Raw genomic sequence first — 57,671 nt, forward strand, 5'->3', positions numbered from 1 at the left:
ATTCTATTAGAAAATCTGGAAACAGAGCAACTCATGATGGAAATAGTTCTGAAAGGGAAGCTTTATTTGTTCTGAAAAAATGTTATCAGTTAGCCCGATGGTTTTATGAAACTTATGAAAATACTTTTTTAGAAAGAGAAAATTATATCCTTCCTGAAAATGACCATGCGATAACTGTTGAAACATTAAACAACGAATTAAGCAAACTTTCAAAAGAAGTCATAGATTATCAAAACAAAATTGCATCGTTAAATGATTCTCCTGCTGTAATTTCAACCCGAAAAGCAAAATCTAATCAAAATGCGGGCAAGATCAATCTTGACGAAGCAGAAACCAGATTGTTATTAATTGACAAACAGCTTTCAAATGCAGGCTGGGAATGTGATTCTTTTACTATTAATTATAAAAACAATAAAACACTTCCTGAAAAAGGCAAAAATAAAGCGATTGCAGAATGGCCTTGCAATGGCAAATGGGCTGATTATGCACTCTTTGTTGGAACAGAATTGTATGGAATTGTAGAAGCTAAGAAATACGCCACAGATATTTCGACCGATTTACATCAATCTAAAATTTATGCTGAATGCATAGAAATTTCACCAAATTTCAAAACATTAGGACAATGGAATTCTTTTAAAGTTCCATTTTTATTTTCTACAAATGGGCGTACTTATTTGGAGCAGATAAAAACCAGAAGTGGTATTTGGTTTTTGGATGTCCGAAAAGAACGTAACAGAGCGAATGCATTAAAAGGCTGGATTTCTCCCGAAGGAATAGTTGAATTATTCAACAGAGATGTTGATGAAGCAAATGTTAGATTAGAACAAAATGGTTATGATTATTTACAAGATCCTAATGGTTTAGCATTACGTTACTATCAAATTGATGCAATAAAAGCTGTTGAGGACAAAATCATCAATAATCCCGATGAGAAACGTTCTCTTTTGGTTATGGCAACAGGAACTGGAAAAACAAGAACAATTATAGGTTTTGTTTACAGAATGATTAAATCAGATCGTTTTAAACGCATATTGTTTTTAACGGATCGAAGATTATTGGCCAGCCAGGCTTTAGGAAGTTTCAAAGATAATAAGGTAGAAGACATCAATACATTTGCTAACATTTATAAAATGGAAGAAATGAAGAATGTCATTCCGGAATCTGACACGCGGCTTCATTTTGCTACTGTACAAAGTATGGTAAAAAGATTATTCTATTCAGAAAATAATATTTTACCAGTTGATACTTATGACTGTATTATTATTGACGAGGCACACAGAGGTTATAATTTAGATAAAGAAATTAATGAAGAAGATTTAACTTTTAAAGACGAAAATGATTATGTTGGACAATATAAACGAGTTATTGAATATTTCAATGCTTATATTGTTGGATTAACTGCAACTCCTGCTCTTCATACAACTGAAATTTTTGGTAAACCTGTACACAATTATTCGTATCGTGAAGCTGTTATTGACGGGTTTTTAACGGATCATGAACCGCCTTTTATCATAAAAACCAGACTGAGTGAAGAAGGAATATTATGGGAAAAGGGCGAAAAACCTAAAATTTTAAATGCTGAAACCAACGAAATCGAAGAACTGGCAGCATTAGAAGATGAACTGCATATCGAAATTGAACAATTCAATAAACTGGTAATTACAGAATCTTTCAATCGTGCTGTCATTAAAGAACTCGTAAAAAATCTGGATCCGGAGAGTGATGAAAAAACATTGATTTTTGCTGTTCGTGAAAGTCACGCTAATTTGATTGTACAATTATTATTTGAAGAATTCGAAGCAATTGGGGTTGAAGTTCCACAAGATTCTATACAAAAACTTACGGGGAGTGTTTATGATGTAGAAAACTTAACCAAACGTTTTAAAAATGAAAAGTTTCCCAACATCGTAGTAACTGTAGATTTATTGACTACTGGAATAGATGTTCCGCAAATTTGCAATTTAGTATTTATACGAAGAGTGCGTTCCCGTATCCTTTTTGAACAAATGCTCGGAAGAGCCACAAGATTGTGCAAAGAAATTGACAAGCAGTATTTTAAAATTTATGATGCTGTTCGTGTGTATGAAGCTTTAGAAGATTATACTCAGATGAAAACGGTTTCTAATCCTTCTGTTTCTTTTCAACAGCTTATCGAAGAGTTAGAATATATTGACACACCGGAACGTGCCAAAAAGCAACTGGAACAAATCGTTGCCAAATTGCAGCGCAAAAAGAAACAGATAAACGAAGGTCAGATCGAACAATTCATGTATTTGGCTAAAGGTGAAACTCCTGAAGAATTTATTGAAAATCTTTTGCAAATTGAAAATGGAGACATCAAAAAAATATTGGTTAATTATACCAGCCTCTGGGATTTTCTGGACAAAAAAATATACCAGCCAAAGATGCAGCTAGTCTCTGACCATCTGGATGAAGTTATTGGAATAGAACGCGGTTATGGAAAAGCAGAAAAGCCGGAAGATTATATTGACGGATTTAAAAAATTTATCGAAGAAAACCGCAATCAGATAGTAGCTTTAAAAACCATTTGCACAAAGCCGTCAGAATTGGATCGTAAATCACTAAAAGAACTCAAACTACTGTTAGATCAAAAAGGCTATAATGAAATCACACTTTCTACAGCCTGGAAAAATGCCAAAAATCAGGATCTGGCAGCCGATATTATCTCTTTCATCAGAACATTAGCTTTAGATACTGATTTAGTAAGTCACGAGGAACGTATTAGGAATGCCGTTAACAAAATAAAAAAGAGCCGTTCATGGAATACGATTCAGTTGAAATGGCTGGATCGTTTTGAAAATCAATTATTAGTAGAAACAGTACTGACAAAAGCAGATTTAGATTCCAGTCCTTTTAAACAAGAAGGCGGATTTACCAGATTGAATAAAATTTTCGAAAATGACTTAGAAAATATTCTGGCGACACTTAATGAAAATTTATACACAGCTTAATGAGTGATATTATTTTATACAATAACGAAGAAAATCAAGTTCAGTTACAGGTTAAATTTGATAATGAGACTGTTTGGCTAAATCAATATCAGTTAGCTGATTTATTTGCAACAGATAGAACTTCTATTCTAAAACATATTAAAAACATATATACAACCGGAGAACTTGATGAAGATGCAACTTGTGCAAAATTTGCACAAGTTAAAAAAGAAGGAAATAGAGAAGTAAAAAGAGAGGTTCTTCATTACAATCTTGATGCTATAATTTCAGTAGGATATAGGGTTAATTCTATTAGGGGAACTCAATTTCGCAAATGGGCGACCCAACGATTAAAAGACTATTTAGTAAACGGCTATGCGTTAAACGAAACACGATTAAAAGAACTTAACTATAAATATACCGATTTACAAAAAGTCATCAAACTCGCTGCGAACGCCGGCAATATAGAAAACTTAACTTCAACAGAAGCCAAAGGAATTTTGGGCGTAATTGAGCAATATGCTTATGCACTCGAAACCTTAGATAAGTACGATCATCAAAATTTAACCATTGATGAAGGTATATCTGAACAAAAAGAAGTTCAGAAACTCCATTACGATTATGCTATTGAACAAATTAATATCTGGCGTAACTATCAGAATGCCGGGGATTTATTTGGAAACGAGAAAGATCAGTCCTTTAAAAGTTCACTCGAAACTATTTATCAAACTTTTGATAGCGTAGATTTGTACCCGACCATTGAAGAAAAAGCCGCCAATTTGCTTTACTTCATTGTTAAAAATCATTCTTTTTCGGATGGAAATAAAAGAATCGCAGCCGGTCTGTTTGTTTACTTTTTAGATATAAACAATATACTCTTAAACGATTCAGGAAACAAAAGAATTGGTGACAACGCCCTGGTAGCAATTACTATCATGATAGCCGAAAGCAAATCAGAAGAAAAAGATATTATGGTCAAACTGGTAGTCAATCTGATCAACAACAAAAATTAATATTTAGAATTAAACATAAAATGAGCGCACAAGAAATAGCCAATAAACTCTGGAATCTTTGTAATGTATTACGCGATGATGGTGTTACCTATCACGAATACCTGAACGAACTGACCTATATTCTTTTTCTAAAATTAAGTGAAGTAAAAGGTTTTGATGACAAAATTCCGAATGAATACCAATGGCAATATTTTGTAAACGAACATGATCCTTTGGTTAGTTTTAATAAATATCGTGAATTCTTAGCAACTGTAAGTACCAAAACCGAAAGTAACAGTATCAAAGAAATATACAGCAACGCCTCTACCAGTTTACGTAAACCTGTAAACTTTCGTTCCCTTATCACAGCAATCGATAAACTCGACTGGTATGAGGAAGACGATCGTGATGTTATGGGAGACATTTACGAAAGCCTTTTAGAAAAAAATGCCGGCGAAAAGAAAAGCGGCGCTGGTCAATACTTTACTCCTCGGCCATTGATTAATATCATGGTCGATTTGATGGCACCAAAAGTTGGTGAACGCTGGACTGATCCTGCTGCCGGAACTTTTGGATTCATGATTTCTGCCGATCATTATTTAAGAAGCAAAACAGACAGTTATTTTCATTTATCTGAAAAAGACAGGCATTTTCAAACCACTCAGGCTTTTTCCGGTGTAGAATTAGTTCCTGATGCACACAGACTGGCGTTGATGAATGCCCGTTTACACGGAATGGAAAGTACTATTTATCTAAATGATACTTTAACCGAATTTGGCAAAAGCCTGAAAGATTTTGACGGTGTGCTGGCCAATCCTCCGTTTGGTACAAAAATAGGTGGTGATCGACCAACACGTGATGATTTTACATTCCCGACAAGTAATAAACAACTTAACTTTTTACAGCATATCTATCGTAGTTTAAAAAAAGATGGAAAAGCCCGAGCTGCAGTAGTTTTACCTGACAACGTTTTATTTGAAGATGGTGACGGACAAAAAATTCGTCGTGACTTAATGGACAAATGCAACCTGCATACCATTTTAAGATTACCAACCGGCATTTTTTATGCAGCTGGTGTAAAAACTAACGTACTGTTTTTTACCAGAGAAAAAACAGAAACCAACAATACCCAAAACGTTTGGTTTTATGATATGCGCACCAATGCACCAAGCTACGGAAAACGAACTCCTTTTACCGAAAAAGCTTTTGAAGATTTTGTTTTAGCTTACACAGGCGGAATACCATTTGATAAAGTTGAAAAAGACTATGATGGTTTGGTTTCTGATGAAAAAAGAAAAACCATAAAAGACGAAAGATGGCAGAGTATTTCCCGTGCCGAAATTGAGAAAAAGAATTTCAGTTTAGACTTGGGTTTAATTGCTGATAGCTCTTTAACAAACTCAGACGATCTAGGCGAACCTATTGATATTGCTAAAGAAGCTCTTTTGGAATTGCAAAGTATTACCGAGCAATTGAATGCGATGATTAAAGAATTGAAATAATGGATAAGCAAATGCCGAAAAACTGGGTAGAAACTTGTTTGGGTAATTTAGCTCAAGTTCAAAGTGGTGGAACACCTTCACGGAGTAACAAAGATTATTGGAATGGAAATATTCCTTGGGTGAAAATTTCAGATATTAAAGAAATATATGTTGATGAAACTACTGAATTTATTACTGAAGAAGGTTTAAAAAACTCATCTGCAAGGATTTTTCCAAAAGGAACAATATTATTCACAATATTTGCAACTTTAGGAAAAATAGGAATTTTAAACATTGATGCCGCAACTAACCAAGCCATTGCAGGAATAACACCATCAAAATTTATTGATGATAAATATTTAACTTATTCTCTTATTGATTTATCAAATTCAATTTCGGAATACGGAAAAGGTGTTGCACAAAAAAACATCAACCAAGCAATACTAAAAGATACGTTAATCCCTCTCCCACCACTTACAGAACAAAACCGCATCGTAGCCAAGTTAGATACACTTTTTGCTCAACTGGAAACGATAAAAACCAGTATGGAGAAAATTCCTGTTTTGCTTAAAAATTTTAGACAGCAGGTTTTGACGCAGGCGGTTACTGGGAAGTTGACTGAGGAATGGAGGAAAGGGAAAGATTTAGAAAGTGGCGAAGATTTTCTTAAAAGAGTAATTAAATTAAGAAAAGAAAAAACATTTCGAAAATTACCAGGATTAGAATATAAAATGCTTGACCATCCTTATAAAGTGGATGAATCATGGACTTTTGGGCTTTTACAAAATTTTGGTGAACTCACAAGAGGTAAATCAAAACATAGACCAAGAAATGATGAGAAATTATTTGGAGGAGATTTTCCCTTTATTCAAACTGGAGAAATATCAAGATCAAATGGACTAATTACTAACTACAAAAACACATACAGTGAGTTTGGATTAGCTCAAAGCCGATTGTTTCCTAAAGGGACATTATGCATTACAATTGCTGCAAATATTGCAGAGACAGGAATTTTAGATTTTGATGCGTGTTTTCCTGATAGCGTGGTCGGTTATTTGCCTTTTGAAAATTCTTATTCCTCAAAATTCGCAATGTTTTATTTCAATACTATTCAACAAGATTTAGAACATTACGCTCCAGCCACTGCTCAGAAAAATATTAATCTTGGGATTTTGTTTGATGTAGCATTTCCAGTACCACCATTGGAAGAACAACAAGAAATTGTTTCCCGTGTAGAAAGTTTATTTGCAAAAGCCGATGCCATTGAAAAACAATACGAAACCTTAAAACAAAAAATAGATACATTGCCACAAGCTATTTTGCATAAAGCTTTTAAAGGTGAATTGACAGAACAATTGGATAGTGATGGTGATGCGAGGGAGTTGTTGAAGGAAATACAGGAGTTGAAAAATGCAACTAAAGTAACTAAAAATGTAAAACTTGAAAAATTAAAGAGTTTTAAAGAAAAAGTAAAACTATCCTAAAAGGCAAGATATTTTGATTATGTTGGCTCAAGGAACATAAAATATAAAAGATTATGGATTTAAATTGTACCTGTCACTTTTGTGACAATGAAAATGCGTATCATAACGGAGTTTATTACGAATGTCCGGACTGTGATTCCGAATGGGATGAAAATGGGAATCTACTAAACCAATATGACGACGATTATGGGGCAGAAACAAATGAGGAATTCGAAAGCTTATGTAATCTAAAAACACCATTTTTTAAACTAAATCATGGTAAATTGTATCAATGTAAAGTTGATTTTTATAATCAAATTAAAGATGAAATGGAAACGGAATCAATATATATAATTCCATTAGCATTTGAAGAAAACAAAAACAAATTTTGGATTTTACATGACGCAAAAACGTTTGCCGAGAAATATCCAGAAGCCATTACAGATTTTATAGCAATGGATTACTTGACAATTTGGAACGATGGTATCAATTGTTATTTTGAGGATTCAATGATAATGCCACTAACCAGTATATGTACGACCACTGAAAATGACACTTTGATGGATTATATGTCTGAGATGTATGATTTTGAGGAAGTGAATTTATAAAAGAATTAAAAGAAAATAGGTTATAGTGTCTAAACTAGTACTCGGTTGCAACGAGTCCTTCTTAAAAATGAACTATAAATGTAGCGTTTGTAAAGAGGTTTAGTAAAAGTTACCTTCTAAAAGACCGCGAAAAAGCTTTATTTAGTTCAAAAATGTAAGTAGGGACTCGTCGCATAGCAGTACCAGACGATTGTGAGTTGTAATGATTATTTTAGATTGTTTCCTGTTTCAATTCAATATTTTTATACAACTCAATTTTCCTACCCTCAAAATCTTCAATTACAGCCATAAACCCAAACTCTGTTTGTGTAGGAGGGAATGCAAATACGATTTCTAAGGCGGTTAATTTTTGAATTGTGGCCTCGAAATTGTCAATACCGAAGCCTAATCTTAGGTTTTTGTCTGCTTCGGTCTGGCTCTTTGTTAAAGGATAAATTTCTAAAACTGTTTTTCCGATAGCCGCAGCATAATGAAATGGCGAATTTCCGTGTTGGTGGTACTCAAAAGTCAATCCGAACAGGCTGTAAAAATCGGATAGTTTTTTTGTGTCGCCTGTTCTTAAAACCAATAAACGTATTTCCATTTTGTACTTTTTTTGAATTTTGTTTTTTACACCACCGTTCTGCTGCTGTTTGTAGTTTGGGACTAAATTAAGTTCTATTTTTGGATTAGTCTATCATTAAATACAAAACGGGTTTTCGAATAAGTGCTTGTTCTTGTGTGGCGGTGTTGCAAACGCTTTATTTGGTTTAAAAATATAAATAGGTACTCGTCACAGACGAGCACCTAATGGAATGTTTTCAATCTTAAGCAGATCTGTAGTTTATATGGCTGTTTGATATTCAGTTGCTGAATTTAAATCTATTTGTCCCATAATCTTTTAATTTAATACTACTTTAACTTTAAAGAATTAAAAAGTGCTTCTCCGTTTAGCCTATTTACCAGAACATGTACACTTCTGTACATTGCCATAAAAGGAACAAATTTTAAAGGTTATAGGCTGGCTGGGTGTTACAAAAAAGCATCCAAATATTTTCCATGCTCCTGGTGATAAAGTAAAAGGTACATATTCAAAAACCTCTCTTCCCTCATAGAGCCAGCTTTTTGTGACGCATCCCGTAATTACACTGGTCCCGTGCATATTTGTGAGTCTATAATAACTATACCCATGCATTACGCATGAAAACTGATCTACATAATAATTATCTGCTCTTAAATGGTTTACAGATCCATCTGAGGATTGTTCAGTATTTATTTGTACAAGATTTAAGTCGTTAAGTTGCAAAGTGCCTGTTATTCCGCTTTTGCTCATGTGATATGAAACGAATTTCTTTATAGGTGTTCCGTTAATTTCCGTTAATTTATTACTCCATACTAATTGATACAATTTTTTTAAATCTTCAATATCACTGTCTCCTAACTTACTTTCATCACCATAATTCATAATTGAAAAAGAATTATCTCTTCCAAAAAGTTCGCTTTTCAATCCTGTTTCACTAATGTTAGCGAAAAAATGTCTTAATCCAAAAATATGTCCCATTTCATGCTGGATAGTTTCTACTTGTTCTTGATAGGATTGATTGAACATGGTAGGATATAGGTACAATATGTTTTGACCTGCATTCGGAAAGAATGCTGATGCTAATACACAGCCTGACTTATCACAATCTTCCATATGCATGTCTACTTCAAAATCCCAGCCATCTTTAACTTCATGAAATTTTACAGGACATGCATCTTTCCAGCCTTTTATTGCTTGTACAAAAAGTTCTCTTACACCATTTTTTGCGGCTTCTGGATTTTTAAAATAGCTGTCAAAAGATTTACTGAAGCGCCAGTTCAAACTTACGCCGATATCCCAAAGAGGAATAAATCCGCCTGTGCCTACTTTAATTTTAAACGGATCTGTATTTTCAGGCTGAGAATGCCCCTTCGAATCAGTAACACAAATTACTTTATTGTTGTAAATATGTCGATATTCTTCAGCTGGCAAAAATGTTGATGTATTTAAATCAAAAGCTGATTCTGTTATAGTTTTTTTATTTGTTTCCATTTTTATTTTACTTATTAATTTAGTTGTCACATTCCTATAAAAATTACTGAGATAAATCAAAACAAAAATTAATTATCAAATAAGTGCAATTGATAAATATTATTTTTCTATGAATTTTAACTTGTTACTATATTACTGTATGAATTTGCCAAAAGTAAATCCGACATTAACCCCAACAAAATGTTGTTTATCAACTTCTTTCCATGCAACTTCAAAATTGACAGATGGTTTTCCTTCTTTGTCTTTTAAACTAAATGGTATTCCAAGTTTCCAGTTTAAGGTATCGTATTTTCCAAAAGTTTTATCTGCTCCGGAACTCAGACCAAATGTACCATCCAGGACAAAAAAACTAACAAATTCAGCACTTATAGAAGGGGTTATGAATTGTTGAAAATTACCTCCATAAACCGTTTTATTTTCTTCAATAAGAGCACTATTCTCTGAACTATATACAGGAAGAGTGTATTTCGTAAGTGCTTCCGTTTCTATATTATTATTGTTTTTAATGTTCCCAAATCCACTGATGTAACATGACTGTCCACCGCTCCATTTCCAATATTTTGTAGCGCCGGCAGTAATATACCATGGATAAAAATCTTCTTTTTTGCTTTCAGTTGTTGATATATCATTTATTATTTCATACTGACGCGGTGAAACAGGTATATATGATTCAAACGAAAACCAATGATCTGTACTTAGGTTGTACAATCGAAATTTTCGTATATAATCTACTTCTTCCTTGGCTATTTTTTTGTAAAAATCTGTTTCTTTTTCCTTAGCGTTTTTGTCATCCGGAGCATTATCATAAACAGTTTCTTTAATCAGTTTTTCAATAATATTTTCACGGAAAGTACTTATTTTTTTTTCTTGTTCTTCTTCATAGTAAATACTGCCATTGCCTATACAATGAAACTTTATGTTAATTCCTAAATCATTTTGTAATTTTCCGTTTTTATAAATTGATGTAAAATCATCATCAACTTTGCCTTTGATCCCCGTAGTAATTAAAAAACTGACAGCATCTGTTTCTTCTTTGCGGGTATCAAATGTGCCTCCTAAAAACAATGTTTTATCAGAAGTACTTAACACTGCATAAGCTTTTTGAAAAGTAAGATCTTTTGAAGACGTCACATAACTTGATATTTCTGAGGCGAAAAAATGATTTAATGCAGATGGTGTTAATAGTATTTTATTATTTTTATCATCTTGCTGCCTTGTACGGCTAGTTATGAAATTTGATATCCCATCTGCCATGATAATAAATTCGGGGATCATTGTAGTATCTGTAAAAATAGGATTGATACTATTATTCTTTTTTTTTCCGCCAATATCTTCATAATATTCAGCAATTGCTTTTTTCATATATTCGGGCGGATTATTTTGCCCGAATATTACAAGACTAAAAGAAAACATTAAAAAAAATGTAAATAAATTTTTCATAGTTTGTGATTTTAAAAGTTTGTGTTAATATATATATTAGAAAACAAATTATGTGATATTGTCTATTATCCTTTATAGAAAAGTGGTATTAATAAGGTATATAGAATCAATATCACGGAAGTAATTAATTGAAAAGAAAAACCAAGTATCTCTTTTGTATACGGTGAAGCTGTCGCAAAAGCCCAAACTAAAAAACCAATTGTAGAAAAAAGGATCTGTCCTTTTTTCGAAACCCCTGAGACTTTCACTAAATAAACAGGAGTAAAAATCATTAAAACAAGGATAATAATCCATAATAAATTAGACTTGTCCGCATTTGGATCACCCTCTGAAAAACCTATTATTAAACCTGATATGGTGATGTAAGCAGCTATAATTTCTGCGGGAATCAGTTTTATTAACCGGTCTTTAAAATCATTTGGGGCAGCATCCTGCATTTGCAATTGCTGATTTACTGATTTAATTTCTCTGGCCATAATTTTTAATATTTAATTCTGCCTACTCTATAATACCCTTTTTGGCTGCCTGGTAAACATTCTTCTAATATGCATTCCAAAACTACTTCAGCCTGTAATTTCGCTGCTTAGGTAAACACCTAAAATATACATAGTTTTATGCCTAATAATTTGGATTTTAGCCGGATGTGATTTATTTGGAGGAAAATCGCTATTTTAGCCGATATGTTGATTAATAGGGTTAAAATCTAATAAAATAGGGTTTTACCCAAGTAGATGAAATTGGGTAATTGTAAAATTTGAAGTATAAATTATTAACACCTTAAATAACTTAATCATGAAAAAATGTACCCTAATTTTAATGGCTGTTTTAACCATTGCAGCATGTAAAAAAGAAAAAGAAGAAAGCCAAGAGGCAAATAGTAGTGTGGAACAGAAAACAACGCTAAATCCTGAATGTATAACTTTAGCGGATTATTATACCAAAACTACTTTAGATGAGCAAATAGCATGGCTGAAAGAGAAAGGTGACAGTGTCTGTAAAGAAAAACTAGAAGAAGCTGTTTTAGAAATTCATCAAGTAAAAGGTAAAGTTACTAATCAGAAAGGAAATTATTCTATAAGCTGGGTACATCTAAAAGATACCATTAAAGATTACGGATACAATAAGTATCTCAGATTGATTGTTGATACTAAAAAAGAACAAGTCTTGGGACTGAGCATGGTAACAGACTATAGAAAGGGGGCTTATTGTTTTTCTACAGCGTTAATAAGAAGTCTGGCTAAAAACTATGTTAAGGATGATAATAATGTCGAATTTCATTTCAGTTTTGCCATAATTGATAAATCTGAAGACCCTGTTATTGTCATTCAGGTTATTGACCCTAATAATATACAATCGGCCAATGCATCATATTTTGACTATTCAACAGATCCATTAAAAAAGGATCTCATAAATAGTATTAATATACCATTATAAACGACACCCAATTTGAATATATTAGACATTATAAATCCGATAAAAGCATGCGTTTTAATAACGCTGCTTTTTGCTTTATGGAATTTACGAAGGAAAATTAAAATGCACCGCTATCTGCTGTATATTCTTTTTGTCGTTTTTTTTACGGAATTAATAAATTCTATTTTAGTATATAATAACAGACCCATTCGAATACCATTTAATATCAGTATTATTTTTCATGATATTTGTTGGATGCTGGCTTTTAAAGAAACCTTAAACAGAAAAAAAATATCAAATATTATGCTGTCCATTTTTATTCTTTTTTCTGTTATCAATTTTATGGTTATAGAAATAACAGACGAATATAATTATTACACCTTTGTTTTTGGCGCTCTGTTATATGTCTCACTTTTTATTTATGAAAGTTATAAGCAGTTAAAAGAAGAGAATTTAATGTATTTTTTATCTAATAATTATCTGCTTTTGTTTGCACCGGTGTATTTCTTTTTTGGTATGGGATTATTACTGGGATTCAAACCCTTGGGGGTTACAAAAATAATTTTATTTGGTCAGGTTACATTATATGTCTTCATTGTTAATATAGTGTGTATCGCCTATTATACCTTAATTAATATTTACATCTACAGAGAAAAAAATAATTACAAATGAATCAAGTCGTAATAGGAATAATAATAGCCTTTATCTTTATTGGTTTAATACTGTTTTTTTGTGTTATCCTGATTCGTCTTTATTTTAATAAGATAAAAAAATACACAGAACTTCTGCATCAGAAAGACCTCGATTTTCAAAAAGGAATTACTCAAACAGTAATTGAAACACAGGAGCAGGTACTCAATAATATTTCTCAGGATCTTCATGATGATGCCGGACAGCAATTGACCTACATTAATTTTCAGATAGAAAACATTAAACTGGATTCTCCTGAGCTGCAAAAAACATTAGAACCATTGTCACAATCCGTTACTAATCTATCACAATCAATAAGAAGTATCAGTCATGCCTTAAATGGCCAATTGCTATTGCAGCAAGATGTGATAAAAGCTATAGCTGCAGAAATAAAGCGATTGCAAAAAAATACCAAAATTGACATTATATACTCCTTTGAAGAAATCGAGGTTAAGAAATTTGACAATAATGAAAAGATAATCATTTACCGCATTTTTCAGGAATGTATCAATAATGTTTTTAAACATGCCAAAGCTTCTAAAATGAGTATTTTGATAACAACCAGCCCTGATTTTAAAATGATAATTGGAGATAATGGTAAAGGATTTGATTTTGCAGATAAAAAAAGCAAATTGTCTTTAGGACTGCTAAACATGATTAACAGAGCCAGCAGCATAGACTATATTTTAGCTGTAGAAAGCCAAATAGGGTCCGGAACTGAAATTACCCTTTCTGAAAATAAAAAAATCTAAAGTATGGAACAGACTACTATTTGCATAATCGATGATCACTCTATTGTAAGACAAGGTTTAAAAGAATTGCTGTATAAAATGGGGAATTACAAAGTAATACAGGAGTTTGATAATGGTGATGATTTCCTGCAGGCATTACCCCTAAACCAGTCTCCGGACATCTACATTCTGGATTACTCTATGCCGCACATGAACGGCATTGAAGTATTGCAGGCACTTGAAGAAAAGGAGGAAGAGTTTAAAGTATTATTGTTGACACAGCATCTTGACGAGCAAATAATTGATGCTGCTTATCATCATGGTGCCAGAGGTTTTCTACACAAAAATTGTACAGCCCACGATTTGAAATTTGCTATTGATAACATTATTAAAATAGGATATAACAACGTTTCTGAAATTCTTAAACGTGTACGCAATTATGATAGTAATAACGAAAAAAAGGAAGATATTGTTTTAACGCAGCGTGAATTCGATTTTTTGAGATTGGTTTGTGATGAAAGAGAATTGACCTATGAACAGATGGCTGAAATTATGAATCTTTCAATTAAATCCATTGAAGTTTACAGGGCTGCTTTATTTGAAAAATTCAATATCAAATCAAAAGTAGGACTTGTGTTGTTTTCTTTTAAACACAGGCTAACAGAGCCTTTTTTGTAATACAGACAGATTTTTCACGGCAACTCATCTTAAATATTAAGATTTTCTGTGCCAGGGATGTTTTATAATTCATACTATGGCATCTTTATGGACTTAAGAATTAGAAAGTCTATACATCATCTCCCTTCTGAATAATATTCAGTTCCTTATTAAACGAACTTCTGTATTTTTTGATGTACTCAGAAGGCTTCATTCCGAACAATTTTACAAACTGCTGGCGGAAATAGCGCTGGTCTTCTATGCCCACCTGAGGGCCCACCTGAGCGATATTGATGTTTTCGGTAAGCATAATGACGGCAGCCCTCCGGATTCTGATAGACCGGATAAAACCATTTACGGTTTGTCCTGAAATTGCTTTGATCTTTTTGTAAAGACTCGAATGGCTCATGCCCATTGCAGCAGAGAAACTCTTTAGGTTAAATTCGCTGTTCTCGAGATTGGCTTCGACTATTTCGATGCATTTGTCCAGAAATTCTTTGTATTCCAGGGGAACCTTATTTGCATTTTCACGAAGTGTTATGCTGTCCAGGAAATACTTGCGTAATTGTCCTCTGTTTCTAAGAACAGCATCTACACGTGCCAAAAGTATATTATTGTCAAAAGGTTTGGTTACATAATCGTCTGCCCCTTCGGTAATGCTCTGCAGATGTATGTCATTGCTGGTGGTAGCCGTGAGAAGTATCACCGGAATATGGCTTGAATCATCATTTTGTTTGATTTCTTTGCATAAATCCAAACCGTTCATGCCCTCCATAGCAATATCACTCAGTACAATATCAGGCATGTGTTTTTGAACCAGTTTCAGTCCTTCGAGTCCATTGACTGCAGAATACACAATATAGTTTTTGGAGAAAAGCTTTACCAGATAATGATTCATTTCGGGGTTGTCTTCCACAATCAGCAATACTTTTTTTGTACTGATTAATTCCTCCTGTATGCTTTCAGGATTTGATGGCTGATGGTTGCTTTTGGGTGTCTGTTGTTTATCTGCCGGCATTCCTTCTAAAAGTTCCCCTACAATAGGCGACATCTGAGGCTGAGACTCGTTGATGCTCGTTGCTGCAAAATGAGTTTTTCCTTTTGGAAGTACAATTGTGAACGAAGTACCTTTTCCTACTTGACTGGTACATGTTATTTTGCCATGGTGTTTATTGACAAAATATTTGGCAACATACAAGCCTATTCCAAAACCATTGCTGTTTTTAGACTGAATTTGTTTGAATTTTTTAAAAATAGTATCAATATCATTCTCGTGAATTCCGCTGCCGGTATCTGATATAATAATAGAAACATCATCAGTTTTCTCGATGATCTGAATGCTTATAGTGCCTTTATTGGGTGTGAATTTGAAAGCATTTGAAATTAAATTAAACAGTGTAATCTCTATTTTTTGGTAATCGCCATATATTACAGCGGGTGTGTTTTCCTGAATAAACTGATAATCTAAATTTTTAACCGCTGCCATCTGTGTAAAGCTGTCATAGATTTCACGGCACAGGCTGTTTAAGTTAATCTTAGAAATTTTGAGTTCATCAAGATCGGTTTCTGCTTTTCTGAACAACAATAACTGATCGGTGAGACTCAGTAACCTTTTGGCATTTTTGTAGGCGAGGTTCAGATCGAGGTCATCTTCAGGGGCATTTTTTCTGTCAATGGCACTTTTTAGCGGATTGATAATCAAAGACAGGGGAGTGCGCAATTCGTGTGCCATGTATGTAAACATAGAAAACTGTTTTTCGGCATGTTCCTTATCCTTTTTATGCTTCATACGGGTAAGTTTTATTTCGTATCGAAGTCTTTCCTTGTATTTATGATATCCTACATAGGCATAAATTGCACCGGCAGCAGCAATAAGATAAAACATATAAGCCCACCATGATCTGTACCAGGGCGGAAGGATTTTTACCGTTGCGAGCGTAACCTCGTTGGTCCAGTTTCCAAAAACGTCGGTGGTTTTTACTTTAAAAGTATAAGTTCCTTCGGTCAGCCTGGAATAATTTGCCCTGTTGTTTTTTGAGGTATAGTTCCAGTCTTTGTCCCATCCTTCGAGGAAATAAGCGGTATTGATTTTTTCGGAATTGACATAATCCAGATACACAAAATCAAAACTCACAGACGATTTATCATAAGGAAGTTCGGCTTCGCTGATCATTTCGAGTTTTTTTTCTGTGATGTAAGGGCTATCCGGTTTTAAAGACTGATTGTTTACCAATAGCTCATTTAATAAAAATTTGCCTGTATTTTTTTTGTCTTTTATATTGTCAGGATCAAACACATTGAATCCGTTTATACCTCCAAAAACAAATTCTCCGGTGGAAAGTCTGGTGCCTGAATTCCAGCTAAACTGATTGCCCTGAAGTCCGTCTGAGACGCCAAAATTCCTGAAAGTGTGGTTTTTAGGATTGAGTCTTGATATGCCGTGATAGGTGCTCATCCATAAATTTCCCTTCCTGTCTTCTAAAAGGCGAAGTATGGTATTGCTCGAAAGGCCATTTTGCGTGGTGTATTTTTTGAAACTGCCTGTTTTTCGGTTGTATAAAAGCAATCCGCCTTCTACAGTACCAATCCATAGATTTTTATTTTGATCTTCTGTGATGCATCTAATTGTATAATCGGAATGATAGGTTTTTACTTTTTTTGTTTTGGGTTCTATTTCAAAAAAAGAATTGAAGGTTCCGCCCCAGATTTTTCCGTCTGTAGTTTCGTAGAGAGAGGTTACATCACGTAGCGTGTTACTGTAGCAGATAAATTTATTTTGCTTTCTGTCAAATTGATACAGTGCTCCGTTATTGGTAACAGCCAGCCACAATGTTTTTTTGGAGTCTAAAAACAGCAGCCATGATTCCTGTTCTGCTTTTTTAGTAAACTGATTGTAAATGGAGAAATTCTGAATTGCTTTTGATTTGGGATCCATACGACAAACTCCGCCTTTCCACATGGCGACCCAAATGGCATTGTCAGAATCCCTGACGATGCTGGTCACAAAATCGCTCTGTATTTTTCTGCCGGCAGGAGAGGCCGTCGAGTAAACCTGGTAGGTATTTTGTTTTCTGTTCCAATAGCGCATTCCGGCTCCATCTGTACCAATCCAGATGTTTTTATTTTCATCTTCACAGAAAGACTGTATGAAGTTTGCGGCAGGATCTTCGTCTTTTTTATTCGTCAGAGGGTCCTTGCTTTTAAAATGATTAAAATCTAGCGGTTTTTCTCCCATCATGCTTACGCCTCCGCGCAGGGTTCCGAACCACATTTCGCCGTTTTTACTTTGAAATATATCATACAGCGATTTACTGTTTAGTAATGAAACAGGACCGGTGGCACGATATAAAACAGGAGCAGACTGATTTTTTGAAAGGGTGTAAAGACCCGCTCCGTCAGTGGCAATCCAGAGCCGGTTTTCCTGCTGGAAAAAATCGCGTACAACTGTTTTTTTCTCAAAGTAATTTTTGGAATAGGTATTCAGCCTGTCATTATACAGGTAAGCGCCTTCGTCTGATCCGATCCAGAGTCCTGAAGGGGTTAGTTTTATAGAATTTGCGCCTGTAATGGTATTGTTGAGAAGTGTTATTTTTTTTGATTTAATATCGTACTGGCAAAGTCCCTTTCCGGTTATAAAAACATAAAAAATTTGTTTTTTGGCGTTATAAGATATGGATCTTGCGATATAATTTAATTTTCCGTTAAAAGGTATTGCTGTTCCGATTTTCTCACCTTCCTTAAAAAGTACGATTGCCCCTTTTGTAGCTATCAGAATAATATGCAGAGGATGTACAGCAATTATTTCGTAGGCGGTAACGCTTAATGGTCTGACTTTTTTGTTGGTATCATAATATTGCAACGGAGTAAAAGAAGATCGCTCTGCATCGAAAATCACGGGGCCGGCAGTTGTTCCTATCCACAAATTATTTTGATAATCACCTTCGATACAGCTAATGGCATTTCCCTGAATAGAAAAGGGATCCGTGTGAATATGGCGGTAAATCTTAAAATCATTTCCGTCATACCGATTAAGTCCGTCAAACGTTCCAAACCACATATAGCCGTTCTGATCCTGATATATAGTAGCAACAGAGTTGTTGGAAAGTCCCGATGTAATATCAAGATGTCTTATCGGGTAGTTCTGTCCGGATGTATGTAGAGAAAGAAGAATAATAAGAAGAAGAAAAGACTTAAGCTTATTCATAGATTTTTTTAAAAGCTGTTCTTTCATAAACGAAAAATAGAAGAAATGAGGTTTAAAGTGCTGATCATTTTTTTTAAATGATTATGGCGAAATCTGCCTACTGTGCGAAAATAGGGATTTATTACACAATGATAAAAATACGTTATGCATTTTAGATTCTTTACAGCTTGTATTTTATATGTTTTTTTCTTGTAAAAGATTAAAATTTGAGGCTCTTTTAAGTAAATGTTTAAGAATTATCGATTAAAAATAAGAACCATCCTGATTATTAATATATTGTTAAAATGATGGATTGTTTGTTTTGTCAATTTTTTAGGACGAAAAACCAAAGAGTGTTTTTTATATGAAGTGTTGTATTGATGCTTTTACGAAATTGCCCCCCTTTATAAACGAATTTTTCCCTGTCTTAAGAGGGTTTAGTATCCTTAATTTTGCAGCGTGAATTAACAAGCTGTAAATGGCTGCATAATTATATTTTGTTTTTCGTTTAAAGCACACTAATTCACAAAACCCAAATCAAATAACAAATTTTAAAAAAGTATGAAGAAAATTTACAACAAATTTTTACTTTTATTGTTACTGCTTCCTTTTTGTGTTCTCGCACAGATTACGGTAAAAGGGGTTGTTCTGGACAAAAGCACCGGACAGCCTATACCAGGAGTAAATATAAAAGTATCACAAGGTAATTTAAGTATGACTACGGATTTTGATGGTAAATTCGTGTTTAACGGCCTGAAAGAACAAACTCAAATTACTTTTTCATTTACAGGTTTCACAACTCAGGTAATTACTGTTGGAACCCAAAGAAACATGACTGTAACTCTGGAGGAAGATCCTAATTTACTTCAGGAGGTTGTGGTACAGGTTGGATACGGTTCTGTAAAAAAGAAAGACGCAACAGGTTCTGTAGTGGCACTTACAACAAAAGACTTTAATAAAGGGAACAACATTACGCCTGAAAGCCTTCTGAATGGTAGGGTAGCGGGTTTAACAATTAATTCTTCCGGAGCTCCAGGTTCTTTATCCGAAATAAGAATTCGTGGAGGAAGTTCACTTTTTGCCAGTAATGACCCTCTGATAGTTATAGACGGATTACCAGTAGAAAACACAACCAATGTAGGTTCTGCATCCTTTTTAGGATCTTTAAATCCGGCTACTATTGAGTCGATGACTATTTTAAAAGATGCATCTGCTACCGCAATTTACGGTTCACGAGCTTCAAATGGTGTAATTATCATTACAACAAAAAAAGGAAGCAATACATTATCTGTTGATTATAATGCACAATATTCAGCGGGAAAACTTACTAATACTGTAGATGTTTTTAGTGCTGATGAATTCAGAAAACTTATTGCAGACAGAAGACCTCAGGATGTTGGGAAATTAGGTACCGCAAATACAGACTGGCAAAAAGCCATTTACAGAAATACAAACTCTTTTGATCAGAGTTTAGCAGTTAGAGGTAGTTTATTTAATATTATCCCTACCAGCCTTACTTTAGGAAATACTAACCAGGAAGGTTTACGTATAACCAATGAGTTTAAAAGAAACACTGTTGGATTGGTAATGAATCCTTCGTTTCTTGAAAACACTTTAAAAGTAAAATTGTCTGCAAATTATGCTTACGAAAAAAACAGGTTTACTGATGCTGTAGAAGGAACTGCTATTGGGTTTGACCCCACTCAGCCTATAAGAGTGGAAGGCGCACCATACGATGGCTTTTTTGAATATCTTAGTGCAGCTGATTCTAACGGAAACTACCCTTTAAATCCAAATGCAGCCAGAAACCCGGTTTCGCAATTGCTTAATACAAGAGACATTGCAACCAGCAACCGATTTTTTGGAAACTTTGAAGTAGATTATAAACTGTACTTTTTCCCGGATGTAAGAGCAGTGGTAAATGTAGGTTTTGATGAATCGAATGGAGAAAGAACCAGATTAGTTAACCCAAATGCAGGTTCGGGTCCAACACTTGAGAACTTCCCTTATGGTACTAATGAATATACTGATGCAAAAAGACAAAATAAACTATTAGATGCCTATTTAGTTTATAATAAAACTTTTGATTCATTAATTTTTGAATTAACAGGAGGTTATTCTTATCAAAGATTTGAAAGTTCAAGATTCGAGACAGGTAATATTTTAAACCCAAATCTGGCGTCAACATTTCCTGAGACTACTATAGATACTGAAACCGTATTAATTGGTTTTTTTGCCCGAACAAACTTAAACTTCAGAGATAAATATTTATTGACTTTATCCTACAGAAGAGACGGTTCATCCAGATTTGATGAAGAAAATCGTTGGGGTAATTTCCCTTCAGTTGCTTTTGGATGGAAGCTTAAAGAAGATTTCTTTAAAGACAGCAAAACACTATCTGATTTAAAATTAAGACTGAGTTATGGTATTACAGGTCAGCAGGATATTCCTGAAGCTAATGGTTACCTTCAAAAATACGAATCGGGTACAGGAAACTCTCAATATTATATTGGAAATGATCCGGTAACAATCGCACTTCCATATAAACGAACAAGTGGTTTGAAATGGGAAGAAACAACTACTTACAATGCCGGTATAGATTTCGGATTCTTAGAAAACCGTATCTCAGCCAGTTTAGATATGTACTATAAAGATTCTAAAGATTTATTAGCAAATGTTGCGATACCTGACGGAAGTAATTTTTCTAACAGGGTATATCAGAACATAGGTAGATTTAGTACCAAAGGGGTTGAGCTTACAGTGAATGCAAATGCCATTAAAACTGAAAACTACTCCTGGAATGTTAATTTTAACGCCTCTAAATTTGAAAGAAGAATCGATGAATTAGCAAATAATGCAGATATCTTTTTAGGAGACAATATTACCGGAAACGGAAGTACTTCTCAAATTTTCAGAGAAGGGTATAGTCCATATTCTTTCTATGTATACAAACAATTGTATGATACTGCAGGAAAACCAATTGATGGTGCTTTTGCTGATTTGAACGGTGATAATATCAAGAATGATGCTGACAAATACATCTATAATAATCCCGATCCTGATTTTACTTTAGGATTTGCATCGAATATGAATTACAAGAAATTTGATTTTTATTTCAATTTAAGAGCAAGTATTGGTAATAATATATTTAATGGAATGGATGCTTCAAGAGCACAGTACAACTCTTTGTTTAGTGGGGGAGTTTTAAGTAACATTCCTACTCAGGTAAAAGAAACGAACTTTCAAACTACTGAGAATGTTGTGATGTCAGACATTTATGTAGAAAATGCATCTTTCTTAAAAATGGATAATATTTCATTAGGATATACTTTTGATAATGTCATCAATGAAAAAGTGTCTTTAAGACTATCAACCGGAATTCAGAACGTTTTTGTAATTACCAAATACAGTGGTTTAGATCCTGAAATTACAAACAACGGTGTTGATAAAACGATTTATCCAAGACAACGTACCTTCTTGTTTGGTGCCAACCTTAAATTTTAATAAAAATGAAAAAGTATATAATAACTATTATAGCACTAGCTACCGTTTTTTATTCTTGTACGGATGATATGAATGTAGTTTCTGAAGATGATGACGTACTTTCTGCAGATGCTTTATTTTCTACTCCGCAAGGGTATCAAAAAGCATTGGCCGGGGTATACGGGAATCTTTCTCTTACAGGTACTCAAGGACCAATTTATTCTTCACTAGAAGGTTTAGCAGCCGGAACAAGCCAGTATGTAAGATGTTTACTGAACCTACAGGAACTGACAACAGACGAAATGATTTGGAGTTATGAAAATGACGAAGGAACTGCAGAATTACAACGAAATATATGGACAGCTGCAAACCCTGTTATTTTAGGGATGTACAGCCGTACCATGGCTTCTGTTGCCTATGCCAATGATTTTTTGCGTGAAAGTACACCAGAAAAATTAAGAAGAAGAAATATTACTGACGCTGCGACTGTAGCCGAAATTGAACTGTACCGAAAAGAAGTTCGTGTTTTAAGAGCGTATGCTTATTATAACATGATGGACCTATTTGGTAAAGCAGCTATGTATACGGAAAACGATCCGTTAAATTTTGCAGGACCAGAATATAACAGAAAGCAATTATTTGATTTTATCGAATCAGAATTAAAAGCTGTTTTGCCAGACTTAAAACCGGCAAGAACAAATGTATACGGTAGAGTAGATCAGTCTATGGCACGCATGATTCTGGCTAAAATTTATTTGAATGCTCAGGTATATACACAAACTGACCGATATAGTGATTGTATTACCATGTGTAACGAAATCATTGCAGGAGGATATACACTTAAACCAAAATATCTGGAAAACTTTATGGCGGATAACCATACCTCTGAAGAAATGATTTTTACAATTCAGTCGGATGGAGTTCTTACTCAAAACTGGGGAGGTACAACCTTTTTAATTAATGGACAAATTGGTGAGTGGGAAAATAATGCGGCCGATTTTGGTATTACCGGATGGACAGGCGCACTGCGTATCAGAAAACAATTTGTACAAAAATTTGATGGTACAAAATTCAGTCAGGATGACAGAAATACTATTGGAACAGGTGTTGAGGGTAACTCATCAAAACAAAGAACAATAGATATTGCCGATATTAGTGTAAAAACACAAGGGTATATTATATCTAAATTCTCTAATAAAACTTCTGCAGGAGTAAACGGAAAAAACAGAGATTTTGCAGATACTGATTTTCCTTTGTTCAGGCTGGCAGACGTTTACCTAATGTATGCAGAAGCAACCTTAAGAGGAGGAAATGGTACCATTGCCCAATCACTTGTTTATGTAAATAGCCTAAGAGAAAGAGCTAATAATAATGCTACAACAGCAAACATTACAGCAAGCGAATTAAACCTGCAATTTATAATTGATGAAAGAGCACGTGAGTTGCACTGGGAAGGTCACAGAAGACAGGATTTAATACGTTTTGGATTATATACAGGAGGAACTTATAACTGGTCATGGAAAGGAAACGCTGCCAGAGGAATTTCAATTCCTACTTTCAGAAGACTTTTTCCAATTCCACAGGGATCATTGGGAGCTAATAAAAACTTAACTCAAAATACTGGTTACTAAAAACCCTTTTTTAACAATATAAAAGATAAGAAAATGAAAAATATTTATAAAATTTTTATTGCTGTAGCGATACTTGCAGGATTATGGTCTTGTGAAAACGAAGAAAATTTAATGATTTTAGAACCTCAGGAAGCCGCTTTCTCAATTATCACACCAGAAAGTGGTTCTTCAACTATCCTGAATGAGGCTACACCAGCTAATACTGCCCTTACTGTAACCTGGGAAAAAGTAACTTACGGGACACCAACGGTTGTTACCTATACCGTTCAATTTGCAGCAAATGACACTGAATTTGCAGCACCTATTGATGTTACCTCTTCCACTTCAACTAACTCAGTTATTGACGTTGCTGAACTTAATGCAAGAGCATTGGAACTTGGATTAACACCAAATGTTGAAGGTAGTATTGATGTTAGAATTAAAGCGACTGTAGGTGTTGCGAATGCTGAGCCAAAATTCTCAGATGTAATTACCATTTTGGTAACGCCATACGGAAGTACAGAAGTACCATTGGTTACTTTGTATTTAGTAGGTCCTGGTACTTCTGCAGGTTGGGATGTTAACAATAACAACATGCCGATTTTTGCAGATCCTAATGACAATACAAAACATTATTATACAGGTTATTTTAATAAAGGTGAATTTAAACTAATTGAAAAAATTGGTCAGTGGGAACCTATTTATTATCCTACTGCTGAACCTAACAAGGTGTTTTACAAAACTTCTCAAGCACAACCTGACGGTAATTTCTGGAATGACAATGCAGGTTACTATACTTTCGAGATCAACATTAAGGACTTAACATATACTCTTGCTGCGTACACAGGATCAACCGCAACTACCTATAGCGAAATATTTTACTCAGGCAGCACTATTAGCGGAGATGACAATGATTGGAGCCAACACATTGCTTTGACAAAATCAACATTTGATCCTCACATCTGGAAAGCTTCAAGTCAAACCTTAAAAGCAGGAAATATGAAATTTCACGTTAGTGATTGGAGTAAAGAATGGGGGAACAATGGAGGAAATATCTATGTTGAAGCAGGAACATACGATATTTGGCTGAATGACTTAGATGGTCGTTATACTTTTATTAAAGTACAGTAATAAATAAAAGAAGTAAGCCTCAAATCCTAATTATTTTGAGGCTTCTTATTCCTCTTTTTTAAAATTATATTTAAAAAAACAAAAAAACTATAGGTACTGTTGTGATAGTTTAAAAGGTTTAATTTTTAATCACTACTTTACATATAGACCGATAAAAAACTTATATATGAAAAAACATATAAAATTTCTTGGATTGCTTGTCATAGCAGCAGTTCAGTTTGCTTGTTCAGGCGACGATGACAAAGGTACAAATGTTCCTCAACCACCTGCAGATGATACTTTTATCAGAGGTTCTGATATCTCATATCTTCCTGAAATGGAAGCTGTTCAGACTAAGTTCTACAACAATGGCAAGGAAGAAAACATGCTTACCACACTTAAAAATGCAGGTTGTAATACAGTCCGAATCCGTTTATGGAAAGATCCTGTAAATGGTCGTTCTGGTATGGCAGAAGTAAAAGAGCTTGCAGAAAAGTCAAGAAGAGCAGGTCTTAGAGTCTGGTTAACCGTTCATTATTCTGATCACTGGGCAGATCCGGGTACTCAGACCACTCCAAAAGCGTGGGAAAAATTATCTTTTGACGAATTGAAAAAGGTAGTAACTACTTATACTGAAGAAATTATCAAAGAAATCAATCCTGATATTATACAGATTGGAAACGAGATCAACAGCGGATTACTTTGGCCACAAGGAAACTTAATGAGCAATGAGCAACAATGTATTGCTTTATTGACAGCTGCAAGTAAAGCTGTTCGTGCAAAAGCACCAAATGCAAAAATCATGATTCATTATGCAGGTATAAAAGGTGGTGATACTGATTGGTTTTTTGGTAAAATGAGTAGCATTGATTATGATTATATCGGATTATCATACTATCCAATGCATCACGGAAAAGATGTGTCTGAAGTAACGTCTACAATTAATGCCCTTGGAGAAAAATACGGTAAAAAGGTCGTGATTGCAGAAACATCTTATCCTTTTACATTCTTGTATAATGATTTTACGAACAATATTATAGGTAATAATTCACAAATAATACCTGAATTTCCTGCAACTCCGGCAGGGCAAAAGGCTTTTGTTCTTGCTGTCAGAGCTTCGGTTGAAGCATCAACACACGGACAGGGATTTGCTTACTGGGGTGGCGAATGGGTTGCTTTTAGAGGAAAACAATCTGCATACGGTTCTACTTATGAGAATCAGGCTTTATATAGTTTTGACAATAATGCTTTATCGGTAATGCAGGCTTTTGCCAGATAATAAAGCATGAAAAAGCATTTTAAAATAGTACCTTTTTTGCTTGTCATGGCACTTGTATTTACTTCTTGTAAAACAAAAATGGCAAGTAAAGAAGGTTCTTTTTCTAAAGGAGCAGATGTAGGCTGGCTGCCACAAATGGAAGCCACAGGATATAAATTTTATGATGCAGACGGCTCTGAAAAAGACTGCCTGCAATTATTAAAAGACAGAGGAATCAATTCCATTCGTTTGCGCGTTTGGGTAAACCCCAACAATGATAAAGCCAGCGGACACTGTAGCCCCCAAGAAACAGTTGTCATGGCGGTTCGCGCGCAAAAGATTGGAATGCGTATCATGATTGATTTTCATTACAGTGATTCGTGGGCAGATCCAGGTAAACAAAATAAACCGGCAGCCTGGGCAAAACACCCTTTTCCTGAATTACTGAACGATGTTTACAATCATACCTACGATGTGCTGAAATTGCTGAAAAAAGCAGGAGTTACACCCGAATGGGTTCAGGTTGGAAATGAAATTCCAAGTGGTATGCTTTGGCCGGAAGGGCATACAGATAATTTTCCTCAGCTGGCTCAATTACTAAATAAAGGCTATGAGGCTACAAAAGCTATAGATCCAAAAATTAAAGTTATTGTACATCTGGACGAAGGAAATAAAAACGAAAAATTCAGATGGTTTTTTGACAAAGCTACAGAACTGAATGTAAAATACGATGTAATTGGTCTTTCGTACTATCCTTTTTGGTTAAAAACCGATTATAAAGAAAATATTGCTGATTTAGAAAACAATCTAAAAGACATGGCTTCCCGTTACAAAAAAGAAGTAATGGTGGTCGAAGTTGGTGGTGATTATACATTGGTACAAAATACCAAAGAAATGCTTGAAGCCACTATAAAAGCCGTAAAAGCCGTACCTGACAATAAAGGGTTAGGCGTTATTTACTGGGAACCTCAGGGAGCCAAAAGCTGGAGTCAATATCAGCTAAATGCCTGGCTCGATAACGGAAAACCTTCACCTGCACTGGATGCTTTCAAATACTAAATATTTTTTAAATTCAATTTACTATTAAGATATTAAGCTTAGCTTTATTCTCCTTACAAAACTTGACTAAATTTCTTAATATCTTAATGGTAAAAAATTAAACAGAAAATGAAATTAATTTTTAGATCAATATTATTCTTACTTCTGCTGGTTTTTTCGTCCGGAAAAATGAGGTCACAGTCTACTACTGTTGTTTTAAAAGACAACTGGAGTTTTTCTGCAGCAGTAAAAGGAGATGCCTTTGCTGTAGATTTTGATGCTTCAAAATGGGAAAAAGTTACTGTCCCGCACGATTGGGCTATTTATGGACCTTTTGATAAAAAATGGGACATCCAGACTGGTATCATCGTGCAAAACGGCGAAAAAGAAGCGACAGAAAAAACCGGTCGTACAGGGGCGCTTCCACACATTGGAACAGGCTGGTACCGCAATACATTCTCTATTCCCGGGTTTAAAAAAGGAAATAAAGCAATTCTTGTGTTTGAAGGTGCTATGAGTGAACCTCAGGTGTATTTAAACGGAAAAAAGATAGGTAACTGGGGTTATGGCTACAGTTATTTTTATATTGATATAACCAATGATTTGATTGCCGGATCAGAAAATGTACTGGCTGTAAAATTGACCAATGAGCCATTTTCTTCAAGATGGTATCCTGGTGCTGGTCTTTACAGAAAGGTTAGTGTGGTGGTTAATGAGGAGGAACGTTTTGCACAATGGGGTACTTTTATCACTACTCCCGAAATGAAAGACAATAATGCAGTTGTGGATATCAAAGCGGAATTTCATGGCAGTAATGTGTCTATGGTAACCCAAATAAAAGATGCCGCTAATAGAGTCATTGCAACACAAAAAAGTACAGAAACAAAGGATGGGAAATTTCATCAGACAATTTTAGTTGCCAAACCTCATTTGTGGAGTCCTGAAACACCTTATTTATACACTGCAGTAACCAAATTATATGCAGCCGACGGAACTTTAAAAGACGAACAAAACACTAAGTTTGGTATCCGATTTATTAAATACGAACCCAAAACAGGATTTAGTCTTAATGGTAAAGTGACTAAATTTAAAGGAGTTTGTCTTCATCATGATTTAGGACCGCTTGGTGCAGCTGTAAACAAAGCAGCGCTTCGCAGACAGCTTACGATTCTAAAAGACATGGGATGTAACGCTATCCGAAGTTCACACAATATGCCTTCTTTTGAACAGCTTGAACTGGCTGACGAAATGGGATTCATGTTCCTTGCCGAAAGCTTTGACGAATGGGCAAAGCCAAAAGTAGAAAACGGTTACAATCGTTTTTTTAAAGAATATGCAGAAAAAGACATTGTGAATCTGGTGAGAGCCACACGAAATCATCCTAGTATCGTAATGTGGAGTTCAGGAAACGAAGTTCCGGATCAATGGGGAGCTGAAGGAGTAAAACGCGCCCAATGGCTGCAGGATATTTTTCATCGTGAAGATCCTACAAGACCTGTGACTGTGGGTATGGATCAGGTAAAAGCAACTATGGAATCTGGTTTTGGAGCTTTGCTGGATATTCCTGGGTTAAATTACAGAGTGCATCTTTATGAAGAAGCTTATAAAACATTTCCGCAAGGATTTATATTAGGTTCAGAAACCGCTTCAACAGTGAGTTCAAGAGGAATTTATAAATTTCCTGTGGTTCAGGAAAAGAATAAACAATACCCTGATTTTCAAAGTTCTTCTTATGACCTCGAAGCTTGCAGCTGGTCAAATGTTCCTGACGAAGATTTTGTATTGCAGGATGACAAACCGTGGGTTATTGGCGAATTTGTCTGGACCGGTTTTGATTATTTAGGAGAACCTACGCCTTATGATGAAAAATGGCCGTCCAGAAGTTCCTATTTTGGAATCTCTGATTTAGCAGGACTTCCTAAAGACCGTTTTTATTTGTACAGAAGCAGATGGAATAAGGAAGGCAAAACGCTTCACATATTACCGCACTGGAACTGGAAGGGAAGAGAAGGAGAGATCACGCCAGTTTTTGTTTATACAAACTACGACAGTGCAGAGCTTTTTGTAAACGGAAAGAGTATGGGAATCCAAAAGAAAAATAATTCCACTCCGCAAAATCGTTATCGTTTAATGTGGAATGATGTGAAATATGAGCCGGGAACTGTAAAAGTTGTTGCTTTTGATTCGAATGGAAAAATAGCGGCCAAAAGCGAAGTTAAAACAGCCGGAGATCCTTATAAAATTGTGCTCAATGCAGATCGCAAAACAATCAAAGCAGATGGTGAGGATATCTCATTTGTAACGGTTTCGGTTGTAGATAAAAACGGAATTCCATGTCCTCTAGCGGATAACGAACTGCAGTTTAAAGTAACCGGTGCTGCAACTTACAGAGCAGCATGTAATGGTGATGCCACATCCTTAGAAATATTTCATGAGGATCATATGAAGCTTTTCAGTGGTAAACTGGTGGTTTTGGTAAAAGCAATTGAAAGCCCGGGAGCAATCCAATTGGAAGTAACAGGGAAAGGACTTGAGACTGGTAAAATTAATTTGAAATCAAAACGTTAATAGTTAGGATATTGTGATTTTGAAAAAATGATTTGTTTTTCGAAATTATTAGTAAAGTAACCAATTTATACTTTAGAATAGTAAAAGAGATGACTTACTGTCGTCTCTTTTTTTGTTTGGTTAATGGCTGAAAACGATTTATAAATTGTATAAGTTCTGTCATTATTGAAATACTTGTGACTAAAGTCTGATTACTACACCCGTTGGGACTAAATTAAGCTTATTATCCGGATTTTCCATCCTCATTAAGCTCAGCCAAAATTTCTTTAATCCAACCAAAGCACTTCCCATAATGCCCATTACAAACTTCTAAACCCTCTAATAGTTTTTTACTATATTTGGCATAGATATTGGTTGATTTATTGGTTTTACTATCTTGAAATTTTGTGTATGAAACTCTGTTAATCTTTTTTTTGCTTTTAATAGTCTGGTTTCTCATTTCAAATAATTGTGCCCCAAATCGAATTCTCAAATCAAAATTTTAAAAATGAAACAAAAGTTAATCACTCTTTTATTCGTCTTCACGGTTGTCAACGTGTTTGGACAGGTGCCGACTACATCCAGCCCCGCTGAAGTTAATGATCCTGCTAAGGCTGCAGCTGTTAATGATGTGTTCTCTACTAAATTTGTAAGTGCGGTTAAAAAGGTTCCGTTGGATACTGCTTCAATCCTGATTTATGATTATGACGGTTCTTTTTTCTCTTATGACCTGGAATCAGAAACTATCGGCTGGACAGTAAAAGCGGCAGATTCCTTTACTCCAATGTGTGCCAATGGCGTGACACTGCATGACGGGGTTGTATACGTTCCGTTTATTAACGGTGAAATTTTTGCTGTCGATAATCAGGACGGAACTGTTTTCTGGAAATCAAGGATAGGTGCTATTACCGATCAGGTTGTGCTTAAAGACCAGATGCCGACTATAAGTAACGGAAAACTGTACATTACTACTCAAAATGAAAACAGCAGTCTCTACGCCATTAATATCAAAGATGGCAGTTTGGCATGGAGCTACAGACTAGATCCGTTAAACAATCATACTCCGGTACTTTCTTTTGATAATAAGGTTTTTGTTCAAAGCGGATCTAATTTATATTGTTTTGAAGCCAATACCGGAAAAGTTGTTTATCAAAAAACATTTGAGAACCCTGTGACCGGAAAACCTGTAACAGATGGTGAAAATGTATTTATAACAAATGAAAAAAATGTACTTTTTGCATTAAGTCCTTCTAAACCGGATGTTATATGGGAATTCAAATTTGATGAAACCCAAAATAACAGTAAGGAGCGTATCTTTTGCAAAGACAAAAAAATATATTTTGCAGCTCAGGGACCGGAAGTTTCTTCGGTATACGCTGTTGATTCAAAAACGGGAACCCAGCTATGGAAAAGGGATTTTGCAGGTGATAATATTGAATACATTATTGAGGATAATGATAATATATGGGGATATACGCGCAAAGCAAAACTTTTTGAGCTGGACATCAATAATGGTGAAATAGCATTTGAAACCAAATTAACGACACAGCCTATTTCCAATATTGAATTTCCGGAGGGGGATTCCATATTTTATTATTGTGATGCCGGTTTGATTCAATATGAACTGGAAGGAAAGGACGAAAACGTAATGTATATGCGAACTTCTATTCTGGATAATATTTATAGTGCTTATCTCAAAATAATTAAATAAAAAATGAGCTTTCTCAATGGGGAAAGCTTTTTTTATAAAAAAATATCAAAAGTGTGATCAGGCTTTGGTGTAATTTAAGGTCCTCTATTATGTATTTAAATAGTAAGTTCCATAAGTTCGGTCTGATACAATACTGTTAATTCATTTTTGATAAAAACACAATTTTTTTTATAATCTATACAAGAGTACAATATTTTTGCAACACATAATTTAAACTGATTTAAATGAGAAACAACAAACTCTTTACAGCATTCTTTGCAATGTTATTTTTATGTTTTACCGCCAATGCACAATATACTGCTATTCCTGATGCTAATTTTGAACAAGCCCTGATTAATTTAGGCTACGACTCTGGCAACAAAGACGGGAGAGTACTTACTTCTAAAATTGCCAATGTAACCAGTTTGAATGTTTCAGGCAAAAACATTTCAAACTTAACGGGGATTCAGGATTTCGTGGCTTTAAAAACTTTGAGATGCACAGCAAATGCATTGACAGCTTTGAACGTATCCCAAAATACCGCTTTGACAACTCTATATTGTGATAGTAATCAGCTGACTACTTTGGATATAGCCCAAAATACATTATTAGGTGAATTGATTTGCTCTTATAATCAATTAACTACTTTAAGTGTAGTCAATAATACAGTTTTGACTTATTTAGATTGTGGTTCAAATAAATTAACTACTTTGAATGTAGCTAATAATACAATTCTGGGTTATATACAAGTTAGTTCAAATAAGCTGACCACTTTGGATACAACCAAAAATAATGCCTTGACGACACTATATTGCTACTCTAATCAACTGACTTCTTTAAATTTAACCAAGAGTACAACTTTTGTTGATTTGAATTGCAATAATAATAAATTGACAACCTTAGATGTAACCCCTTATGCAGGTTTGACTTCTTTAAATTGCTCCTACAATCTATTGACTGTTCTGGATGTAACTAAAAATACCACTCTAAATGCGCTGTTTTGTGGAAATAACAAGTTTACAACTTTAGATGTAACCCAAAATGCCGGTTTAGAATATTTTAATTGTGGACAAAATCAGCTGACTACACTAGATGTAACTAAAAATCCAGTTTTAGGTAGTTTTAATTGCGGCAGTAATCAATTAATTACTTTGGACATAAGCAAAAATACAGATTTGACCCAGTTCTATTGCTTTTCTAATAAATTACTGTATTTGAATGTTAAAAATGGAAATAACAGCAAGTTAACCACTTTTAATGCCACATCAAATCCCAGTCTGACTTGTATTGAGGCTGATAACCTGATTGCTCCAAATATGGGCTGGCAAAAAGATGATACGGCAAATTATAGTATTATAGCTTGTCCTTCCATTCCGTATACCGCTATTCCGGACGCCAATTTTGAACAGGCTTTGATTGATCAGGGAATAGATTCTGGCAGCATCGATGGAAAAGTGCTTACTGCTAATGTTGTCAATATAACTGGCTTGAAACTTGATAACCGAAAGATTTCAAATTTGACAGGAATACAGGATTTTGTCGCCCTTGAAGCATTATATTGTGGGTCAAATTTATTGACTGATTTGGATGTAAGTAAAAACATTGCTTTGAAATATTTTGATTGTCATTCCAATCAGTTAACCAATTTAGATGTATCAAAGAATACAGCTTTGTCTGCTTTGTGGTGTGCATCAAATGAATTGTCTGCTTTGGATTTGACTAAAAACACCTCCTTAAGCGATCTTGATTGCAGATTTAATAAATTGAAAGCTTTAGATTTGAGTAAAAATACGTCTTTGGAAGGGAAGCTATATTGTAATGACAATGAGTTGGTTGAGTTGAATATTAAAAATGGAAATAATAATAAAATACTTTATTTTGACGTAAGCAATAATCCTGATCTGACCTGTATTCAGGCAGACAGTGTCAACGAACCTGAGGGCTGGATCAAAGACGATACAGCAAGTTATAGTACTGCCGCCTGTCCGGCAGTAACGTATACTGAAATTCCGGATGTTAATTTTGAGCAGGCCCTGATTGATTTAGGGCTCGATTCCGGAAGCATAAACGGCAAAATAGTAACTGCGAAAATTGCGAATGTAACAAGTTTGAATATTTCATCTAAAAATATTTCAAGCTTAAAGGGAATACAGCATTTTGTGGCATTAAAAACCTTAGATTGTTCCGATAATGAATTGACTGATCTCGATCTAACACAAAATATTGTTTTGGATACTTTGTATACTCATAAAAATCGTCTGATCGCTTTAAATTTGACAAAAAATACATCGTTAGCTAAATTGCATATCTACGAAAATCAATTGACTTCTTTGGATGTAACCAAAAATATCTTTTTGACGGAGTTGAATTGCAGTTCAAATCAATTAACCTCCTTAGATTTGACCAATAACATAGATTTGGTCTATTTGGATTGTTCCTATAATCAGCTAACCGTTTTGGATTTGACCAAAAATACAGCTTTGACTTATTTGGATTGCTCCCATAACAAATTAGGAGGAACAGGAAGCAGCAATAAAAAGAATGTTTCAACCACTAATTTCATTTTTGATATTACCAAAAATGTTGATTTAACTTATTTAGATTGCTCGTATAATCAGTTAACTTCTTTAAATGCAGCTAAGAATGGTGTTTTGAGTTATTTGGATTGCTCTAATAATCAATTGATGACTCTGAGCATTGATAATAAAAACAACAGCAGTATAGGGACTTTTAATGCTACAATAAACCCTAACCTTAAAGCTATTCAGGCTGATAAAAATACTGCTCCAAGCGGCAATAACTGGATGATAGACAGCACCGCCTATTATGTTGGTACTTTATCTAATCCAGATTTTGAAGAGAACAAAAGTTTGGTGCTGACTTATCCAAATCCGACTTACGGAATTCTAAATATTGAGATGAATCAGCAAATTACGGAGGTAATTGTAATGAATCTTGTGGGGCAGGAGTTAATCAGACAGTCTGTTTATGCTTTACAAACCAGTCTTAATCTTTCGTCTCTGGCAGAAGGAGCTTACATTATAAAAATTGTTTCTGCCAATCAATCATCAGTCGTGAAAGTGATTAAAAAATAATTTTCCAAGTTATAACAAATAAAAATGGACAGTCATTTTTGTAGACTATCCTCAAAAGTTGAGACAAATTTATCATTAAGTTTGAAAATAATGAGCCCGATGTTGTATTGGGCCCATTATTTTTGATTAAGTTTTATTCTGTCATTATTATACTAATTATATTCAATAATCTCTTTTTTATTTCTTCTCTGTTTTTGGCAATTCTCTCCATGAATAACTTTTATGCACTATTTTCCATGTACCTTCATATCTAAGCAGTAAAAAATAGTCTGTAAAAGTCCGCCACTCCGGTACTACAATTTCTGCTTTTGCTATTGCCGCATCTTTTTCGATATCAATAAAAATAACCCTTCCTATCCGGTTATACTTTTCGCCGGTTTTTATGTTCGAAATGTATTCTTCGCCAGAGCGTGTCCATAAAGTGTCATTTGCCACGGTGTACAGATTAAAGTTGGGGTGAAAAGCCTTCCGGAGTCTTTCGGGCTGACCGATTGCAGTACCTTCAATGTAATGCATCAAAGTTTCTTCAATCTGTTCTTTGTCTGATTTAGTATTGTTTTTTTGAGAAAATCCCTCAAAAGTATACGTAATAACAATTAAAAGGCTTAAAATTAATGCTTTCATAATTTTAAAGGGTTTGGGTTTTAGCAGCTTTTTTTTCAAAAAGTAAATTCCTGATTCTGTCAGAATTGATATAAAATCCTGTGATTTTTTGCTGCTTGTCCCGAATAAACCGAATACTGCCAAAACTTCTGGAACTGCTTAGAAACAAATCTGCCAGAATGGGTGTGAAATTGATTTCAGGCTGGTTTTTATTGCTCGTGAATAAGCCTTTTTCATCCTGTGTAAAAGTGTAGCTTACATTTAAAGCTTCGCAATAGTAGGAGCCTGAAAAATCATCTAAATCTGCTTTTGAATATGTTTTTGGAGTATAATGTTTATATACATATTCATCACTTTCGCCAGAAGTGTAAATCATTTTGAATACCTTTCCCTCTCTGAGAAATTTGAATTTAATCACATCATCGCTATCAATTACCATCTGAAAAATATTTTCGGCGATTGGAACCAATGAATTTTCGTTCGCATTGCCCACCTGATAACGCAGGGTGTCATTTTTTACATAAACCCTTAAGGAAGATATTTTTTCAGAATCCCAATAGTATCCGGAGTAGGCTTCTAATTGCTGAGTTGTCAGTTTTATGGTTTTTAACTTACTGAAATCAATAGCCGGTGGTTCCGGAAATACATCACCCAGTACTTCAACAGCCATATTCATGGCCAGACTGCCATTATAACGATTGTTGTTTCCGAGAACAAAAGAGGTAACTTTTTGTTTGGGGAATATAAAAATGTTGCTTGCATAGCCGCCTTCTAAACCGTACATCCATATTTTAGGAACGCCTCGTTCTGCATGGAGGTATTGTTGTCCATATAAAAATTTTCCTGCGGTTGGATTAAATGTCTTTTTTTCATCATTCAGGGTAACAGGAGAATTGAGTTTCTGAATCAGTTTTTTACTGCCAGTTTTAGGATTTTCGAAATTGAGATACCAACGGCTCAAATCTGCTGCCGAAGTGTAAAGATTGGTAGTACCGGCAATAGAATGGTTAATAAAATGATGTTTTAAACCGTTTTTACCAGGTTGGAAGGAAGCAGCCATATTAGGGATAATCATTTCATTATCATCAGAAAACAAAGTATTCGTCATTCCCAAAGGCTGAAAAATATGTTCCTTCGAAAATTCAGCAAGCGTTTGACCTGAGGTCTGTTTGATTACTTCTGCCAATAAAATAAGCCCTGATGAGGTAAACGAAAATTTTGTTCCGGGCAGATAATCCAATTCTTTTTGGCGGAAAATTAAATCTAAGGCATCTTTATGTGTAAAAACGTCTTTATCACGCCAGCCCGAAATTTCTTTTAAAGCCATAAAGTCTTTCAAACCGCTGGATTGACTTAATAAATGTTTGATAGTAATTGTATGCCCATAATCAGGAAGCTGCGGAATGTATTTGCGTACATCATCAGACAATAACAATTTTCCTTTTTCTTCTAATAATAGTATGGCAAAGGCTGTAAACTGTTTTGACATGGCACCAATTTGAAATTTGGTATCTGTAGTAATTGGAGTCTCGTGACTTATGTTGGCAGTTCCAAAACCTTTCAGATAAATAATTTCCGAACCTTTTAAAAGTCCTGCTGCAACTCCAGGTTTAGCTGTGACATTATCCCATTCAGCGAATACTTTATCCAATTTCTTAAAGCTTTCTTGTTTTATATCAGGGTTGCTTTTTTCGATAAGTGAGATAATTTCTGCAGTCATTTTTGATGCTGCGCTAGGATCTTGTCCTGTTACAAACCGCCCATCGACAACATAAAAGCCGTCACCCAGTTTATCTGAATGTACAAAGCTGCCTTCATTGTTTTTGATAGCCTGTTCAATAACCAAAGGAAATGTTTTATAATATTCCTCTTCTTTATCTTCAAATTTACTCGCAAATCCTGTTATTCTTTTTCCACTATAAAGTGATTTTCCATTTTTATCTTTCAAATACGCTAAACCTGCCGTACCATGGCAAATGGCCGAAACAACTCCGTTTTTATTATAAATCTGTTTTGCAAGGTTCTGAATAGCTGTGTTTTCGGCGACTCCAAACATAGCAGCACCGCCGCCACCGTAAAAAATTACGCCATAATTTTCAGCAACAACTTCGCCGGGCTGCATTGTGTTTTTGAGTTTTGTCATGAAAAAACTGTTGTAGAGGTATTTTTTATGAATGCTATCCGAAGCATTAATATAACCAATTGGCACAGCCCCGCCTTTTGGACTTACAAAATCTACTGTATAGCCCGCTTTTGTGAAAACATCATAAGGTACTACAATCTCGCCAAAATGATTGGCTGCCTTAATTGTTGAGGTTCCGTAGTAATCCTGATTAGAAACCACAAAGAGGATTTTGTTTTGAGAAAAAACTAAGGTAGAAGACAAGCAAAAAAAAGTGCTTATCAAAAGCATTGATCCAAACTTTGAAATTGATTTGTACATATTTGCGTTTTTTAATTTTTAAACTGTTAGCAAATATGTGTCGGAAAAATGGGGGAGCGGTATTATTTTATGATGTAAGAGTTCGGTTTTATAAAATTGAACTTATTTTGAGAGTGTTTTTAGGGTTTCAGGACCAATTCACAAAGATTGTATGTATGATTTATATAGAATATGATTTTTGATATTCTGCCGGAGTCAGACCTGTTATTTTTTTAAAGGCTGTAAAAAAGGTAGATTTTGAGCTAAAGCCACTATCATAACCTAAACTTTCTATTGTAAAGTTTTTTTCGGTTTCTAATAATCTTTTTGCTTTTTCAATTCGGTACTCCTTAATGAGATTTGAAAATGATTTGCCTAAAATTTCATTTACATACTGAGATAATATATGCTTCGTTACTTTTAGTTCTTTTGCAGCTTCTTCAAGGCTGAAATCCGGATTGAGATATAGTTCTTTTTCTATTATTATGGATAGTTTTTGACCAATTAGATCTAGCATTTCTGCGTCTATTTCCTTGTTTTTGTATTTTTCTTTTTCCTCAAAAAAGGTGCTTTCATTTCTGCTTCTAAAAATTAAAAGCAGGACAATTAAATACAAAATAAATGTAAAGGATAATGCACCAACTATGTAAGAAGTGTAACGAGCGCTGGTATAAGCCAGCCATATAAATGCAACCCCAAGATAGATGCTCAAAAACCAAATATCTATTTTTTTTAAGCTTTCTTTCTCTTTGATTTTTTGAACAATTGGTCTGATGTATTTTAAAGACAAAATAATATAAATGAACCATTGCAGATAGATAGCGTTTACAATCCAACAGCTCCAGAAAGCCTGATGTTCAACATAAGGATAAAAAACGCCTAAAACCGTTATTGCTATCAGATAAGGAATGACATGTTTTGCCCAATTTTGTTTTTCTCCTGTGGATGATTTTAGATATAAAAAAAGAAACGGACCAATGAGAACACAGGCAGAAAGCCCAATTTGGATAAAAACATTGGACAAGCCTGGATTAAAATAGAAAAAAACGGACTTAATAATCCGGATGCTTAAAACCAGCAGGAGCAGGGATAAAAAATAATCTGCAAAAATTTTCTTTTTAGCATTTACAGCAAAATATAAGGAAAGGATGAAACCATTAAAAGCTCCTAGGGCACTAAGGAAGAAAAGCAATTGGTTTGAGTCTGTCATTAGTTAGATTAATAATTTCTTACCTAATAAATTTTGCAGGGTTATAAAAGATTGGTTTGTAAAATTATAGGCTTTTTAGGCGAATATAAGAAAATTTTTTACTGCATTTATTGTCTTTTTTTATAATTCCAAGCATTATTTTAAATGCCGTAAGTGTATGCTTTTGTCAAGTTTATCGTATGTTAAGATATGTTATTGTTTTTGAACTTTTAAATCTATGACTGCAAAATCTGTCTATTTTTTAAAAGGAGTCAAAAAATAAAATTATTAATCTAAGAGAGCAAAATAAGGCTAAAAATAAAAATACTTTTTCCTACTTTAGCTCTACTAAATTTTAAAGATAATCCCTGATAAAATGCCCTTTAGCGAGGTTTTTTTATCAGGTAAAGGCGAAATTTTAGCAACGTGTTGATTATTAGTGTATAAATTAAATATGATGTTAAGTCGGAAAACCGAAACAGCGACTTTAAAAGAACTGAAAGTAGGGCAATTATACAATTTTAATTCATGAAGAAAATTACTTTTTTATTATTAACAAACCTTTTTATTTACAGTTATTCTTACTCTCAGGCAACCTTAGAGCATACGTATAGTTCCGGAATACAAAAATCAGATATGTCGGGTGTTCTGGGATTTAATACAGCTGGCGGGTTAAAGTTTTATACTTTTAACAGAACGACAAACCTTGTCGAGATTTACAACCAGTCTCATGTACTTGAAACTTCATTTACAATCCCTTTGGATGCAGGACATTTTCTTTCCGAATTTATTTTTGTAACCGATAAACTTTTCAATAGTGATAACCAGATTGAGTTTTTGTACAAATCATATAAAATTGGTGATAGCAGTAATAGAAAAATATATTTATCTAATGATGCCGGAGTGCTTCTTCAAAGTTTTACTGGCAAGTATTACGCAGGAGTAGTTAAGGATAATTCAAACAATTATAAATTGATCATTGCAGCTTCTGAACAAAACCCAGCAACAAATGCTTATGATTATGATGTGTACGGACTGACAGGAACATTATCGACGGAGCAACAGGATATTTTGACGAAAAAAGCTGTTGTATTCCCGAACCCAAGCAACAATGTAATCAATATTTCGAACACAAGTAATACAGGCAGGGCTTCGACATTGCAAATATTTTCTACAGATGGTAAAAAAGTATTAGAAGAAAAACATGCTGAAGAAGAAATTAAAATAGATGTTAGTACATTACAAAATGGAGTTTACATTTACAAACTAGGTGATAAGTCCGGAAAGTTTATAAAAAACTAAATCTTCATCAATTAGCATTTTTACAGCAGAGCTTTAAGTTAAAAACTTAAAGCTTTTTTTTTGCTTTGAGAATAATTTATTCTGATCCACTCAGGTTAAAAACAGCCTGTTATTAGTTCATAAAATTATCTATCAAAAATGCAAAACCGGGACAAGTTTTATAAAAATAAAACCATAGGAAAATTAGGTTTAAATTGCTGATAGTTAGCGATTTGTTTTTTAGGTTTGTGTATTTTGTCGATGAAATAGTATACTTGAAGGAGAAAGTTTTCGGAATTAAAAACACTTCTATAATTTTACCTGTTATAATAAACATCCGATTTCATTACCTACTTCAAAACGATCGGATTTCTCCCTGATTTACATAAAATATTATACTTCTAATTTCTTGTAAACTAATATCTTATGTATCATGAAAAAATTTACTTTGTCAGTTTGTTGTAACTGTATTGGTACTAACAATCCCTTTTTCAGAGAAGTAGCAGTAAGCAGTTTAAAACAGGATTTTTCGGAAGATGTAAATGAACAAGAGTGTTCAAATCTGTCGAGCGATGGTATAAGTATAGTCAGTTTGATTTTACTGATTACACTTTTTTTGTTTTCTAATTTTTCAACCGCCCAGGTAATTACTATTGATGGGCTAACGGGTGACTGGTCAGGCAATCCCAGTGTCAAGCATGTGCAGGATGCTTTTGGCAATGGTGTGGTTGATAATCAGTTTACCGAAGGATCAAAAGATTTTTTACCAGCTTCAGATTTGGCCTGGGTAATAGGACAAACCAAAGCGAAGAATGATATTGCCAATGGAGGCTTTGGATTGACCAATCAGGTAAAATATGTTGATGCTAATAATGTCACACAAACCCTTAACGGAAGTTTCCTTGTTTTTGCAGGAGACAGGACATCAAACAATGGAGACGCCCAGATTGGATTCTGGTTTTACCTAAATGCCACAGCTCCCGTAGAAGTGAATGGCAGCAGGTATTTTGCTCCGCCGCATGTTCGGGGAGATCTGCTGGTTTTGGCCGATTTTACTGGCGGTGGACGTCTAGGAACTGTAAAGGTTTACCGTTGGATAGGTGGTGGAGCCGTTACTCCCGGTTCATCAGTTGTTCCTAATACGGATGGCAATCTGGAAACTACCAATATAGCCAGTGTGGTTGCAGAAAATAATGTGGGAAATTCTACCGTTCCAGCCGGATGGAATTTTACCTCAGGACAATATCAGGTAAATGAATTTTATGAAGGATTCGTAGATTTGGGAGCGATTGGAGGTAATACCAATTTTACCTGTTCTGCAACCGTTTTACTCGAAACAAGATCCTCTCAGTCTGTTACCGCTTCTCTGGATGATTTTATTGGCAGTACATTAGGAAACGTTCCTACCGTAACCGTAAACTCCCCAACAGTTTGTGACGGACAAAGTGTTACCATTACAGCAACTCCGGGCAGTCCGGGAAACTATACATATTCATGGACTGTGCCTCAGGGTGCAGCTAATCCGGGTAGTGTAGCCAGTTTTAGTGCATCAGTAGGAGGGACTTATTCGGTTATTATAACGACTCAGGCCGGTTGTCCTTCTTCACCTGGTAGCGGAACATTGACGGTAAAACCAGTACCGACAGTTAGTGTCAACAGTCCTTCTGTTTGTAATGGCACATCGGCTACTTTGACCGCGACCCCTTCACTTGCGGGCGGAACCTATTTATGGAATACAGGAGCTACTACGGCTTCGATAACCGTAACTCCATCAGAAACCACCATCTATTCTGTGGTTTATACTTTAGATGGTTGTCCAAGTCCATCAGCCTCAGGAACCGTTACCGTAAAACCAGTACCGACAGTTAGTGTCAATAGTCCTTCTGTTTGTAATGGTACATCGGCTACTTTGACGGCGACTCCTTCACTTCCGGGCGGAACCTATTTATGGAATACAGGAGCTACTACGGCTTCGATAACCGTAACTCCATCAGAAACAACAACCTATTCTGTGGTTTATACTCTGGATGGCTGTCCAAGTCCGTCGGCCTCAGGAACGGTTACCGTAAAACCGGTACCGACAGTTAGTGTCAACAGTCCTTCAGTTTGTAACGGCACATCGGCTACTTTGACTGCAACCCCTTCACTTGTGGGCGGAACCTATTTATGGAATACAGGAGCTACTACGGCTTCGATAACTGTAACTCCATCAGAAACCACAATCTATTCTGTGGTTTATACTTTGAATGGCTGCCCAAGTCCATCAGCCTCAGGAACGGTTACCGTAAAACCGGTACCGACAGTTAGTGTCAACAGTCCTTCAGTTTGTAACGGAACATCGGCTACTTTGACCGCGACCCCTTCACTTGCGGGCGGAACTTATCTATGGAATACTGGTGCTACTACCGCTTCGATAACTGTAAGTCCATCAGAAACCACCACCTATTCTGTGGTTTATACTTTAGATGGCTGTCCAAGTCCATCAGCCTCAGGAACGGTTACCGTAAAACCGGTACCGACAGTTAGTGTCAATAGTCCTTCTGTTTGTAATGGTACATCGGCTACTTTGACTGCGACCCCTTCACTTGCGGGCGGAACCTATTTATGGAACACAGGAGCGACTACGGCTTCGATAACTGTAAGTCCATCGGAAACAACAACCTATTCTGTGGTTTATACTCTGGATGGCTGTCCAAGTCCGTCGGCCTCAGGAACGGTTACCGTAAAACCGGTACCGACAGTTAGTGTCAACAGTCCTTCAGTTTGCAACGGAACATCTGCTACTTTGACTGCGACCCCTTCACTTGCGGGAGGAACATATTTATGGAACACAGGAGCTACTACCGCTTCGATAACTGTAACTCCATCAGAAACCACCACCTATTCTGTGGTTTACACTTTAGATGGCTGCCCAAGTCCATCAGCCTCAGGAACCGTTACCGTAAAACCGGTACCGACAGTTAGTGTCAATAGTCCTTCTGTTTGTAATGGTACATCGGCTACTTTGACTGCGACCCCTTCACATGCGGGCGGAACCTATTTATGGAACACAGGAGCCACTACCGCTTCGATAACTGTGAGTCCTACGTCAACGACCACTTATTCTGTGGTTTATACTCTCGACGGCTGTCCAAGTCCGTCGGCCTCAGGAACTGTTACCGTAAAACCGGTACCGACAGTTAGTGTCAATAGTCCTTCTGTTTGTAACGGCACATCGGCTACTTTGACTGCGACTCCTTCACTTGCGGGAGGAACATATTTATGGAACACAGGAGCTACTACAGCCTCGATAACTGTAACTCCATCATCGACAACAACCTATTCTGTGGTTTATACTTTGGATGGCTGTCAAAGTCCATCGGCCTCAGGAACTGTTACTGTTATTACAATTCCAACGGTAACTGCCGATCCGAAAAGTGTTTGTATAGATGGTTCGGTAAATCTTACAGGACTTCCTTTAGGAGGAACCTGGAGCGGAGATCATGTAACAGGAAATACTTTTAGTGCTAATGGTCTCAGTGCAGGATCTTATGTGGTTACTTATACCATTTTGGGCGCTAATAACTGTTCCAGAAGTGTCAATACCACAATCACTGTAAACGCATTGCCAACAGTTACGGCAGATGCTAAAAATGTTTGTTCAGGCAGTACTGTAGGTCTTACGGGTTCTCCTTCTGGCGGAACCTGGAGTGGGGAAAATGTTACAGGTAATACTTTTAACGCAGCCAGTCTTAGCGCTGGTTCTTACAACGTCACTTATACTTATGTTAATTCCGTAACAGGTTGTCAGAAATCGGCTAATGCGACAATAGTAGTTAGTAATTGCAGTACTGCTTTATGTACCTATACTCAGGGATATTATGGAAATCCGGGAGGTAAATCCTGTGCAGGAGGGGTTACGTATTCAACAAAAGAACTAATTGCGAAAGCCTTGTCTTCTTATCCAGATCATAAAATGGTTATCGGAAAAGCAGGAAATTCATTTTGGATGACAGACAGCGCTGCTGATATTGATAGAATTATAGAGATTTTACCAGGCGGAGGAAACAGTTATGCGTTGACTTTGGGCGGTGACAAGGAAATAACTACAATATCCGGCAGTTATCTGAAAAAAGGAACTATAAATAACACTTTGCTGGCACAGACTATTACTCTTGGACTTAATCTGGGAATTGACAGTCAGTTAGGTAATTTTGAACTGCACTCCGGAAAACTGGCCGTTGCAGAACCTCAGGGAGGCTGTGGATCGAACATTCCGAAGCCAAGAAGCTGTTCTTATGGTGAATATACTCCAACGATTAACGAGTACAAATATTACGATATACCAGCAATTGTAAATCTTTTGCCCAACAAAACCGTTCAGGGATTGTTTGAGATGGCAAATAAAGCTTTGGGAGGAGATCCTTTGCCAGCGGGTATAACTTTGTCAGGACTGGCGAATGCTGTTGATATAATTAACAATGCATTTGATGGCTGTAAAATTTCAATGGGTTACGATCAGACGCCTTTAACTTGTATTGAAGACAGAGCTTCGTTTGTTGTTTACCCGGTTCCGATAGTTGATTATCCTACCATCCATTATAATTTTAACTATCCTACCAATGTGACAATACAGGTGAGAAGTTTTAATACAAATGGAACAGTAGTGTACAGTCAATCTGATGTTTTTGACGGAAGCGACACAGACAGAGATGTTATTGTTAACTATAATTTTAATACAGGAGTGCCACAAATTTATTTCATACGGATAATTACAAATATCGGCTCTAGCTCGAAACAAGTAATATCTCATTGATTGTTTTTTAACATATTGACAAAATCCCGATTGCATAACGTAATCGGGATTTTATTTTAAGGGTAAATGAGGTTTTAGATTAAGGTTTGTCTTTTTTCTTAAGACATCTTCCTCTGGGTTCATCACCTTCACGAAGTACAATTTCAGAATGAAGAAATTCCGCTGCTTCAGCCGAATCTTTTACTTTTACAGCACTACGTTTTAGCATTTCTGATTCAAATTCATTTAATACGCTTTCCCTGATACCTGCTTTTCTCCAGTTGGATAAAGGCCTGCATGCTTTTGTAATTGTGCGTGCAAGCGTGAGTGCATCCAACAGCGCCTGATTTGCGCCTTGTCCTTTGAAGGGACTCATTGGGTGTGCTGCATCTCCAATAAGGGTGATCTGACCCAGTTTTTGGAGCAATTCAGATTGAAGTAATTCCCGGTCATAAACAGGATAACCAGAAATAAGGTCTTCCTGAGTAGCTTCTAAAATCTGTGGAACAGGGGAGTGCCATTGGGTTCTTCGACATGCTTCGTCCTTTAATGCCTTAGTTCCCTCAGTACTTAATATTTTAGCATCTTCTTCCGACATCTGAAAGCTAAGCTGCCACATAACCGAGTCAGAGGTATAAGGCATCACGTAAATTCGTTCATTGCCATTGGCAGTTTGAAAAACGGTGGCAGAATCTAATAAAGTACTGTCAATTCCTTCAAGAGCTTTTAAAGGACAAATACCTAATATCACAATACAGCCCAGATAGCGTAGAGGAGTAATGTCGTCGCCAATTAGCAGTTTGCGTACCGAACTACGGATACCATCTGCTCCAACTACAAGGTCTGCTTTGATATTTTTTGTTTCTCCATTCACAAGAAAGTTTAATTCAACGCCATCATTTTTGGATAGTTTTAAATCTGTTAACTGATGTCCCCACTGAACAACATTATTTCCGCCAAGTTCTTCAAGCAGGGCTAAGCGCAAAGCCTGTCGGGCGATATGTACATTGGTGCGTTTCGGAGAAGTTTTCGTGTCAGACGGAATCCATTTTCTGACTCCCCATTCTCCAATTACTTTTCCTTCTGTTGTATGCACCAAATGCCGTGTTGAAACCACTCCTTCATTTAACGAAAAAATACCGAATCCCTCAATTGCTTTACTGGCTTGCTGCAAAGTGAGTCCATAGCCCTGTGAGCGGGCATCAAAGTGACTGTCGCGTTCGTAAAGTGTAAAAGGAATTCCGCGGTGCAGACAGGCAACGGCCAGAGCAGTACCGCCTATACCGCCGCCAATAATAGCAACGTGGGGGTAATTATCTTTATCGGGAACAGGATAACTGTCAGCAGAAATTAGTCCGGATCCGTTACAATTTAAACACTGATACAGATGAGGTTTAGGACGAACGGGAGCTGTTCCTTCGCTATTTGTTTTTTCAAAATGTTCTAATGCTCTTTGGTATTGAAGTTTTACCTTCTTGCTGATCCTTTGCTTTTTTTTGCCTTGTCCCTGACATTCCGGACAAATAGTCCAGCTGGTTTTTTCACTTTTCACTTCCTCTAAAATTTAACGTGAAAAAATATATTTTTTCCGTGTTTTTGCTGTTTGCGACAGTTCTGCAAATTTAAGACAAATGATTAAGAATTGTTTGGGATTTTTGTGAAGCAGCTAACTATGTTATCTGAGATTGTATTTAGTCTTTGAGTTTTATTTTAGTGAAAAAAAGATTGCTATTAATTTTTTTTAAACAGTAATAATATAAGATTCTACATCTTCTTTCCATCAACGTATTGTTCTATTTTGTCCAGACTTCCATTTTCTAAAAAATATTTCCAGTAGCCTTCTTTTTTCAGTTTTTTAATGTAAAAACCTTCTCGTTCTAAGTTGCCGTTTTCGTAGAATTTTTGAAAATGACCCGTTATGAAACCATTTTCATAAGTAGCAATCAGTTCAATTTTTCCATTAGGATAAAACTGTGTAAGGGTTTTGAAAGTCAGATTGTCCAATGGAAATTTGCTTTCGGAAACTTTGTTTTGATGTTCGTCAAATTCAATTAAAATAAAATATTGGAAATCGCGGTATTTAATTGATTTTATAAATCCGGTATCGTTGTACAGTTCTGTTTTTACCTCGCCAACGCCAGGGATTTTTTCGTTTTCAGCACCAAATGTTACCGTAACATCTTTCATTCGTTCGATACGGATGAAATTGAGCGAATACACTTTCTCATAATTCCCTGCGGCTAAAAAAGTGACCTGAAAAAAATCTTTTCCATCACCTTTGCTTCCCAACGGAAAACGGAATCGATAAAACTCTTTAGTATTATCCTGATCCGATTTGATTAAATCGGTTTTATAGTTTTTAAAATCAATCGGTTCGTTGTTGATTGTTTTCAAAGACTGATCAATGAATTTATTCATTTCTTCTTCATTTAAAACAGGCAGCACTTCTGTTTCAAATAATTGGATTAAATCATTGGCTTTTTTTGACTTTACGAGTTCCAGCGCTTTTTGTGAAACTTTGATTGCTTTGTTGCTGTTTTGACCATTTACAGTTATGGCTAAACAAATAAAACAGAGAGAAAGAATATTTTTGATCATAATAATAGTATCCGATTTTATCTACATCAGCCAAAGATGGCTCTCTTTCATCCAATTTGAACCGGCTTTGTTTCAGGAAATTGAATTTAATATCAGCGAATATAGAAAAAAACTTTTATTATGAGGAATGCAAATTTAGGATGCTAAAGTTATTTAGACGGAAATTATTTTATTAAATTATTTTGATATTGGTGAAAGTTGAATCAATTTGTAAAATACAGAAAGGTTGTAATATTCATAACCAATAATGTTTTTTCTATTTTTTCGAATTTACAACAGCAAGATTATTTATGATTTTCCATTCATTGTCAGTGTCCAAGACCAAAGAATTATAGGATACAAAATAATTTTCGGAACTCTCTAAGCGAAGTTTAACCATTGCAATTGTTGCATCATAGACAACATCCTCAATTATCATTTTTCTTGGAAGTCCGCCAAAAACACCGTCTCTGACATTTGATAAATATTTTTGTTTGTCAATGATAGTCACTCCCGGAGTTCCCATAAAGCCATTATTGGTTACCCTAAAGTCTTTGTGCAGAACTTTATCTAGTAAATCGGTGTCACTATTGTCTCCTCCTTTTACAAAATTGGTGATGGCTTGGGTTATTTTTTCGGTTGTTGTCATGGCTTGTTTTTGGGTTACAGTTTTTTAGGCTAAAAAATGCGATTTATTTCTATTAAACACTAATTTTGAAAATACAAAACCGACTTTTCAGGTCACAAACCCACTTACGCTTACTAGTTGTTATGGTCAGTATTTCTTATAGGGTTTGATTTAAATCTCTTAACATTTGTATAGGTGTAATATAACTTACTCCAAAATGCATACAAGGCTCAGGTATTTTAATTCTGTTTTTTCTTTGAGGCTGACTGATTTCGTGTGTCACAATAATACAATCATTTTTGATGGCATAAGCTATTAACCAAGGGTCGGCTAAATCTGTTGAAAGAAATTCATCTTTTGCGTTTTGTTGAAAATGAGTTTGATTTGATGTCCAAACGGCAATTTCAGCATATTTATCAATACAGGAAGATGAATCTTGAAAAAAATTGTCGCTTATTGTTTGACTACACCAAATAGATAAATCATCCTGAGTAGAGTTATCGCAAAGTTCTTTTTTGACCTTGTCTATACTGATAATTAGATCTTTGTCAGACAGTTCAATGAGTTTATTCCAAAAGCTAGGGAATACATCGAAGGGATAATGCATTCGATGAGCTTGGATAAATATATTACTATCTAATAAATATTTTTTCACTAATAAAGGTATTCAGTTATAAACTTGTTGTATGTTTCTCCTTTTAAATTGGTTAACTTATATGCATCACGATAAAGTAATCTATTTTCCTTGACTGCATTATTTACAAAAGACGCAAATCTTAAACTAACTCTTTTTCTTGCAGTAGCATAAAAATTACCACCAGAACCTTGATTGTCTTTTTTGAATTTAAAATCCTCCATATACTGGTTATAAAATTCAAGAAATCTACTTTTTGTAATTAAATTTAAATCAAGTGCTCTTCTAGCAATTACAATTTGACTAACTTTAAAAATCCTACTCAAATATTTAAAATCTTTAGTTACCTCCCATTTTTTCATAAAAATGATTTCAGGTACTAAAAACTCAGCCGCTACTTTGTCACAAAGAATTTCAATAGGATCATTTGCTGGGATTAAATTTTGATTATCAAATCCTGCACTTTCTCCTAACCAAACATGTGCTAATTCATGAATTAGAGTAAACATTTGAGCAGCTTTAGCGTCTGCAGAATTAATAAACAAAAAAGGAGCCTTATTGTTAACTAAAACAAAACCTCTACATTCATTAACATCAATTATTCTTCGAGTGTTTGTTCCAACTATTCCGTTGAACGTAACTATAATTCCAGCTTCTTCAATTTGATTTGTTAAAAAGTCAAGAGCTTGTTCCCAAGTATTATGTTTACTTGCCCAATCTAATTCTAACTTGAGTGTATTTCTTATATCGTTTACTATGACTTTGTAGTCATTATTAAGATTGTATTTACCAACAAAATTAAGATTTGGAAAATCTAATTCATCCAAATATTCAGTAAGCCAATTTTGTCTGTCTTGAATAATGTGAATTGTATGAAAAACATTTAGACTTACCTTATTAGAAGTATTAATATTTGCAGTTCTAAAAAATGGCAAAGGAATATTTTCAATAGGAGGATTCTCTAAAAACATGTAGCCAAATGGAACATGAACTTTATGAGTGAAATCCTCAAGTTGTTTTAAGGTAGGATTTTTTTCTCCCTTTACCCAACTTTCAACATTAGGGTTTTGTGCATAGAATTCGCTTAAACTATTACCGTTTCTGACAATAGCCCACTCGATGATATTCTTATTAATGTTTTCAACCCTAGTACTCATGGTACAAATTTAATTGTTTTTTTTAATTAGCGTTAAAATAATATTGCCCATAATAAGGTCTGATAAAATAAATTTACAGCTTAGCGAAGATAAGAAAAATCCCTACCGTAAATAATTTAATTATCTACTTAAAACTTTCCTCCATAGCCGTTTTTATCATGGCTTCGTATTCTTTTATTTCTGCGGCATCAGGCGGTAATCCTAATAACATATGAATTTGTCCGGCAAAACATTTTTCCCAGACTTTAACACCGTTTTTTCTTAGTTTGTTGGCATATAAAACGCCATCATCTCTTAAAGGATCAAATTCTGCATTAATGATTACGGCCGGTGGTAAGTTTTTAAAATCTTTTGAAAGTATGGGTGAAACTTCCGGATTTGTGTATTGTCTGGGAGCATATAATTCTATCGCAAAAGCGCAGGCATCTTTGGTCTGCCAATATCCGGTTGCATTTTCTTTGTAGGAAACCGAGTTCTCCATATTTTTCGGACTGCAATCTGCAGGAAGGCCGTTTAATATTTGAAGTTTTATTCGGTTTGCAATTCCGTCTTTCTTTGCTTTTTGGGTTACGACAGCGGCTAAATTTGCTCCGGCACTAATTCCTAACAAAGCGATTCGGCTGGTATCGCCACCAAACTCTGCTCCATGTTCAGAAATCCATTTAAAGGCATTATAACTGTCATTTACAGCTGCAGGAAATTTATTTTCAGGTGCAACCCGATAATCAATGGCAAAAACTACAGCTCCGTACGTTTTGGCGTCCTGCCAAAGCGAATGTTCTAATCCGGGTACCAAAGGCGAAATAAATCCGCCTCCATGATAATTGATCAGTATAGGAAGGTTCTTGGAATGCGAAGGATTGAAAACCAATACCGGAATACTGTCTGCCGTTATTTTTATACGTTTTACATCTTCTTTAGGATATGGTATCTGTGGCAGCATCGGAAATTTAAGCTGTTCAATCGGTATTTTACGAAGCTGCTCAATACTTAAATCCTGATAGCCAATCATTTTTAAAAAAGAAGAAATTCTGGGATCTAACTGGCGCGTTCCACAGGATTGTGCCAAAAGACTGTTAGATCCAAAAGCAAAGATTAGGAAAATGATGGTAATGGATTTTTTCATGATGATGTAAATTAGGCTTTTAACTTACTATACAAGTCATAAAATAGCCCTCAGTGTTACAATAATTGATAAAAAAAATCTTTTTTTGAAACGTTAATAAATAACTGTAGTTTCGTTTAAGATTTGAAAATTATTTCAAAATGAAATGGATTACCAGAGAAAGACCAAAAATAGACAGAATTGCATGTCCATGGTTGATTAAAAAATTTGTAGATGCCGAGGCTGAATTTATTTATGTTCCCTTTGATGCCGTTTTAGACAAAGCGAAGGAACTTAACGCAATTCCGTTTGATGTTCCCAATGTCGAGTATACACATTATAATGAGCAATGTACCTTTGATTTCATCATAAAAAAACATCAAATTCAGGATCCTGCTATTTCTATTATAGCCGGAATCGTTCGTGGGGCAGATACAGACCGACATGATATCGCAAAAGAATCGGCGGGACTTTGGGCAATTTCAGCGGGACTTTCCTATAATATTACCGACGATCATACATTGCTGGACACCGGAATGGTTATGTATGATGCTCTGTACAGCTGGGCTTCTCATTTATACCAACAGAATCATTTGCAAAACAGTCCGTTCGAAAAATTACTGCATGAGGTGTATAACAAATTGCTGAAAGACAACAAGGTTTCGGGAAAAACGCCTTCGTGGGTAAAGGACTTAAAAGACATCATTCAGGATCAGATTGATACGCAGTTTGCTTTTGATTTAAAGAAAATCTCAAACGAACTCGATCTGAATCCGTCTTATCTTTCGAGGGAATTTTCCAAATATTTTGAAGATTTGAATTTTGGGGAATACGTTCGAAAACTTCGTATCGAGAAAGCCATCAGCCTTATTTCGAATTCTTCACATACCTTAACCGAAATTGCCTACATGACAGGATTCTCAGATCAAAGTCATTTCACGAGGATTTTCAAACTTCATACCGGAAAAAATCCTTCGGCTTATCGAAAAAAAAATCAAAAAAGTAATTCAGATACAAAAGGTAAATAAGATTCTATTTTAAGTAATCACAGGCTTTTAGTTTTGTTTTTGTAATTAAAAATAAAACGATGTCTTTAAAATTTACTTTTCTGTTTGTGTTTGTGTTCTCAGGTCTAACTTCTTTTTCACAAACCACTTACCCAAAAATAACTGGCTACTTCGGAATCATGCATCCGATAGTGACGGTTAGCAAGGACGAAACCAATGTCAACTTCAGGGATTATTATGCAGTAGGTTTTCCAACAGGAATTAATATCTGGAAAAGCGAAAAAATAGGGTTTTCTTTTGAAATTGTTCCGAATATAAAAGACGACGGGGGAACAGACAAAGTAAACAGTTTATTGTTTCATCCCGGAGTTTTAGTGGCTTTAGGAAAAGGATATACTTTTGCCGGAAGAGCCGCTTTTGAATCAAACGGGAGGTACGGTTTTACCCCTGTATTGAATAAAACAGTAATTAAAAATAAGACTTGCAGTTATTATGTAGCGGTACCATTGCCGGTACGTTTTGGAAACGATCATCCAGCCACTTTCACTGCAGGTTTTCAATTTGGAATAGCTTTTTAAACCATGACTACCGATTTAAAATACAGCTTAAAAGAACTGACCCTGTATTTTTTAAAACTGGGAACTATTGGCTTTGGCGGACCTGTTGCCCTCGTCGGCTACATGCACAGGGATCTGGTCGAAGAACGAAAATGGATTTCTGAAGAAGAATACAAACAAGGTTTAGCTCTGGCGCAATTGGCTCCCGGGCCTTTGGCAGCCCAATTAGGAATTTATTTAGGCTTTGTTCATTACCGTTTTCTGGGCGCGACTTTGGCCGGATTTGCTTTTATACTGCCTTCTTTTATTATGGTTGTATTATTGGCGATTGTGTATACATTGTATGGAAGTTTACCCTGGATTCAGGCGGTTTTTTATGGAGTAGGAGCAGCCGTGGTGGGAATCATAGCATTGAGTTCTTATAAACTTACGTTAAAATCTGTTGGTCAGTTTAATTGGACTTCTTTTAAATCAAAATGGCTATTGTGGCTCTTTTTTATTTTCGCTGCCGTTATAACTTATCTTACAGAAGAAGAACAGGTTTTGTTGTTTATAGCTGCCGGAATAGTGTATATGATTATAAAATCGCCTCCGAAATGGTGGAATTCGAGAGTAGTTAATCCTGTAGTGCTTTTTCCAATTACTTTTTGGAGTTATGAAAGTACAACACTTTTAAAAATAGCGGTTTTCTTTGCCAAAGCAGGTGCTTTTGTTTTCGGAAGCGGATTAGCAATTGTTCCGTTTCTGCATTCAGGAGTAGTGGTTGAAAACCAGTGGTTAACAGAACAGCAATTTCTGGATTCGGTTGCTGTAGCTATGATTACGCCCGGTCCGGTTGTCATAACAGTTGGATTTATAGGCTATCTGGTTAATGGTTTTTTAGGGGCTTTAGTGGCGGCTCTGGCAACATTTTTACCTTGTTATTTATTTACGATTGTATTGGCACCTTATTTCAGTAAGATTGCCAAAAACAACTCGGTCAATGCCTTTGTTGAAGGGATTACAGCAGCTGTAGTAGGTGCATTGGTAGGTTCTGTAATTGTTATTGCGACGCGAAATATTATTGACATTCCGACCTTGTTTATAGCGGCTGCGACAATTTTAGTTCTGCTTTATTATAAAAAAGTGCAGGAACCTTATTTGATTGTTATCTCGGCAATTTTAGGAATGTTTATAAAGATGATTTAAAAAAAGATAACCAATTCTATTTTATCTATTAAAAACAAATAAATCAAAGCGAGTGTCAGGCTGAGCGGAGTCGAAATCCTTATTACTTTTTGCTTTTACACTTCACAGCATTAAAAGAATAAGAAACCATTAAGTAGCTCCAAAAGGCGGTTTTGTTTTCGTCTTGTATTTTTGGCAGATATTTCATGGAATCTGTTGATTGATAAAAAGAAAAAGCACAATTGATTTCCAATGGTTTGACTGGGATATATTTTAATGAAATGTCGTTCTCGAATCCAAGGAACTTTTTCACGTCCTTATTCAGCTCATTTTTTAGATGATATTGCGTATAAAAAAGATGAAAATCTGAACGAATAGATAGTTTTGAATTCAAAGGAATAGTGGTAAACAGATAAGGATTTATTAACCCTTTGCCGCCAACATCTGCCGGAAAGCGAGTAAAAACATTCATGTTTCCGTTGAATTTCCAGGTCACTCCGTATAGCACATCAAAATCGCCGGAACTGTCAGCTGCTAAATGTGGACTGCTTCCGCTATTGATTTCAGTACCCAGACGCCAATTTGATTTTTGCAGGGATAATTTAATTTCCGGCTGAAAATAATATGCAAATAGTTGTTGTCCTTTTTGATTACGTCCGAATTGCAGATAACTGTTTAAGGTGTAATTCCATTGTTTGGTTTTAAAATCAATTCTTCCGCCTGTCGTGGCACGGGTGTACAGGTGTTCTGAATTTGTACTTTCTAAAAAATCTACAGCACTTACGGAATTAAAAGAAAATGCTTTTTTCGAATTATAACTGAAATTATTTACCAGCATGTATTTGTAACGGTTTGCCGCTACCGGTGAATACGCCGGTTCAAATTCAGTATTGTAATTTCGGGTAAACAAAAAGAAAAAATCATTAGAGAAACGTTCGGAATATTTCATTATCCGAATACCTTCATGCGCTCTTCCTTGCTGGGCCCATGGAGCATCAGAAAACAACCTTCCATTATCCAATAAAATGCTTTGTCTGCCTAAACGAATATTTACAGATTTAAATTTTGTTTCTAAAAATAACTGGTAAAAATTGACACTTCCCACTTTGGATGCCGAATTCTCATTATCCCAAAGATGAATTTCCTGTACATCAGATCTGATAAACCATTTTTTTCTTTCATACTGCATCGAAATTCGGTTTCGCTGTGTGATATAAAAATAAGGATCAATATCGGTGTTAGGAGAAAGGATATAGTTAGACGTATATTCAGCTCTTGGTCTTATTTCGATATTCATTAAAAATTGATTCGTCAAACTGTCCTTCTGCTGTGCCTGATTTGTAAATACGCTGAAAACAAACAATACGAAGAATATTTTGTCTGCTCTTTTTAAAATCATTTTTTAATCTATAGGATTTGTAGAATTTGTGCAATGATAATAAATTATTTTAGAAGTCGCTAATTCATTTTTTAAAGAAAGTTCAAAAAAGGGGAGGATACCTATTAACAAACCTCCAAAATCAATGACTCTGGAAGTTTTTATGCTCTAAACAGATTTGATAAATGTATTTCACTTCAAAAGCTCATTAAATAATAGATGTCAGGCTGAGTCCATTCGACTTCGCTCAGGATAAACTTTAGTCGAAGCCCTCTCATTGTTAAAAGCCTTCGACTCCGCTCAGGATGACATCATTCCTTAAATTATAAACGATTTTTTAATCCAATTTACATTTGAAAGATTATTTCATCAAATCAAATTTAATCAATTTCGCCTATCGTACTGGTATTCACTGCTGCATCGGGAACGCTTTCAGTGGTATCATTAAGCCAGGCAATAAAAAGTTTGTAGCCGATAGAAAATATAATTGGCCCGACGAATAAGCCCACAAAGCCCGACATCATAAATCCACCGATTACACCAAGGAAAATAACCAGCATCGGTACAAGCGCTCCTTTTCCTAAAAGTAATGGTTTAAGCACGTTGTCGGATAATCCGCTGAAGATAAAAAATATAGTCCAGCCTATAGCAGCCGTGGTATTGTCTAATGAGAACAGATAAGCAATTACACCAAGATTAATAATGATAGGTCCTACCTGAATGATCGAAAGCATTAAACATAAAAGTGTAAGCACACCTGCAAAAGGAACTCCACAGCCAAATAGTCCCACTGCCTGAATCAGGGTCTGAATAATGGCAACGCCCAAAATTCCTTTGAATACCTGAAATATAGTTGAAACAGAGATGTTTAAAACCTCTTCTCCTGATTTCCCTGCAATTCTTTTGATGAAATTGACAGCCAGATTTTGAGCACTGGTAGAAACCATTAATACTCCGGCAATAATTATTGAAAGGATTACTTGCAACAAAGCAACTGTTGAACTCAGAACACCACCAAGTAATTTTTTGGATAGTTCTACAATTTGTTCTTTGTATTGCATGACTCCGGCTTCTAAATCGGTTGACAAGGCATACAGAAAATCGTAAGCTTTATCCCCAATCAAAGGCCATTCTTTAATGTTCTGGCCAGGTGTTGCTACTTTCAAAGTGCCATTTTCAACCCCGGCTTTCAGTTCAGTAATAGTTTCTGTAACTGAATTTACGAATATAACCGTTGGTGTAATTATGATAATCAATATAACCACAATGATGAGGAATGACGCAAGACTTTTGCGTCCCCCAAGCTTCTTCTGCAGGAAATTAAACCCCGGATATAGTATAATGGCCAGTATAATTGCCCAAACGATAGGCATCATAAAAGGCAATAAAAGTTTGATGCAAAATCCTAAAATAAGGAATACTATTCCTAACTGTAAAATTACTTCAAAAAGCTGTCTGCTTTTGTATGGGTTTGAATTTTCCATAAGAATTGGTTTAAAGATTAGTTAAAATATCATTGTTTCTTTTTCATTTTGTTTTCATTGGCATCTGATACCAAACGACCAATAAGGATTACAGGATATAAAACCCCGATTATAGCTTCTGTCTGAACCATTGACCTTGCAAACGGATGCAGTGGCACAATTTCTCCAAAACCTGTTGTAGTGATTGTTATATAGCTGAAATACAAAAAGTTTGCCTGTAGTGTATTGCTCTCAAAAGCAGGTAATGTAATCTGGAAAGCGCCCGGAATATGTTCGTATATAAACAAATAGATAGCAGACCATAAATGAGCAAAAATCATATAGACGACAATCGAACCAATAACTCTATACTCTGTGACCGGTCCCGGTTCAAAAACCTTTTTCAAAACCAACACAATCAGCAATGCAAAAGTGGCAATCGTAAATACTATTTCGGCTAATGAAACAAAAGCAGCAGAACTGAAAACAGAAATCCATTCAAAAAGGACAAACAGAAATGGAATAACAGAAAACCAAAATGCCTGTTTTCGGGATTTGGATAAGGAAATAATGCCTGCAATCAGAAACAGCATCCAAAACACATTCAAAATAACCATAAAAGAAGCATAACTCCCAAATATCGGAATCAGGAAGAATTGCATAATAAATAATAAGACCAGCATTCCGCTTAGTCCGCTTTCTTTGCTCCACAAATGATTCAGGAAACGGTATTTTTTATGTGCTGTCATTTTTTTAAAGTTGCTAAGGTTCTAAGCTGCTGAGTTACTAAGTTTTCTTTTTTAATTATGTTGCTTCAATTTTAAGTTACTCAGAATCTTAGAGTCTTAGTAACTTAGAAACTTCTTAAAATGGTATCGGTTCTACTTCCACACTTCCTATTGGTCTTCGTCCTAATTTGAACAGAAGGAGAATCAAAATCGGGAAAAAACACAAGGCCGACATTACCAGATAAATATCTTTGTAAGCCAGCATCAGTGCCGATTGAAAGGTCTCATTTAAAAGGAGTTTTTCAGCTTTTTTCTGAGCTTCCCACGCCGATAATCCTTTAAGCATGAATACTTTTTTATTTTGTTCGAGCTGTTGCCTGGCTTCGGTATTTAATTCCGACAATTGCTGGCTCAGACCTGTTTTGTGCTGAACATTCATATTCGAAATAAAAGTTCCCAATATTGCCCCGCCTAGTAAAGAAGCAAAAACGGCCCTGGAAATCACTCC

Annotated in this window: 40 protein-coding genes (2 of these 40 only partly in view); 21 read left to right on the plus strand and 19 right to left on the minus strand. The window is 35.3% G+C overall.

Features of this window, described 5'->3' with window-relative positions; translation table 11 throughout:
* The 5 genes in view from hsdR to AAEO57_RS13295 are tightly spaced (at most 53 nt apart) and all read left to right on the plus strand, a layout consistent with a single transcriptional unit that may run on beyond the window.
* On the plus strand, positions 1-2,972 hold the 3' portion of the coding sequence (gene hsdR / locus AAEO57_RS13275; protein WP_341693384.1) for a type I restriction-modification system endonuclease. Its footprint begins 247 nt before the window's first position; the window shows 2,972 of its 3,219 coding nt (coding positions 248-3,219); the start codon falls outside the window, past its left edge; it ends in the stop codon at positions 2,970-2,972.
* Positions 2,972-3,964 (plus strand): virulence RhuM family protein/type II toxin-antitoxin system death-on-curing family toxin, encoded by a 993-nt coding sequence (locus tag AAEO57_RS13280; RefSeq protein WP_341693386.1) that lies wholly within the window; start codon positions 2,972-2,974, stop codon positions 3,962-3,964. The genes hsdR and AAEO57_RS13280 overlap by 1 nt, the downstream gene beginning before the upstream one ends.
* 20 nt (positions 3,965-3,984) lie before the next feature.
* Positions 3,985-5,445: a class I SAM-dependent DNA methyltransferase gene (locus AAEO57_RS13285; RefSeq protein ID WP_341693388.1), complete on the plus strand. Its 1,461-nt coding sequence runs from the start codon at positions 3,985-3,987 to the stop codon at positions 5,443-5,445.
* The gene (locus AAEO57_RS13290; protein WP_341693390.1) at positions 5,445-6,908 is read left to right on the plus strand and encodes a restriction endonuclease subunit S; all 1,464 of its coding nucleotides are present in this window, start codon (positions 5,445-5,447) and stop codon (positions 6,906-6,908) included. Before AAEO57_RS13285 ends, AAEO57_RS13290 begins: the two co-directional genes overlap by 1 nt.
* Positions 6,909-6,961: 53 nt before the next feature.
* Positions 6,962-7,495, plus strand: a complete 534-nt coding sequence (locus tag AAEO57_RS13295; protein ID WP_341693393.1) for a hypothetical protein — start codon at positions 6,962-6,964, stop codon at positions 7,493-7,495.
* A 211-nt stretch (positions 7,496-7,706) separates the two neighbouring features.
* On the opposite strand, the gene AAEO57_RS13300 is transcribed toward AAEO57_RS13295, so the two are convergent.
* From AAEO57_RS13300 to AAEO57_RS13315, 4 genes are all read right to left on the minus strand, one after another.
* Positions 7,707-8,078 carry a VOC family protein gene (locus tag AAEO57_RS13300; RefSeq protein ID WP_341693395.1) on the minus strand — a complete coding sequence of 124 codons (372 nt, stop codon included), beginning with the start codon at positions 8,076-8,078 and terminating at the stop codon, positions 7,707-7,709.
* A 351-nt stretch (positions 8,079-8,429) separates the two neighbouring features.
* Complete coding sequence (locus AAEO57_RS13305) at positions 8,430-9,548, minus strand: matrixin family metalloprotease (RefSeq protein ID WP_341693397.1); 1,119 nt, start codon at positions 9,546-9,548, stop codon at positions 8,430-8,432.
* 132 nt (positions 9,549-9,680) lie between these two features.
* A complete protein-coding gene (locus AAEO57_RS13310) occupies positions 9,681-10,988 on the minus strand; it encodes a hypothetical protein (protein ID WP_341693400.1) in 1,308 nt (435 codons plus the stop codon).
* A gap of 65 nt (positions 10,989-11,053) precedes the next feature.
* The gene (locus tag AAEO57_RS13315) at positions 11,054-11,464 is read right to left on the minus strand and encodes a hypothetical protein (RefSeq protein ID WP_341693402.1); all 411 of its coding nucleotides are present in this window, start codon (positions 11,462-11,464) and stop codon (positions 11,054-11,056) included.
* A 316-nt stretch (positions 11,465-11,780) separates the two neighbouring features.
* On the opposite strand from AAEO57_RS13315, the gene AAEO57_RS13320 reads away from it, so the two are divergent.
* The 3 genes from AAEO57_RS13320 to AAEO57_RS13330 all read left to right on the plus strand — a co-directional run bounded on the left by AAEO57_RS13320 (position 11,781) and on the right by AAEO57_RS13330 (position 14,500).
* Positions 11,781-12,422 (plus strand): hypothetical protein, encoded by a 642-nt coding sequence (locus AAEO57_RS13320; protein ID WP_341693403.1) that lies wholly within the window; start codon positions 11,781-11,783, stop codon positions 12,420-12,422.
* A 647-nt stretch (positions 12,423-13,069) separates the two neighbouring features.
* On the plus strand, positions 13,070-13,843 hold the full coding sequence (locus AAEO57_RS13325; protein ID WP_341693405.1) for a sensor histidine kinase: 774 nt from the start codon (positions 13,070-13,072) through the stop codon (positions 13,841-13,843).
* Positions 13,844-13,846: 3 nt separating this feature from the next.
* The gene (locus AAEO57_RS13330) at positions 13,847-14,500 is read left to right on the plus strand and encodes a response regulator transcription factor (RefSeq protein ID WP_341693407.1); all 654 of its coding nucleotides are present in this window, start codon (positions 13,847-13,849) and stop codon (positions 14,498-14,500) included.
* 109 nt (positions 14,501-14,609) lie between these two features.
* Here the strand turns inward: AAEO57_RS13330 and AAEO57_RS13335 are convergent, their stop codons facing one another.
* On the minus strand, positions 14,610-18,683 hold the full coding sequence (locus AAEO57_RS13335) for a hybrid sensor histidine kinase/response regulator transcription factor (RefSeq protein WP_341693409.1): 4,074 nt from the start codon (positions 18,681-18,683) through the stop codon (positions 14,610-14,612).
* Positions 18,684-19,223: 540 nt separating this feature from the next.
* Between AAEO57_RS13335 and AAEO57_RS13340 the strand changes: the two genes are divergently transcribed.
* From AAEO57_RS13340 to AAEO57_RS13365, 6 genes are all read left to right on the plus strand, one after another.
* Complete coding sequence (locus AAEO57_RS13340; protein WP_341693411.1) at positions 19,224-22,166, plus strand: SusC/RagA family TonB-linked outer membrane protein; 2,943 nt, start codon at positions 19,224-19,226, stop codon at positions 22,164-22,166.
* Between the two features lie 5 nt (positions 22,167-22,171).
* Positions 22,172-23,776, plus strand: coding sequence for a RagB/SusD family nutrient uptake outer membrane protein (locus AAEO57_RS13345; RefSeq protein ID WP_341693413.1), 1,605 nt, complete (start codon positions 22,172-22,174; stop codon positions 23,774-23,776).
* 33 nt (positions 23,777-23,809) lie between these two features.
* A complete protein-coding gene (locus AAEO57_RS13350) occupies positions 23,810-24,886 on the plus strand; it encodes a SusE domain-containing protein (protein ID WP_341693415.1) in 1,077 nt (358 codons plus the stop codon).
* A gap of 166 nt (positions 24,887-25,052) precedes the next feature.
* Positions 25,053-26,144 (plus strand): glycoside hydrolase family 53 protein, encoded by a 1,092-nt coding sequence (locus tag AAEO57_RS13355; RefSeq protein WP_341693417.1) that lies wholly within the window; start codon positions 25,053-25,055, stop codon positions 26,142-26,144.
* A 78-nt stretch (positions 26,145-26,222) separates the two neighbouring features.
* Complete coding sequence (locus tag AAEO57_RS13360) at positions 26,223-27,182, plus strand: glycoside hydrolase family 53 protein (RefSeq protein WP_341693418.1); 960 nt, start codon at positions 26,223-26,225, stop codon at positions 27,180-27,182.
* A gap of 108 nt (positions 27,183-27,290) precedes the next feature.
* Positions 27,291-29,729 (plus strand): DUF4982 domain-containing protein, encoded by a 2,439-nt coding sequence (locus tag AAEO57_RS13365; RefSeq protein WP_341693420.1) that lies wholly within the window; start codon positions 27,291-27,293, stop codon positions 29,727-29,729.
* A gap of 223 nt (positions 29,730-29,952) precedes the next feature.
* On the opposite strand, the gene AAEO57_RS13370 is transcribed toward AAEO57_RS13365, so the two are convergent.
* Positions 29,953-30,168, minus strand: a complete 216-nt coding sequence (locus AAEO57_RS13370) for a hypothetical protein (protein ID WP_341693422.1) — start codon at positions 30,166-30,168, stop codon at positions 29,953-29,955.
* 48 nt (positions 30,169-30,216) lie between these two features.
* Between AAEO57_RS13370 and AAEO57_RS13375 the strand changes: the two genes are divergently transcribed.
* Complete coding sequence (locus AAEO57_RS13375; RefSeq protein ID WP_341693424.1) at positions 30,217-31,419, plus strand: outer membrane protein assembly factor BamB family protein; 1,203 nt, start codon at positions 30,217-30,219, stop codon at positions 31,417-31,419.
* 224 nt (positions 31,420-31,643) lie between these two features.
* Entirely contained in the window at positions 31,644-34,493 is a 2,850-nt protein-coding gene (locus tag AAEO57_RS13380; RefSeq protein WP_341693426.1) for a T9SS type A sorting domain-containing protein, read from the plus strand.
* 177 nt (positions 34,494-34,670) lie between these two features.
* Here the strand turns inward: AAEO57_RS13380 and AAEO57_RS13385 are convergent, their stop codons facing one another.
* From AAEO57_RS13385 to AAEO57_RS13395, 3 genes are all read right to left on the minus strand, one after another.
* Positions 34,671-35,117 carry a nuclear transport factor 2 family protein gene (locus AAEO57_RS13385; protein ID WP_341693428.1) on the minus strand — a complete coding sequence of 149 codons (447 nt, stop codon included), beginning with the start codon at positions 35,115-35,117 and terminating at the stop codon, positions 34,671-34,673.
* A gap of 4 nt (positions 35,118-35,121) precedes the next feature.
* Positions 35,122-37,539 (minus strand): serine hydrolase, encoded by a 2,418-nt coding sequence (locus AAEO57_RS13390; protein ID WP_341693430.1) that lies wholly within the window; start codon positions 37,537-37,539, stop codon positions 35,122-35,124.
* 160 nt (positions 37,540-37,699) lie between these two features.
* Positions 37,700-38,728 (minus strand): helix-turn-helix domain-containing protein, encoded by a 1,029-nt coding sequence (locus AAEO57_RS13395; protein ID WP_341693432.1) that lies wholly within the window; start codon positions 38,726-38,728, stop codon positions 37,700-37,702.
* Between the two features lie 507 nt (positions 38,729-39,235).
* Between AAEO57_RS13395 and AAEO57_RS13400 the strand changes: the two genes are divergently transcribed.
* Together AAEO57_RS13400 and AAEO57_RS13405 are read left to right on the plus strand one after the other, a co-directional pair.
* Positions 39,236-40,009, plus strand: coding sequence for a T9SS type A sorting domain-containing protein (locus AAEO57_RS13400; protein ID WP_341693434.1), 774 nt, complete (start codon positions 39,236-39,238; stop codon positions 40,007-40,009).
* Between the two features lie 412 nt (positions 40,010-40,421).
* Positions 40,422-44,783 (plus strand): hypothetical protein, encoded by a 4,362-nt coding sequence (locus tag AAEO57_RS13405; protein WP_341693436.1) that lies wholly within the window; start codon positions 40,422-40,424, stop codon positions 44,781-44,783.
* Positions 44,784-44,862: 79 nt separating this feature from the next.
* Here AAEO57_RS13405 and AAEO57_RS13410 read toward each other — a convergent pair whose 3' ends face one another.
* From AAEO57_RS13410 to AAEO57_RS13435, 6 genes are all read right to left on the minus strand, one after another.
* Positions 44,863-46,314, minus strand: coding sequence for an FAD-dependent oxidoreductase (locus AAEO57_RS13410; RefSeq protein ID WP_341693438.1), 1,452 nt, complete (start codon positions 46,312-46,314; stop codon positions 44,863-44,865).
* A gap of 212 nt (positions 46,315-46,526) precedes the next feature.
* Positions 46,527-47,360: a toxin-antitoxin system YwqK family antitoxin gene (locus AAEO57_RS13415; protein ID WP_341693440.1), complete on the minus strand. Its 834-nt coding sequence runs from the start codon at positions 47,358-47,360 to the stop codon at positions 46,527-46,529.
* Positions 47,361-47,616: 256 nt separating this feature from the next.
* Positions 47,617-47,988: a nuclear transport factor 2 family protein gene (locus AAEO57_RS13420; RefSeq protein ID WP_341693442.1), complete on the minus strand. Its 372-nt coding sequence runs from the start codon at positions 47,986-47,988 to the stop codon at positions 47,617-47,619.
* A gap of 136 nt (positions 47,989-48,124) precedes the next feature.
* A complete protein-coding gene (locus AAEO57_RS13425; protein ID WP_341693444.1) occupies positions 48,125-48,622 on the minus strand; it encodes a DUF4411 family protein in 498 nt (165 codons plus the stop codon).
* Positions 48,622-49,758 (minus strand): ImmA/IrrE family metallo-endopeptidase, encoded by a 1,137-nt coding sequence (locus AAEO57_RS13430; RefSeq protein ID WP_341693446.1) that lies wholly within the window; start codon positions 49,756-49,758, stop codon positions 48,622-48,624. The genes AAEO57_RS13425 and AAEO57_RS13430 overlap by 1 nt, the downstream gene beginning before the upstream one ends.
* Positions 49,759-49,882: 124 nt before the next feature.
* Positions 49,883-50,884 carry an alpha/beta hydrolase gene (locus AAEO57_RS13435; protein ID WP_341693448.1) on the minus strand — a complete coding sequence of 334 codons (1,002 nt, stop codon included), beginning with the start codon at positions 50,882-50,884 and terminating at the stop codon, positions 49,883-49,885.
* A gap of 140 nt (positions 50,885-51,024) precedes the next feature.
* Between AAEO57_RS13435 and AAEO57_RS13440 the strand changes: the two genes are divergently transcribed.
* The 3 genes from AAEO57_RS13440 to AAEO57_RS13450 are packed head-to-tail and all read left to right on the plus strand — an operon-like array spanning position 51,025 to position 53,615.
* Positions 51,025-51,891 (plus strand): chromate resistance protein ChrB domain-containing protein, encoded by an 867-nt coding sequence (locus AAEO57_RS13440; protein ID WP_341693451.1) that lies wholly within the window; start codon positions 51,025-51,027, stop codon positions 51,889-51,891.
* Positions 51,892-51,950: 59 nt separating this feature from the next.
* Positions 51,951-52,448 carry a hypothetical protein gene (locus tag AAEO57_RS13445; protein WP_341693453.1) on the plus strand — a complete coding sequence of 166 codons (498 nt, stop codon included), beginning with the start codon at positions 51,951-51,953 and terminating at the stop codon, positions 52,446-52,448.
* A 3-nt stretch (positions 52,449-52,451) separates the two neighbouring features.
* Entirely contained in the window at positions 52,452-53,615 is a 1,164-nt protein-coding gene (locus AAEO57_RS13450) for a chromate transporter (RefSeq protein ID WP_341693455.1), read from the plus strand.
* Positions 53,616-53,697: 82 nt separating this feature from the next.
* Here the strand turns inward: AAEO57_RS13450 and AAEO57_RS13455 are convergent, their stop codons facing one another.
* The 4 genes from AAEO57_RS13455 to AAEO57_RS13470 all read right to left on the minus strand — a co-directional run.
* The gene (locus AAEO57_RS13455) at positions 53,698-54,993 is read right to left on the minus strand and encodes an alginate export family protein (RefSeq protein WP_341693457.1); all 1,296 of its coding nucleotides are present in this window, start codon (positions 54,991-54,993) and stop codon (positions 53,698-53,700) included.
* Between the two features lie 359 nt (positions 54,994-55,352).
* Complete coding sequence (locus AAEO57_RS13460) at positions 55,353-56,456, minus strand: AI-2E family transporter (RefSeq protein ID WP_341693459.1); 1,104 nt, start codon at positions 56,454-56,456, stop codon at positions 55,353-55,355.
* A gap of 29 nt (positions 56,457-56,485) precedes the next feature.
* Positions 56,486-57,184 (minus strand): ion channel, encoded by a 699-nt coding sequence (locus AAEO57_RS13465; RefSeq protein ID WP_341693461.1) that lies wholly within the window; start codon positions 57,182-57,184, stop codon positions 56,486-56,488.
* A gap of 115 nt (positions 57,185-57,299) precedes the next feature.
* Positions 57,300-57,671, minus strand: the final stretch of a protein-coding gene (locus AAEO57_RS13470) for an MFS transporter (protein WP_341693463.1). It continues 1,197 nt past the right edge of the window; 372 of the gene's 1,569 nt are visible here — the last part of the coding sequence; the start codon falls outside the window, past its right edge; its stop codon occupies positions 57,300-57,302.

Source organism: Flavobacterium calami (assembly GCF_038290035.1).
In the GTDB taxonomy this organism is placed as follows: Bacteria; Bacteroidota; Bacteroidia; order Flavobacteriales; family Flavobacteriaceae; genus Flavobacterium; species Flavobacterium calami.

Bases quoted from the DNA above. Each gene is read 5' to 3' on its own strand.
- AAEO57_RS13460 (WP_341693459.1), bottom strand. From the start codon at position 56,456: ATGGAAAATTCAAACCCATACAAAAGCAGACAGCTTTTTGAAGTAATT.
- AAEO57_RS13420 (WP_341693442.1), bottom strand. From the start codon at position 47,988: ATGACAACAACCGAAAAAATAACCCAAGCCATCACCAATTTTGTAAAA.
- AAEO57_RS13305 (WP_341693397.1), bottom strand. From the start codon at position 9,548: ATGGAAACAAATAAAAAAACTATAACAGAATCAGCTTTTGATTTAAAT.
- AAEO57_RS13330 (WP_341693407.1), top strand. From the start codon at position 13,847: ATGGAACAGACTACTATTTGCATAATCGATGATCACTCTATTGTAAGA.
- AAEO57_RS13295 (WP_341693393.1), top strand. From the start codon at position 6,962: ATGGATTTAAATTGTACCTGTCACTTTTGTGACAATGAAAATGCGTAT.
- AAEO57_RS13445 (WP_341693453.1), top strand. From the start codon at position 51,951: ATGTCTTTAAAATTTACTTTTCTGTTTGTGTTTGTGTTCTCAGGTCTA.
- AAEO57_RS13405 (WP_341693436.1), top strand. From the start codon at position 40,422: ATGAAAAAATTTACTTTGTCAGTTTGTTGTAACTGTATTGGTACTAAC.
- AAEO57_RS13440 (WP_341693451.1), top strand. From the start codon at position 51,025: ATGAAATGGATTACCAGAGAAAGACCAAAAATAGACAGAATTGCATGT.
- AAEO57_RS13335 (WP_341693409.1), bottom strand. From the start codon at position 18,683: ATGAATAAGCTTAAGTCTTTTCTTCTTCTTATTATTCTTCTTTCTCTA.
- AAEO57_RS13395 (WP_341693432.1), bottom strand. From the start codon at position 38,728: ATGACAGACTCAAACCAATTGCTTTTCTTCCTTAGTGCCCTAGGAGCT.
- AAEO57_RS13385 (WP_341693428.1), bottom strand. From the start codon at position 35,117: ATGAAAGCATTAATTTTAAGCCTTTTAATTGTTATTACGTATACTTTT.
- AAEO57_RS13315 (WP_341693402.1), bottom strand. From the start codon at position 11,464: ATGGCCAGAGAAATTAAATCAGTAAATCAGCAATTGCAAATGCAGGAT.
- AAEO57_RS13340 (WP_341693411.1), top strand. From the start codon at position 19,224: ATGAAGAAAATTTACAACAAATTTTTACTTTTATTGTTACTGCTTCCT.
- AAEO57_RS13390 (WP_341693430.1), bottom strand. From the start codon at position 37,539: ATGTACAAATCAATTTCAAAGTTTGGATCAATGCTTTTGATAAGCACT.
- AAEO57_RS13280 (WP_341693386.1), top strand. From the start codon at position 2,972: ATGAGTGATATTATTTTATACAATAACGAAGAAAATCAAGTTCAGTTA.
- AAEO57_RS13320 (WP_341693403.1), top strand. From the start codon at position 11,781: ATGAAAAAATGTACCCTAATTTTAATGGCTGTTTTAACCATTGCAGCA.
- AAEO57_RS13310 (WP_341693400.1), bottom strand. From the start codon at position 10,988: ATGAAAAATTTATTTACATTTTTTTTAATGTTTTCTTTTAGTCTTGTA.
- AAEO57_RS13400 (WP_341693434.1), top strand. From the start codon at position 39,236: ATGAAGAAAATTACTTTTTTATTATTAACAAACCTTTTTATTTACAGT.
- AAEO57_RS13370 (WP_341693422.1), bottom strand. From the start codon at position 30,168: ATGAGAAACCAGACTATTAAAAGCAAAAAAAAGATTAACAGAGTTTCA.
- AAEO57_RS13415 (WP_341693440.1), bottom strand. From the start codon at position 47,360: ATGATCAAAAATATTCTTTCTCTCTGTTTTATTTGTTTAGCCATAACT.
- AAEO57_RS13465 (WP_341693461.1), bottom strand. From the start codon at position 57,184: ATGACAGCACATAAAAAATACCGTTTCCTGAATCATTTGTGGAGCAAA.
- AAEO57_RS13455 (WP_341693457.1), bottom strand. From the start codon at position 54,993: ATGATTTTAAAAAGAGCAGACAAAATATTCTTCGTATTGTTTGTTTTC.
- AAEO57_RS13450 (WP_341693455.1), top strand. From the start codon at position 52,452: ATGACTACCGATTTAAAATACAGCTTAAAAGAACTGACCCTGTATTTT.
- AAEO57_RS13285 (WP_341693388.1), top strand. From the start codon at position 3,985: ATGAGCGCACAAGAAATAGCCAATAAACTCTGGAATCTTTGTAATGTA.
- AAEO57_RS13360 (WP_341693418.1), top strand. From the start codon at position 26,223: ATGGCAAGTAAAGAAGGTTCTTTTTCTAAAGGAGCAGATGTAGGCTGG.
- AAEO57_RS13345 (WP_341693413.1), top strand. From the start codon at position 22,172: ATGAAAAAGTATATAATAACTATTATAGCACTAGCTACCGTTTTTTAT.
- AAEO57_RS13365 (WP_341693420.1), top strand. From the start codon at position 27,291: ATGAAATTAATTTTTAGATCAATATTATTCTTACTTCTGCTGGTTTTT.
- AAEO57_RS13325 (WP_341693405.1), top strand. From the start codon at position 13,070: ATGAATCAAGTCGTAATAGGAATAATAATAGCCTTTATCTTTATTGGT.
- AAEO57_RS13435 (WP_341693448.1), bottom strand. From the start codon at position 50,884: ATGAAAAAATCCATTACCATCATTTTCCTAATCTTTGCTTTTGGATCT.
- AAEO57_RS13380 (WP_341693426.1), top strand. From the start codon at position 31,644: ATGAGAAACAACAAACTCTTTACAGCATTCTTTGCAATGTTATTTTTA.
- AAEO57_RS13375 (WP_341693424.1), top strand. From the start codon at position 30,217: ATGAAACAAAAGTTAATCACTCTTTTATTCGTCTTCACGGTTGTCAAC.
- AAEO57_RS13350 (WP_341693415.1), top strand. From the start codon at position 23,810: ATGAAAAATATTTATAAAATTTTTATTGCTGTAGCGATACTTGCAGGA.
- AAEO57_RS13290 (WP_341693390.1), top strand. From the start codon at position 5,445: ATGGATAAGCAAATGCCGAAAAACTGGGTAGAAACTTGTTTGGGTAAT.
- AAEO57_RS13300 (WP_341693395.1), bottom strand. From the start codon at position 8,078: ATGGAAATACGTTTATTGGTTTTAAGAACAGGCGACACAAAAAAACTA.
- AAEO57_RS13355 (WP_341693417.1), top strand. From the start codon at position 25,053: ATGAAAAAACATATAAAATTTCTTGGATTGCTTGTCATAGCAGCAGTT.
- AAEO57_RS13430 (WP_341693446.1), bottom strand. From the start codon at position 49,758: ATGAGTACTAGGGTTGAAAACATTAATAAGAATATCATCGAGTGGGCT.